This is a genomic window from Shewanella sp. BJSY2023SW007, assembly GCF_047314525.1.
GTDB classification, from domain to species: Bacteria; Pseudomonadota; Gammaproteobacteria; order Enterobacterales; family Shewanellaceae; genus Shewanella; species Shewanella chilikensis.
In genome coordinates this window covers 1-57,671 of record NZ_JBKORL010000030.1, presented here as the reverse complement: position 1 = coordinate 57,671, position 57,671 = coordinate 1, and the positions used below count along the sequence as shown (strand labels likewise).

Below are 57,671 nucleotides of genomic sequence, written 5' to 3'. Positions count from 1 at the left end.
CCCAAGGATCTGATCGCCCTCACTGTCGCGGGCGGTGAGGAAGATAAGTGGGCAGGGATAACAGGCCGCCAAACGAGGGTAGATGCAAAAGCCATCTTCACCGGGCAGCATTACATCACAAAGGATCAGGCTGAAACTGTCACTGTCCTGACGGGCGAGTGCGGCTTCGGCATTGTCCAGATGAACCAGCTCGAAATTTTCGTTGGTCAGATAGGTGCAGATCAGCTCTGCCAGTGGCAGATCATCCTCGATCAGGAGTATTTTTTCTTTCATAGCAGATCCCAACTCAGGCCCCGCCGTCTGCGGCTGGCGGGCTCATAGATAGCCACTCTGAGCAAGCGGCTGGCAACGGTACGGTTTTGCTGATCCCTGAGCTCGATAAGTGTATCCCGGGCCAGGCTTAGCTGCAGTTTATAACTGAAGTCTCGGCGTTGATGAAAACAGGTCAAAGGTGCTGCGCTGTGGGCCAGCCACAGGCACAGAGAGCGAGGCTGTTGGCTGTGAAACTCGAGTTGCAGTTGCAGTTTGCACTCGGATTCCTGATTGGTCATGGCGCAGGTATCCGGCGCCAGCCAAAGATCTTCCCCCAAGGCGCTTGCCCAGGGACTTATCAGCATGAGTAACCACAGTAACCATCGATTCATAGAAGCCTCAAAACCGATAACTCAAACCGATGAAACCTGAGAGATAGCCATCCTTGTCTATCATGGGACTGTCGGTGATCCCCGAGTCAAGCCAGGTGTATTCGGTTACCGCTACCAGGTTAATATCCTGCCACAGTGGCAGATTAACCAGCAGGCGGGCGTGATAATTGATACTGGCCGAGGGAGAATAGCTTAGTCTCAGCGGGCCGCTTTCTTCAGGTCTTAGCTGATAGTAGTAACGCACCAGGGATTCACTCTTGCGAATCGCGCCCAGCTCAAACCCCAGAGCCCCCCATGAGTAGAGCAGGCTCTTTCTTAATCTGAACTGCAATTCGTTGCCGTCATGTACCCCGGAAATGTCGTGAAACATGCCCAGATTGATATCTGTGTAGGGCGTGACCCAGGTGACGGAAACTCCGCCCAGATAGGAGATGTGACGCTTGATTTCGTTAAGGATAGGTTCGCTGTTACTGTTGGGGCGTATGACCTGCGCCTTGTAGGGAGAGAAGCCTATGATGTCGCTTAAAAACAACTTGTTAAGCCCATCAAACTCGAAAAAGAATCCATCCTCATTGAGCTTGGTTTGCAGGTCGAATAGCAAGTTGTCCGACTCATGAAGGCTGTAGCCCAGTGTAAAGTTTTCCAGATAGAAGCGTTTTGAGTAGTAGCTCCAGGATGGTAGCAGGAAAGTTTCTATCGGCTTGGCATGCACTCTGGGATTGTCCAGCCGACCATATCCCAGGGCGAGGGCGAGTCTGAACTCATCCACAGGGATAGTTTCCGTCGCATTTTCTTCAGCTGCTGCAGTCAGGTGCAACTGAAGGCCAAGCATCAATATCGCGTACCACCAAAGCTTCATAGCTTACTTCTACTTCCTGCGAACTTTCATTGAATCTAAATAAACACTTGTTAAAAGTCTGTAAAAATTTAACCAAGTTACAAAATGCTACAAAAGTATTATGTTTTTGGTTCTTTTGTGGTGATTGTATTTGATGTTTTTGTGAATATCTATGCAATTAAAATTGACGAGTGTCAAAAGTGTTTCTAGTCAGCTTAATGACAGTTGGTGTATTTTGGTTAGCATTTTGATTGGTGATTGTTTTTGTTGTGGTTTATTTTTAGCCTGGTTGGTTTGGGCTTATGGGCATAATCCTTGTTAATCATTTTTGAATAAATATTAATTGTTTGAATTATGTTGCGGGTTTGCGCCTGGCGGTGGTCTTAAGACAGCCAAGATACGTGGTTGATTCTGAACGGATACACTTGCCGGCGTGTTGGGAGGTCGCGATTCAGGGAAGATTTACCGCTATTTTGTTTTAATTACAGCTAGTTGAGAGGCTATGACTGATTCTCAGTTGCCTGTTCATTTGTTTGTCTTGCCGTACGCCTACAGACTAAGCCTATGAATATAAGATAAGTGTCACACTTATGTCATACAATGGAGCCAGATCAAACAAGTATAGAGCTAACACAGATGTGGCAGATTTTTGTTCGTTTCTTTTCATTGGGACTGGTGAGTTTTGGCGGCCCGGCGGCGCACATAGGTTACTTTCGCAAGACTTTTGTCGAAGAGTTAGGCTGGCTTGATGATAAAGATTATGCGTCATTGGTGGCTTTGAGTCAGTTTTTGCCCGGCCCGGGATCGAGTCAGGTCGGTTTTGCCATAGGTTACCGCCGCGGTGCCCTTCCCGGGGCGATACTGGCCTTTATCGGCTTTACCTTACCTTCGTTTCTATTGATGTTTCTGTTGGCTGTCAGCAGCTATCAATACCTCTCCAGTGATTTATTTCAGGGGGTTATTGCCGGGCTCAAGTTATTGGCTGTAGTGGTGGTCGCCGATGCCGCCTGGGGGATGTTCAAGCAATTTTGTCGCAACCGCACCACTCAGGTGTTGGCCTTGTTGAGTACAGTGATCCTGCTGTTATGGCCAGGGAATTTGACCCAGTTGCTGTTGTTGTTTGCCGGTGCCATTGTCGGATTTTTCTGGCTCAATCGTGATGCACCAGCGCCGGCCAAGCCGGGAAGCATGCAGCTTAACTGGAGTGCTTTACTGATATTTCTATTTTTATTGCTGCTTACAGGTCCCTTACTTGCTCATCCTCTGGCTGAACTATTCAAACAGTTTTATCAGACCGGCTCTATGGTATTTGGCGGCGGCCATGTGGTACTGCCTTTGCTTGAGAGTCAGCTGGCAAACAGTATAGATCATGATAGGTTCCTTACCGGCTATGCACTGGCACAGGCTGTTCCCGGCCCCATGTTCAGTTTGGCGGCTTATTTGGGGGCTGAATTGTGGCCGCAAAATGCTCTTGTTGGCGCTTTAGTGGCAACCTTAGCCATCTTTCTGCCCGGTTTCCTGTTGTTGCTGGCGGTGATCCGCGGCTGGCAGGGAATTGCCGAGCGCCCGAAAATGGCGGCCATGGTGATGGGGATTAATGCCACTGTCGTTGGTCTGCTGGTGAGCGCTCTCTATCAGCCGGTATTTACCAGTGCCGTGACCCGTTCGATTGATATCGCCATGGTGTTGACCGGCTTTATGTTGCTTAAGCTATGGCGTTTACCTTTGGTATTTTTGGTATTCGGCTTTGCGGCTATGGGTGCTGTTTTGACTCTCTCTATGTAAACAAATGGTTTTATTTTGATCTCGGGCATTTTTTTGTCTGAACTTAAGGTAAACAAAGTTACTATAATTTGTAGAGATTCCATTTCCTGGGGGAAAACCTAAGTGTCCAGTCTAAGTTTACGAAATAAGTTACTCTTACTTGCCCTGTTACCATTATTGACGGTTTCCATTGTGCTGATGCTGGCGTCCTGGACAGTAGAATCGGATGCGCTGGAAAGCGAAATTACCAACTTCAGAGAAAAGCTGCTTAACGAGCGGCGTCAGGAGTTGGTGCATGTGACCGAAGTCGCCAAAGAGATTGTCAGTTTTCAGCGCGGTCAGGGCGGAGACTATAAGGCGGCCTTACGGGATGTGCGTTTTGGCAGCGCCGGTTATTTCTTTGTTTACGACGGTAATGGCAAAAATTTGTTTCATGCCTTACTGCCTAATCTGGAAGGAACAGATCAGATCGGCATGACAGATCCCAAAGGCACCAAGATCATAGTGGGTTTGTTGAATGCAGCCCGCAATGGTGACGGTATCCTTACTTATTACTACCAAAAACCCGGCACCAATGAGTTGGTGGAAAAAATAGGTTATGCCGCGATGATCCCCGGAACTGACTGGATTATCGGTACCGGCGCTTATGTGGATGATATTGAGGCTTCTGTAGCAGAGTATCGGCAGACGGCATTGGCAGATATGGAAGAAAAGTTATGGTTGACGCTGATGATAGTCATAGTCATCACTCTGATCACAGCTATGCTTATTCTGTTTGCTGCTCAGCGAACAGTGACTCCTATTCGCAACATGCTGGATAACCTCAATGATATCGCTCAAGGGGAAGGGGACCTGACCAAGCGTTTGCAGGTGCGCGGTGAAGATGAAATTGCCCAGTTAGGGCAGGCATTTAATCGCTTTGTCGACAAGCTGCAACGTATCATTCGTGATGTCACTACGGCCACTCATGAAGTGCAGGATGCGGCTGGCTCGATTCACTCCCAGACTCAGGCGATAGCGGCGCAGTTGGCCAACCATAACAATGAAACCGATCAGGTGGTGACCGCCATTACCGAGATGTCTTCCACTGCCCAGGAAGTGGCGATGAATACTACTCAGGTCGCAGAAGCGACTCACACGGCTACTGATGAAGTGGCTAAGGCTCAGGAGTGTGTCGATACTTCGCTGACCGAAATCTCCACCTTGATGGCAGAGATCAACAGCGCCGCCGATCATATTCAGTCGCTTAATGAACAGTCGCAGAAAATTAATAGCGTGCTGTCTGTGATAGGCGGCATCGCTGAACAGACCAACCTGTTGGCACTCAATGCAGCCATTGAAGCGGCCCGTGCCGGTGAGCAAGGACGCGGCTTTGCCGTGGTGGCCGATGAAGTGAGAAGTCTTGCGAGCCGCACTCAGGCCAGTACGTTGGAGATCAACGAGATGCTCAGTGAGTTGCATCGTCTGGTGAGTCAGGCGGTGGCGGCCATGGAAGAGAGCCAGCAAAGCTGCCATCGCAGTGTCGAATCCTCCAGGCTGATTTCCGAAAGTCTGGGAGCGGTGACCAGCTCGGTGACTTCCATCAATGATATGAGTACTCAAATTGCCACCGCTGCCACAGAGCAGAGTTCGGTGACCGAGGAGATCAACCGCAACGTTTATGCGATTCAGGAGATAGTCGCCGAGCTGTTGCATTCCAGCGAAGAAGCGGCCAGAGTCAGCCAGACAGTGTCCCACAGTGGCGATAACCTGGGACAACTGGTCAATCAGTTCAGAGTCTAATCTTGCTTGAGAGCTCAGTTGCAGGAATGAGCAACTAAAGAAAAATAAAACGGCGCCAATCAGGCGCCGTTTTTTATGGAACTCAGTTTAAGTTTAGGAAGCCAAAGGCGCCTCGGCGCGCTCAGCCTTTACGGCGCATACCTTGAACTCGGGAATGTGAGCCACGGGATCCAGCGCATTGATGGTCAGCTTGTTGGCTGCCGCCTCAACGAAATGGAACGGCAGGAACAAGACGCCAGGTTGTGCCCGGCGGCTGACAAAGGCCTGAATCAAGATTTCACCGCGGCGGCTTTCCAGTTTGAGCCAGTCGCCCTTGCCGACGCCCAAACGCTCGGCATCCTCAACCGAGATCATCACTCTGGGGGAGCCGAGTTCGTCCAGTCCGGCGGTTTTACGGGTCATGGTGCCGGTGTGGAACTGCTCCAGCAGGCGTCCGGTCGACAGCATCAAGGGATAGTCATCATCCGGCAGCTCAGCCGGTAAACGATAATTGACCGGCTGCAGTCGCCCTTTGCCATGGGTAAAGCTGTTGCGGTGCAATACCCGGGTACCCGGGTGCAGCTCATCTGGACAGGGCCATTGCAACCCGGCTGGGTTATCCGTGGTTCTGTGCCAACTGATCCCGGCGTAGCTGGGAGTCAGGGCCGTGACTTCCTGCCAAATTGCCTGTTCATCGCCATAGTGCCAGTCGGCGTCCATGGCATTGGCCAGCAGTTGCAGTATCTGCCAGTCCGGGCGGGCACTACCTGGCGATTGCAAGGCGACTTCCAACCTTTGAACCCGGCGCTCGGTATTGGTGAAATGTCCGCGCTTTTCGGCAAAGGCTGCTGCCGGCAATACCACATCGGCCATTTCGGCAGTTTCGGTGAGAAATATATCCTGCACTACCAAAAATGGCAGCTTATTCAGCGCCTTGAGCACATGAGCCTGGTCGGGGTCGCTCAGTACCGGGTTTTCGCCCATCACAAACAGGCTCTGCAGCCGGCCATCCAAAATCGCCTGCATCATATGAGAGGCCGGAATGCCTGTCTCAGGGCTCAGCTTGTCAGTGCCCCAGGCCCGCGCCAGTTTCAGCCGCGCAGCATCGTCATCCAGACGTTGATAGCCACTGAAATAGTTGGGCAGGGCGCCCATATCACAGGCACCCTGGACATTGCTCTGGCCGCGCAAAGGGTTGATCCCGGCGCCGTCGAGCCCGAGGTTACCCAGCAATAGCTGCAAATTGGCAATGGCGGTGACATTGTCATGGCCAGTGGTGTGCTGGGTGATCCCCATGGCGTAGTAGAGGGCGGTCTTTTTGGCGGTGCCCAGCATTTCGGCCATGGCCGCTATTTCGCTGCTGCTGACGCCTGTCACCCTGGCGGCCTGCTCCAGGCTGTAATCCGGCCGCAACAGCTCTTCGCGCAAGGCCTCAAAGCCTGTGGTGCGGCTGCGGATATAGGCCTTGTCATGCCAGTCGTTGAGCAGTATCTGCTGCATGATGGCGTTGAGCAGCATCACATCTGTGCCGGGGCGATGACGCACAAATAGCTCGGCGCTGTCGGCTATGCTGACCCGCTTGGGATCGGCGACCAGGAGTCTGGCCTTGCCGCGATTGACGACCGACTTGATCCTCGAGGCAATGATGGGGTGGGCACAGTCGGTGTCCGAGCCCAGGATAAAGATGAGATCTGAATCCTCTATGCCGGGAATGTCATTGGTCATGGCGCCGCTGCCGAGGGCATCGTAGAGCCCGGTCACAGTGGAGGCATGGCACAGGCGGGCGCAGTGATCTATGTTGTTGCTGCCGATAATGGCTCTGAACAGCTTTTGCAGCAGGAAGTTTTCTTCATTGGTGGCCTTGGCGGATGCCAGTGCGCCGAATGAACTCGGGCCAAACTGTTCCAATTGTTCTTGCCAGTGGGCGGCAATATAGCTGATGGCCGTTTGCCAGCTACAGGGTTCCAACTTGCCGTTACGGCGTATCAGTGGCTGGGTTAGGCGCTCTTTACTGTTGATAAAGTCGAAGCCGAAGCGACCCTTGACGCAGAGCATGCCCTGGTTCACAGGTGAGCGCACATCACCTTCGGCCGCAAGGATGCGATTCTGGCTAGTGTCTACTTTGAAGCGGATGCGACAACCGACGCCGCAATAGGTGCAGATGGTGCTGGTCACCTTGATGTCGGGGGCTTGTCCTTGGGTCTTGTGGCGGGCATCGACCAAGGCGCCGGTCGGGCATACCTGCAGGCAGTTGCCGCACTGAACACAATCGCTGTCGGCCATGGAGACGCTGAAACCGGCTCTGGGGGCCCGGCGTTCGCTATTGCCTCCTGGCAGCGCCGAGAATTGGTCGGCCTCAAAGCTGATCGCCTTGTGGCCGCTGCGGCGGTGGCAGATGTCAACGCAGGCACCGCAGCTGATGCAGCGGTTGGCGTCGAAACGGATAAAGGGCGCACTCAAGTCTTGGGCAAAGTGTCTGGCCAGCAGTGCCGATTCGCCACTGCTATCTTGCTCTAGCAAGCCCTGGCTGCTGACCTTGTATTCACTGGCGTAGTCTCGCAGGCGACAGTCCATATTGGCCTGACAGCCACATTCGAGGCAGCGTTTGGCCTCGGCTTCGGCCATTTGCGGCGTCAGTCCCAGCTCTACTTCGGCAAAGTTACTCAGGCGCTCGGCTACAGGTAACTCCGGCATCTTGACTCTGGCACTTTTCACCTGTGAGGGGAAAAGATCTTTGGGTAAATCCTGTTGGGACTTGAGCCCTATCGCCTTGCTGGCATTGAACGCCACTGGCGTCAGTGGGCAACTGAGCCCCTTATTGAACAGGGCGTCTATGGCCTCGGCGGCGCGGCGACCATCAGCGACCGCTTCCACCGCAGTGGCGGGGCCGCGGCGCACATCACCGATAACAAACAGTTTTTCCAGCCCAGTGCTCATGCTGATGTCGCAGCCGTTGATCGTATTCCAGCGGCTGAGCGCCGGAGCACCTTGCAGCAGACGGTTTTCGGCCTGTTGCAGAAAGGCCAGATCCGGTGATTGGGACACGGCGGCGATCAGGGTATCAAACTCGCAGTCGAAGGTTTCGCCGCTGGGCTGAGGTCGGCGGCGGCCGGAGGCATCCGGTTCACCCAAAGACATTTTTTCCAGCGTGACTCGTGCAAGACGGCCGTCACTGGCGGCATGGTTGGCCACAGGATTGGTCAGTAGCAGGAAGTGGATACCTTCCTGCTCAGCTTCATGAATTTCAAAGGCTTCGGCCGGCATCTCCTCTTTGGTACGCCGGTAGATCAGTGTCACCTCGGCGCCGAGGCGTCTGGCGCTGCGGGCACAATCGATAGCAGTATTGCCGCCGCCGACAACGGCGACCTTCTTACCAGTGACCAACTGGTGATCCATTGCCAGATCTTTAAGGTAGTCGACCCCGAGATAGCAGCCGGGAAGGTCGCTGCCGGGATAGTTGAGTGGCACAGCCTTTTGCGCGCCCATCGCCAGACAGAGGGCATGATACTCCTCGACCAGTTTCGGCAGCCGTATCTGCTCGCCTATGGCTGTGTTGGTGTGAATGCGAATGCCGCTGCGCTCCAGCAGCGCTATCTCTTTATCGAGTATCGCCTTGGGCAGGCGATATTCTGGAATGCCGTATCTTAGCCAGCCACCGGCCTTGGGAGCGGCCTCAAAGATGTCCACTTCATGGCCCTGATTGGCGAGGAAGAAACCGGCACTGAGCCCGGCGGGACCTGCACCGATTATGGCCACCTTCTTACCGCTGGGGGCGGCCTTGGGCGGCTGATAGGGTTCGGTATCGGCCAAGTCCAGATCGGCGGCGTGGCGTTTTAGCTGACGTATCGCCAGTGGCTCATCGATCAGGGCGCGGCGACAGGCACTTTCACAAAATGCCGGGCAGACCCGACCGATAGACAGTGGCAAAGGCAGGGTCTGCTTGAGGATCCGCACCGCTTCTGTATGGTTGCCCTGACCTATGTGATACAGGTAAGACTGCACATCAACGCCTGCCGGGCAGGCTTGCTGGCAGGGGGCTTCGCAATCGGCGAAGTGATCTTTCAATATCCGTTTCAGCGTCTGCTGCCGATGGCTGTGCACTGCCTGGGTATGATTCTTGAGCTGCATCCCGGCAATCGCCGGAGTCGAGCAGGCCAGCAGCGGTCTGTCACCGTCGGCCATTATCTGGTCGAGCCGGGTCAGTTGGCACAGGTGTTCATCAGCGCCTTCTGTGGTAGCCGCGTGGGCGTCTGTATGGTGACACAGACAAGGAATGTCGATGCCGGCCCGCTGGGCCGCCTGCAACAGGGTCTCGCCCTCAAAGGCGCTGACGGCCTGGCCGTCGATATAGATCTCAAACATGGGCAGCCTTGTTATTTGCTCACCTTGATGGCGGTGAAGTAGGGACTAATTAAGCTGATAACTATGCAGTATATCGATCGAGTGTGTTGCTTCATTGAGCTGGAACAGGCTTTTGCCGGGGAATTCACAAAGCTTGGTGACTCTGTGCACTTGTCTGAAAAATGGATTTTGCTCAGTGTGATCTGGCTCGGAAGGAGATCTTTCTGACACACATCTGCACATTAAACTGAGGTGAAGTTGTCGCTGAGGGTTTCAATGCGGGCAGTCGGGGAAAGCACGCTGGAGTAAGTCGCTATTTTCCTGAAATATGAAGAATATCGGCAGCAGATTCGAGATGATTTGCTCTTGAGAAGGACACGTAAAATTGGTTCCGAGGCTATGTTTCTACTGCAAAATCATTGACTCCCTGACAGCGGTATTTTCAGCTAGATGGCTGCAGGTATAGTTTGTCATTGAAGGCTGCTGCTCGGTATTACCACTGGTTTATTTGCTGATTGAGTTGGCATATTTGATTTTTTGTCACAGTTTTTTCACCGTGGAATTAGCTAGAGTGTGCCAGATGCTTTACCGGAACAGACGCGGAATGCGGCGCCGGCGAAAAAAAATCAAGCTTCTGTCCGCAGTGGCATAGGTTTCAGCGGCTGCTTGGGTTAAAATCCCTCGTTTGCTACGTCCTTAACACCAAAGAAAGTTGAAATCGCATGTTTGAAGTCAATCCGGTAAAAAACAAAATCAAGGAGCTTGCCGACCGCACTATGCTCCTTAGGGGGTATCTTTGACTATGACGCCAAGAAAGAGCGTCTGGAAGAAGTAAGCCGCGAGCTGGAAAGCTCCGAAGTATGGAATGAGCCAGAGCGTGCTCAGGCCTTGGGTAAAGAGCGCTCGGCGCTGGAAGTTGTGGTTAAGACCATAGACGATATGGATGCGGGCCTCGAAGATGTCGAGGGGCTGCTGGAACTGGCCATTGAAGAGGAAGATGAAGAAACCTTCAATGATGCCAACAGTGAACTGGGCGATCTGGAAAAGCGTCTGGAAGAGCTGGAATTCCGCCGTATGTTCTCGGGCCCACAAGACGCTTCCGACTGCTATCTGGACATTCAGTCCGGCTCCGGCGGTACTGAAGCACAGGACTGGGCCAATATGGTGCTGCGCATGTATCTGCGCTGGGGTGAAGAGCATGACTTCAACCCTGAACTTATCGAAGTCTCAGACGGCGATGTGGCCGGTATCAAGAGTGCCACCATCAAGTTCAGTGGTGAATATGCCTATGGTTGGTTGAGAACCGAAACCGGCGTGCATCGTCTGGTACGTAAATCGCCCTTCGACTCGGGTGGTCGCCGCCATACCTCATTCTGTTCTGTGTTTGTTTACCCTGAGATTGACGATTCCATCGATATCGACATCAATCCGGCCGATCTGCGTATTGACGTGTACCGCGCCTCGGGTGCCGGTGGTCAGCACGTTAACAGAACCGAATCTGCGGTGCGTATTACCCACCTTCCGACCAATACCGTGGTGCAGTGCCAGAACGACCGTTCACAGCACAAGAACAAAGACACGGCTATGAAACAGCTAAAAGCCAAGCTGTTTGAGTTGGAGATGCAAAAGCAAAACGCCGAGAAGCAGGCGGCGGAAGATGCCAAGTCGGATATCGGCTGGGGCAGTCAGATCCGCTCCTACGTGCTGGATGATTCCCGCATCAAGGATCTGCGCACCGGGGTGGAAACCCGTAATACCCAGGCCGTGTTAGACGGTGATCTGGACAGATTTATTGAAGCCAGCCTGAAGTCCGGGCTGTAACAGAGAAGAAGCGGAAAATGACTGAACAAGTATTGGATGAGAACAAGCTGATCGCGGAACGTCGCGCCAAGCTGGAACATGTACGCCAGGGCTGCCCGGCCAATGGTCACCCTAACACTTTCCGTCGTAGCCACAAGGCTGCCGAGCTGCAGGCGCAGTTCGCCGATAAGAGCAAAGAAGAACTCGAGTCTCTGGGCTTCAAGACCGCCATTGCCGGTCGGATCATGGCCAAGCGCGGCCCCTTCCTGGTTCTGCAGGACGTATCCGGCCGCATTCAGGCCTATGCCGGCAAAGAAGTACAGGCTGATCTGAAAGAACGCTATCAGGGCCTGGATATCGGCGACATAGTTGGTGTTAAAGGCACTCTGCACCTGTCCGGTAAGGGCGACCTGTACGTTAATATGGAGGAGTATCAGCTGCTGACCAAGGCGCTGCGCCCGCTGCCTGAGAAATTCCATGGTCTGACCGATCAGGAAACCCGTTACCGTCAGCGTTATGTTGACCTGATCGTCAACCAGGATTCCCGTGACGCCTTCGTCATGCGCTCCAAAGTGGTTTCAGCCATACGTAACTTTATGGTGAAAAAAGAGTTTATGGAAGTGGAAACCCCTATGATGCATGTCATCCCAGGTGGTGCATCCGCGCGTCCATTTATCACTCACCACAATGCGCTGGATATCGACATGTATCTGCGTATTGCGCCTGAGCTGTACCTCAAGCGTCTGGTTGTCGGTGGTTTTGAACGAGTGTTCGAAATCAACCGTAACTTCCGTAACGAAGGTCTGTCGCCACGCCATAACCCAGAATTCACCATGATGGAATTCTATATGGCCTACGCAGATTACCGCGATCTGATGGATCTCACCGAAGAGATGCTGTCTTCCATCGCTCAGGATCTGCTGGGTGACACCAAGCTGCCTTACGGCGAGCACAGCATAGACTTTGGCGGCCCTTACGCCCGCATGAGCATGCTGGAAGCGATTCAGCACTACAACCCAGACAACGCCACGATTCAGGCCATGACCTATGAAGAGGTCAAGGATCTTGAGTTTATGCGTAAGCTGGCCAAAGACGTAGGGCTGGAAATCGAATCTTTCTGGACCTGTGGTCAACTGCTGGAAGAGATCTTTGGTGAAACTGCCGAGCCTAAACTGATGCAGCCTACCTTCATCACCGGCTACCCAGCGGACATCTCGCCACTGGCTCGTCGCAACGATGACAACGACTTCATCACCGACCGCTTCGAGTTCTTCATCGGTGGTCGTGAAGTGGCTAACGGCTTCAGCGAGCTTAACGACGCCGAAGATCAGGACAACCGCTTCAAGGCTCAGGTTGAAGCCAAAGATGCCGGTGACGATGAAGCCATGTTCTATGACGCAGACTATATCACGGCGCTGGAGCACGGCCTGCCACCGACAGCTGGTCAGGGCATAGGTATCGACCGTCTGGTGATGTTGTTTACCAACACTCACACCATTCGTGACGTGATCCTGTTCCCGGCCATGCGCCCACAGGCTTAAGTTCAGTCGCTCGAATTAGACGAGTCTATGCAATGAAGAAGCCGGCCAAGTGCCGGCTTTTTGTTTGCCCGTGTTTTTTAGGGGGATTCAGTGCACTCTGGCCCCTTGGCCAACACAATCCGATTGCGGCCCTGTGCTTTGGCTTGGTAAAGGGCGCCATCGGCCCTGGAAACCACGGCATCTATATCGGTATCACTGCACTGAAATTCGCTCAGGCCGCCGCTGATACTGGCGCATTCAGCGGCAATTCCCAAGGCTCTGAGGCGCCGGGCACATTCGTTTCGCAAACGTTCAGCAATCGGTTGTGCCTGCTCGGCAGCAGTGTGGGGCATAAGAATGACAAATTCATCGCCGCCGTAACGGGAGGCGCTATCTTGGGCTCTGAGACCGGCCAGGCAGACCTCTCCCAAAGTAACTATCGCCTTGTCGCCCATTAGGTGACCCGAGCTGTCGTTGAGTTTCTTGAGGTTATCGAGATCGAAGATCAATATGCTGGTCGGGGTTCGGTAACGTTGAAATCGGGCCAAATTTTCTGTCAGTAATTGGAGTAATTTACGGCGGTTGTAAAGTCGGGTAAGCGGATCGCGCTCGCATCTTTCCCTGAGTTCCAGCTCCAAATGATGGCGGCGGGTAATATTGCTGGCGACCCATACCACGGCATCTTCACCATCGACTTGGAAATCCAATGCTTGGATCCGGCCTTCAAACCAGATGGGCTCGGCGGGGCCATGATCTGTGAGTCCCTTGACGTCGTTGCTGCCAAGGCTGTATTCCACAACACAGAGACGGCGGCTCAACAAGGCTTGTGCTATTTGGCCCAGAAACCACTCGCACTTGGGGTGTTGGATGACTTGGGAGATGTATTGTCCTATCAAGGCTGTGCCGTCGTGATAGTAGCGACTGTCGGCACCTCCCAGTACCGCGGCATAACGGCCACTGCGGGTCAGAATAAATACCGGATCCGGTAAAGCGGCGAAGATAGATAAGGTTTGGGACAGAGAAAACATCTTGTCTCCTCCTGGGATTTTGATTTTATCTTAGTCCAATATATTGAATTTACGGGGCAAAATCGATTTTTTCTGCAGAAACTATACTGGAGATCTCGGTGTTGTTGTATCCGAGTTCAACCTGGAGGCTGGTTTGATGAAAACTTCAGCTCTAATGTTAACTTTGACTCTATCTTCCTTCGCCAGCGTCACCCATGCCGCACTCACTGAAGCACAGCAGGTGATGTTGGATGACGCCCTGAGTGCTGCGCCGCCCACCATACGCGCCAATGTTACCGTTGTCGACTGGGATAAAAACGTGCTGCAACAAGGGGATGGCAATTACACTTGCTTTCCTACGCCACCGCAGCTTAAGGGAACGGCTCCCATGTGTATGGACGGTCCCTGGATGGAATGGGCTAATGCATGGATGGAGAAAAAACCTTTTCAGGCAAAAGAGATCGGTATTTCCTACATGTTGGCCGGTGATGGTGGGGCCAGTAATATCGACCCCTACGCCGAAATGGAAACCGCGGATAATCAATGGATAGTCGAAGGCCCGCACCTAATGATTCTGGTGCCTGATCCCGCCATGCTCGACAGTTTGCCGACCGACCCGGCTCAAGGTGGTCCCTATGTGATGTGGAAGGGCACACCCTATGCCCACATAATGATCCCGATCGGCGCCAGAAAATGATGCCTATGGTGTTGAATGCCGTTCATTTTGATTGAACGGCATTTTTATGTTTATGGGATAACAAATTTGCTTTTCAGAGTTCCAGGCCCAGTTGCTTGTTGTGATTCCTTGCATCTTGAGGCAGCTGTAACACCGGCAGAGGTTGGCCGTGTTTGGCTTGCCAGCGGGCACTGAGCAGACGATATAAGCATATGGCCAGCTCAGGTGCCTGGGCATTGTCCGGGGTGTGTACAAACAGACAGGGTTGGCGCTCCTCTTCCAGCCATTGGCATAGTTTGTCCAGCCAAGGCTTGAAGAAGTCCTGATTGGCTTCAAGTTCCGGGTGACCGATAAAGCGCACTGTGGGATAGCGGCCGGTGGCTATGGCATGCACAGGTACTTTGGGTTTCTTTTCATGGGCGTCGATGACGGCGGCACTGTTTGGCAGCGCGGCAAATACCGGTCGGGTGTCCATTATGATGCGGTTGGCGGAGCGCTGCAGCAGCAAGCGGTTGAGCCGACGCTCGGCTTCCCCTTTGGCAAAGAAGGCCGGGTGGCGCACCTCGACCCCGAGAGGCAACTCAGTTGGCAGCTTGCCAAGAAAGGCATCCAGTGACCCAAGGGCTTCAGGGCCAAAATAGCCAGGCAACTGAATCTTCCACAGGCCTGTCTTGGCAAATAGTGGCGACATCACCTGCAGAAACTGCTTGAGTTCATCGTCACAGTGCCTCAGTTGCAACTTGTGAGTGATCTCCTGTGGCAGTTTAAAGGTAAAGCGAAAGTCCTCACCCACGGCATCGCGCCAGTTACTGACGCTGTTTGCCGATGGGGTGGCATAAAAGCTGGTGTTGCCCTCTACCGTATTGAAAACCTCAGCGTAGCGCGCCAGACGCTCTGCTTGAGGCGTCCCCTTTCCATAAAGGCTTTGCTGCCACTGGTTATGGGACCACATGGCCAGTCCCAATTTCAGCTCTGGTATCTGTTGCTGACCGCTCACCACGGGCTCCGTCAAATGGATCTCCGGCGCTATTGTGTCTGCGGTCCCTGACAGGGTCAAGAGTACAGCTGGCACTATGAGGGTCACAAAATGCACAGAACTTCAGCAGAGTTTGAGTTAATAATATATTGAGTTTGCAGCGCTTATTTATGCTTACGTATAATGAATTGACGCATTGTAACCTCAGTGCTCACTGACATAAGGACAGGATGTCATTAAATTGGTTCTATACCGACCCGCATGCTTAGCCTATTCCATTCAAATTAAGGATGATTTATGCCCGATACCCAGAGTGCCTCAGCACAGGATGAGCCGTCGTTCCTGACTGTGACCCTTGCTGACTTACCCGCCGATATTCAATTGAGATTGCCGACAGATAATGCGTTGAGCGCAATAGCCAAGTTGGCCTTGGGGGTATTACTGCTGAGTGCCTCCATTCTCTGGTGGCTGCTGGATGACGCCAGTGCGCTGCAAATAGGCAATCCCATGGTGCTCAACATATTGGTGCTGGTTGGAGTCTTGCTGGGTGGTGCCAGTTTTATCAGTGGCAGGAGCGCAATGCAGCTAAGACAGCAACGGCGTCAACAGGCCCTGGAGCAGCAGCTGGATCAGCGTGTCGTTATCAGTGAGCAAGAGATCCCCGAAGGGTTTGACCTGGTTTTTTCCCAGCTGTCAGCCAGTCGCTTTAGGGTGTCGCTGGAACCAATCAACTGAATGTTGAACCAAGAAAAAACGCAGACTGAGCGCTGCGTTTTACTTTAAGAATGGACGGCGGCCAGTTTGCCTACTCCGTACAATCCCTTGGTTAGCCGACCTTGGTTAGAATTCCGGCCATCTGCAGCAGTTGGCTGAGGATGATCACCACCCCGCACAGCGCCGCCAATACCAGAGCGGGTTTTCCCCCTGCGACCCGGTAGCTGCCCGCCGGCATAGGTTGGCATCGTTGTTTCCAGACCATGGCAACAGGCAGGAATACCGCCAGTATCACCAAGGCTATTGCCGCATACCCCAGGGCGGCCATAAAGCCCTGAGGGTAGAAGAGGGCAAATCCCAATGGTGGCAAAAAGGTGATGGCCGCGGTTTGTAGTCTGTGACGGGTACTGTCGTTGCGGCGCAGAATATCACCCATAAAATCAAATAGTCCCAGGCTGACTCCTAAAAAGGAGGTGGCCAGTGCCAAGTCGGCAAATATGGATACTGTCTGGCCTATCATGGGGTTATGCAGCAGTTGTCCCAGGCTGTTGATGAATTTGGGCAGTTCTTTGGAAGCCATCAATTCACTCTGGCTCAAGGCTCCCTGACTGGCCAGTTGCCAAAGCAGGTAGACCAACAAGGGCATAGCCGAGCCGACTAGCATGATCTTCTTCAGCGCCTTGAGATCCAGTCCCACATAGCGCACTACAGAGGGGATAGAGCCGTGAAAACCAAAAGAGGTAAAGATTACCGGCAGCGCCGAGATGACCAAACCTTGCTGCAACGGCAGCTCCAACAGGTATCCTCCTTGGGCATGAGGTAACAGCAGTGTCAGCATGATGACCAGGGCAATAATCTTCAAGGCAAATAACACCCTGTTAATCATATCGACCGAGTGGGTGCCTATGGCGACCACCAGGGCGATAAGTAGTGCAAAACCAATGGCGCCGACCTGTGGCGGCAGCGCCAGATCGGCATAGCGAACCAATTTATCGTGGAGCTGGGCACCACCACCGGCAATATAGGCGGCGCACAGGGCATATAGTAGAAACATCATTGCCAGGCTGGCCAGTAACTGCCCTTTACGGCCGAGCAGTTTGTGTGCCAAGGTGTGCAGAGTGGCATGAGCCGGGGCATGTTGATGCACTTCCAGCATTAACAGCGCCGTGTAACTCATCAATCCCCAGAGCAGTAGCATCAGTATCGAGGCGACCCCGAAACCCAGACCGGCAGAAGCCAGCGGTAGCGCCAGCATCCCGGCGCCTATCGTGGTGCCTGCAATGATCAGCATGCTACCGAAGGTTTTGTTATTCTTCATTTTATTACATTCTCAACAAGCATTTTCGTACTGGGTCCCCAGGGTTTTGGTTTGAGGGGGCCCCAAGAGAGCCGGATAACCGGTAACGAAACCTGACAACAAAGCCACAATGGCTCACAGGAGAGGGAAGTTCAGGTCATTATCCCCGCCCAAGCCACTGTGGCTTGGGATAGAGATAAAGCTTGTGTATTGGCCGCATTGCGAATCTCGGGTTGTGTCAATGAACCCAGGCCAAGCGGGCCCGGAAAAGTGTGATTCACCTTAGCGGCGTGAAAAGAGGGTGTCAATGAGTTTGTACTGCTGTAACGGTACGCTGTGACTCGGTTGGCGAAAATTAATTCGGCTGCAGCACTTGAAGCGTGGGGATCTCAGTTCAGCGCCAGCTGTTGTCTGACCAGCTCGACCATGGCCTGGGCGGCAAAAGAGAGTGGTTGCCCCCGGCGCCAGAACAGTGACAGCTCCCAGATCAGATCGGAGGCGGCCAGAGGAATACTTATCACCCCGGCCACCGCGTGGCGCTCGGCAATAAAGCTGGGTAGTATCATGGCACCTGTGCCTGCTGCCACCAGGGCGATACCAAAGTCGGGATGACTGACCCGAGTCACATCTTTGGGACTGAAGCCCGCTCTCTGGCAGGCATCTATCACTAGTTCATGCAGGGCATATTCGGGTTCGAACAGTATCTGTGGAATATCTGCCAATGCCTTGAGGGTCAGCTCTTGGCTATTGGCCAAAGAATGTTGTCTTGGCAATACTACCACCATGGGATCGCGGCGGATCCTGATGCCATCAAACTCATCCTCAAAGGAGATGATCCCGGTCGCCAGTTCGATTTCCCCCTTCTTGAGGGCAGCGGTTTGCTCGACGCCGCCGCGAACCAAGAGATGCATCTGCACCTTGGGATAGCGGCTGCGAAAGCGGGCGATGACAGGAGCAAAGAGTTCGGCACTGCCGAGGGGGGCCAGTCCCAGATGCAGTTCACCCGAGTTGAGACTGCGCTGTGCCGCCAGCTCTCTGAGCATGTTGCGACGTACATTCAATAGTTCCTGGCCGTGACGGTAGACGACCTCTCCGGCTGCAGTGGGACGTAACTGGCTGCCGCGTTTGCCCCTTTCCAAGAGCACAAGATCCAGATCCTGTTCCAACTGGCGAATAGACTTGGACAGCGCGGGTTGGGTCAGGTGGATCTTTTCTGCCGCTTTGGCAAATCCGCCGGCATCCACTATCTCAATAAAGTAGCGAACAACTTTCAGATCCAATTGAATAACCTTATGGAATGCAAACTATGCTTAATATTCATTTTTTTTATTTATATTGCAAGACTAGAATAAACTCCAGTTAAGTTATTCGGTAAAGATATGCACTCTTTCAGCAAACGCCCGGCTTCTCCTCACAGAGTGGCGAAAGTCATTTGGCTCCAAGGCAAACACATAAGCGTGACCTTGCTGCAAATTGCGGCTATCTGTTTGCTGGCATGGGCCACTCATGCCTTGGCCGCCGCTTTGCATTCTCCCATTCCCGGCAGTGTGCTTGGGATGCTGGTAGTGTTGTTGGCGCTCGGGCTCAAGCTTATACCGGAAAAGGCGTTGCAACTGGGAGCTGCCTGGTTGATTGGCGATCTCTTGCTGTTTTTTATTCCACCGGTGATTTCAGTACTCAAGTATGAAACCCTGCTGGAGGAGTATGGTTTCAATATTATGTTGACCCTGGTGCTCGGCAGCGCTTCGGTATTGCTTGGAACCGGTTTTGTGGTGGATAGGGTGTTTCGCTTTGAGCGGCGCCTCAATTTGAAACGCCAACTGGCCAAGCATGGAGTGCAAGGGTAACCCTATGTCTCATACCTTGCTTGCTCTTTTGAGTCTGCTGATCACTCTTATCTGTTATTACGGCGCCAAGGCTTTATATCGCAGGCATCGTAGCTGGTGGTTGGCACCGATATTTTTGGCGCCTTTGGCCGTGCTGGCCGTGGTGCTGCTGTTGGCTATTCCGCTGCCGACCTATTTTGAGTACACCCATTGGCTGATGGCATTGCTGGCCCCGGCGACAATAGCTTTCGCAGTACCTATTTACCGCGAGCGCAAGTTGATCCGCCGTTATCCGATCACCATTAGCCTTGGGGTTATGGCCGGACTCATGTTGGGCTTGGTGTCATCCTGGTTGTTGGTCAAATTGGTGCCTTTGCCGAGCGAGCTGAGCCACAGCGTACTGGTGCGCTCAGTGTCGACGCCCTTTGCCATGGAGGCCACTGGTGCCTTCGGTGGCGTGCCGGAATTGACCGCCATGCTGGTGTTGCTCACCGGCGTGATAGGTATGTTGGTGTGTGAGCCGCTGTTTAAATTGGCGCGGATCAAGACCTCTCTTGGGAAAGGAGTGGCTCTCGGCGCTTCTGCCCATGGTGCCGGCGCCGCCAAAGCCAGCGAGTTTGGCCAGCAGGAAGGCGTGATTGCCAGCCTGACGATGATCTTTACCGGTATCGCCATGGTGCTTGGCGCGCCTTTGTTTGCGTTGATTTTTGTTTAATTTAACCGATTTGGATTCAAGTAGATGACCTGACCACAAGGGTTACTGCCGTTTTTGAGTCTATCCATCACCCGATGGCCTTTTCTTGTGGTGACCGCCTGCATCGTCAGGCGTTTTTCCTGAGCCTCTCAGGTAATATGTTGCTTGATTTGCCGGTGCGCCCCACCGGCTTTTTTTTGTCCTTTTTGTCTGTGAGACTATCTTATCCAATCGCGCTCTGCGGGTTTTCTCCTGCTTGCTTTGGTGCTTCTGTAACCACTTTCTCTATGGTTTATTTCAATGATTTTTTCAGTGGCGGCTTTTGTCGCTTGGGGGTTGAGTAAGCCGGAAAAGTCACTTTGATGACGAAATTAACAAGCAGGATCTGCAGTAAAAGGGCTAGTCATCTAATAAGCTCACTGCCTTGGTTGTAGTTTCTGGTGATTAATTCTGATATTTCATTGTTTTCAGGTTTATTCACTGCAAAGTATTTTGTATATGCTGCCAACTTGTTGATGCATTGTGCGATTGTAAACTCGGTATTCCATGGTGAATTTTTTTGGTAAAAATTAAAATCCTTATAAAACATTGTGTTGGGTTGAGTTTGTGAATTTTAAAGCATGTTGCAAAGGCACTTTTTAAGCATTTTTCCATTGAATTTTTGAGTAGCATGTTTCACTATCCCTTCCAAGAGCGAACAGGGAAGATAGTTGTGCATCAGGAACGATGCCAAATTGGAACGTACAATGGCGATACTCAAATCTCTTTCCGGACGGATCTTTATGGGTCTGTTCAGCGGCCTGTTGTTGGGCTCTTTGGTGCAATATGGGCTGGGACATATCGGCTTCTTTTCCGGCACTCTGGTCGAGGTAGCCACTGCGGCAGGCACCATGTTTGTTAATATGATCATGATGCTGGTGATGCCGCTGGTGTTTGTCAGCATAGTCTGCGGTGTCTGCGAATTGCAGGACCTCAAGAGCTTTGGCCGCTTGGGCGGCAAGACCTTCAGCTTCTATATCATCAATACTCTGGTCGCCATCCTGGGGGCGGTATGTGTGTCGTTATTGCTGCAGCCCGGTGTCGGAGTGGATATGAGTGGTGGCCAGGATGTGGCCATTACCGCGACCGAATTGCCCAATTTGATCAGCCTGATTGTCGGCATAGTGCCCAGTAACCCTGTCGATGCCTTTATGTCGGGCAACATGTTGCAGGTGATCTTTATGGCGCTGCTGCTTGGCGGAGTTATCAAGTCGCTGGATGAAGCCGGCAGCGCAGCGGTTAGAGGCTTTCAAGTCGCCAATGGGATCATGATGAAGCTCATCATGACTGTGATGCAGCTGGCGCCATTTGGGGTGTTTGCGCTGATGTTCAAACTGGGGGCCACTCTGGAAGCCAAAGTCTTTCTCAGTGTGCTGGGTTATATGGCTATCATTTTGACTATGTTGCTGCTGTGGATTTTCATTGTTTATCCTCTGGCTGTGGCTGTGTTTACCCCGGTCAGCGCCAAGAGTTTTCGTGCCAAGACCCAAGAGCAGATCCTGTTTTCTCTGTCGACTGCCAGCTCCAATGCGACTATCCCGGTGACTATGCGAACCTTGACCGAAAAGCTCGGGGTCAATAAGGCGGTAGCCGGGTTCGGTGTGCCTCTGGGGGCCACTATGAATATGGGCGGCGTGTCGATTTATATCACTATCGCCATCTTCTTTGTTGCCAACGCCTTTGGTCAGCCAATCTCCAGCGAACAGCTGCCAACTCTGATATTCAGTATCTTTTTGCTGTCGGTGGGCGCCGGCGGTGTTCCCGGCGGCGGTATGGTGATGATAGGTGTGCTAATCCATCAACTGGGCTTACCCGTGGAAGCTTTTGCTATAGTGGCGGCGCTGGACAGAATCATAGATATGGTGCTGACCTCCTGCAATGTGGTGGGCGATGCTGCAGTACTGACCATAGTGGATCAAACTGAGAAAGGACATCAGACAGAGGCGGTTAACGCCTTATAGAAAATCCGGCTATTTATCTAATGTCGGTCAGTTAAGCGAACAACAATGGAATTAAGGGCTTCAGAGAGATTTTTAAGAAATCCTCCAGAAGCCCTCGTTGTAACTATAGTTTGCGGGATAAACCGTAATTTTGTTTTTTTAGGGAAATCTTGAATAAAATACGGCTGATTATTTGAAAAAGTGGCTAATTAATCGGGGCGGCTAGTTGCCGGACTTTTTATATGGCTGACAGCAGGATTTGAGCTGTGCCAGTCGGGTTTGAAAATCACTCATCTGGATAACCGATGAGAAAGAGCCTCCTGAGCGAAACGAGATCACCTCAAGTGATACAGGATCACTATGGAGAGAGGTCAGTTCGGCCCAGAGATCTTTATCTGGGCAGACTTGGGTGGTGAGTGTCGTTAATGAGCTCATGCTGTCCAGTTGCAGGGTTTCGCCATCGGCGGTTCTTAACACCAGCACACTGGGATCTTGGCTGTAGGCAAAAGGTTGAGGCACCTTCACTATCAATCTAGGTTGTGGTTGCTGCACCGAACACTGTACTTGCAGTTGAGTTGCATCTTGGTGGAAGGATATCTCGTGGAAATGTTTTTCATTCCCCAAACAATGAAATGCCATCAAAGCCAACGCGCTTAGCAGAGGTACAGACGGCAGTAACTTATTCATAGTGTCTCCTGGAAAGGTTAACTAACAGCGTCAAATTAACTAACTTTGTCAAAAGCTTGGCGATTTTATGGCAGAGGTTGTTTTTTGGGTAATTATGATTGTTTTTTTGCCTGTGACTTCTCATTTGCGTGACTTTAGGTTTGCATGCTTTACCATATGTGGTATTTGCCCCTTTACCCTGTTTGAAACCCATTGTCTGAAGTCTGGAAGTTTGGTTTTGAGAAACAGTTTCCAGTGAGGGTCATAAAGTGGGCCAAAGCTGGATTGGAATAGGGGTGAAGACTAGGGAGCTGCGAGCCTTGATATGCGGGGGACTCTTCCTGGTAACCAACTTAAACCTATGCACTTAAACTCATGCACTTGAAGTTGTGAAATGCCAATAAAAAAGCCAGCGGTTGGCTGGCTTTTATGCTTATCCTCGGGTTACAGGGCAACTTAGCCTTTGTAACGCTCGGCGCTTGACAGGATTTCGGCGCGGGCGGCTTCGGCATCTTCCCAGCCATCAACTTTAACCCACTTGCCGGATTCCAGATCCTTGTAGTGTTCGAAGAACTGTTTGATCTGGGCTTTCAGCAGCTCAGGCAGATCGTTCACATCCTGGATATGACCGTATTCCTTGGAGATCTTCTCGTGTGGTACGGCAACAATCTTGGCATCTTCACCTGACTCGTCGGTCATTTTCAGTACGCCAACTGGACGACAACGGATAACGCTGCCTGGCTGCAGTGGGTACTGGGTAGGAACCAGCACGTCTACCGGATCACCATCCAAGCTCAGAGTTTGGTTCACATAGCCGTAGTTGCAAGGATAGAACATAGGCGCAGTCATCATGCGATCCACAAACAAGGCACCTGTGTCCTTGTCCACTTCATACTTGATAGGGTCGTGGTTTTGTGGGATTTCGATGATCACGTAGATGTCATCTGGCAGGGATTTGCCCGCAGGCACTGCATTTAAGCTCATGGAAGTATCCTTAGACTGTGTATAAATCTATTTCAGGTCCAGCCTGAAGTTCAGTGTGGCGCGTATTATAGCGCGATTTGACGGCTTGCCAATGAAAGGCCGCGGTCTTAAGACTAATTGCCAACAGTTCATCTAAGGCTATCTGTCTCAGGCCTTGGATTGTACCGTCAATTCAAGGCTGCCGACCACGGCAGCCCCAAGCAGCGTTTAGAGTTCAGGCTCGCCGCTGTAATCCTGCTGATGGTACTCGAGGCAGGCATCGACTTCATTGGCCGAGCCCAGAATGACAGCTACCCGCTGGTGAATTTGCTCTGGCTGAATGTCGAGAATGCGCTGATAACCTGTGCTGGCCTTGCCGCCGGCCTGTTCAACCAGCAATGCCATAGGGTTGGCTTCGTACATCAGTCTCAGCTTGTAGGGCTTATCCGGGTTCTTGTTGTCAGTTGGGTAGGTAAAGATGCCGCCGCGGCTCAATACTCTGTGCACATCGCCCACCATGGCGGCAATCCAGCGCATGTTGAACGACTTCTCTCTCGGGCCTATTTTGCCGAGCAGCAGATCGGCAATATAGGTCTGCATCGGCGCTTCCCAGAATCTCTGGTTGGACATATTGATGGCAAATTCGGCGGTGTCTTTGGGAATACTCACCGCTTCATTGGTCAACAGATACTCGCCGGTTTCCGGATTCAGGGTAAAGAGTTGTACCCCTTGGCCTGTGGTCAGGGCCAACATGGTCGATGGGCCATAGAGCACATAGGCCGCCGCCAGTTGCTCGCTGCCTTTTTGCAGGAAACTCTGCTCGCTGATCTCCCCTTCGGGTGCCGGCAGTACAGAAAAAATGGTGCCCACCAGTGAGTTGATGTCTATGTTGGAAGAGCCGTCCAGTGGGTCGAAACATACCAGAAACTCACCGCTGTCACCGACTTCAACAATATGATCTTCCTCTTCCGATGCCAGGGCGCGCACTGTGTTTTCGGCCTTGAGGGCATCTTTGAGCATCTCGTTGGTGATCACATCCAGTTTCTTTTGGGTTTCACCCTGAACGTTTTCCTGGGTGGTGGCGCCCAGCACACCGGCCAGTGCGCCGTGTCTTACCGCTTGGCTGATGGCGACTGAGCTTTGGGCCAGAGTGAGAAGTAATTGGGATAGGGCTGGGTTGACAGCCTGTTGTTTGAGGGTTTGGGCCAGAGTCTGCATCTTGTTTCCTTAAAAGAGGTCTGAGCTTTTTCTGGGACAGGATCATAACCGAGAACCGGCGATATTTCAGCGGCCAATTGCACGGGTTTGCCGATCCCTTGTCAATTGGGGCAGAATGAGGGCTGTTTTTTGGGCTGTGGCCGGATGCCGTGGCTCTTGTCTCTTATAATTCCGGAAATAATAATGAAAAAAACTTGGATGGCTTCGGCGCTTATGGCGATACCTCTGACACTGGCCAGCGGCCACTCCTTCGCTCTGGAAGGTGGCAAAACCCCTTTAACGGTTGAGCGCCTCTATTCTTCACCGGCACTGGCCGGTGCCAGCCCCCGAGGGCTGAAACTCTCTCCCGACGGCAAGCGGGTCACTTATCTTGCCGGCCGTAAAGACAATCAATATTTCTACGATCTTTGGCAAATGGATGTCGCCACCGGCCAGGTCAGTCTGCTGCTGGATGCCTCCAGGCTTGAAGCCGGTGAACTTTCCGATGAAGAGAAGGCCCGCCGCGAGCGGCAGCGAGTGTATGGCCAGGGGATCATGGAATACTTCTGGGCCGACGACAGCCAGGCACTGCTGATCCCGGCGGCCGGCAAGCTCTACTACTTCAGCCTGGCCGATGCCAAGGTGACTCTGCTGCCCACTGGGGACGCCTTTGCCACAGATGCCAAGCTGTCGCCCAAGGGCAATTTTGTCTCCTTTGTGGCCGAACAAAACCTCTATGTACTCCAGCTGAAAGACCATAAGCTCACGGCGCTGACCCAGGATGGCGGCGGGGCCATCAAGAACGCCATGGCCGAGTTTGTGGCTCAGGAAGAGATGGACCGTATGACAGGTTACTGGTGGGCGCCGGATGAATCGGCTATCGCCTATACCCGCATCGATGAGTCGGGTGTGGAGCTGGTGACCCGCAATGAGATCTATGCCGATGGCATTAAGCTGACCGAGCAACGTTATCCCTATGCCGGTAAGCCCAATGTTGAGATTGCCCTGGGGGTGGTGTCACTAGCGTCCGGGAAGACCCAATGGATGGATCTCGGCAGTGAGAAAGATATCTATCTGCCGCGGGTGAAATGGCTGCCGGACAGCAAGCACTTGTCGTTCCAGTGGCAGAATCGCAGTCAGCAGCAGTTGGATCTGCGCCAGGTAGACAGCCGCGAGGGCAAAGGCGCCGTGACTCTGGTTTCCGAGCGCAGCGATGCCTGGGTTAACCTCAACCACGACCTCTATTTTCTCAAGCAGCAGCCCGGCTTTATCTGGGCATCCGAGCGTGATGGTTTCAACCATATCTATCTGTTTGATGACAAGGGCAAGGTCAAGCGGCAACTGACTCAGGGGAAATGGGTGGTCGACGAGATAGAACACCTAGATGAAAAGCAGGGCTGGGTTTATTTCAGTGGTCGTAAAGACAGTGTGGTCGAGCGCCATTTGTATCGGGTCAGCCTCAATGGCGGTGAGATAGAGCGCATCAGCCGGCGTGGCGGCATGCATAACGCCGTGTTTGCCGACAAGGAATCTGTTTACCTCGACTACTTCAACAGTCTGTCGCAGCCTCCCCAGGTGAGTCTGCACAACCAAAGCGGTGAGCATCTGGCTTGGGTGGAAGAGAACGCCGTCAAGGCCGGACACCCTCTGTATGACTATGCCGGGCTGTGGCAGTTGCCCGAGTTTGGCACCCTCAAGGCCAAAGATGGCAAGGCGCTGCAATACCGCCTGTTCAAGCCGGTGAATTTTGACAGCAAGGCCAAATACCCCGTGGTGGTGCGGGTTTACGGTGGGCCTCATGCCCAGTTGGTGGTCAATAGCTGGAGTGAGCAGGATTACTACACCCAATATCTGTTGCAGCAGGGCTTTGCCGTGTTCCAGCTGGATAACCGGGGCTCGGCGCATAGAGGCACGGCTTTCGAGCAGGTGATCTACCGCCATCTTGGTGAGGCCGAAGTGGAAGATCAGAAGACAGGTGTCGATTTCCTGCGGACTCTGCCCTGGGTCAAGGCCGACAGCATCGCCATCTATGGTCACAGCTATGGCGGCTATATGGCGCTGATGAGCCTGTTCAAGGCGCCTGACTACTTCAAGGCGGCCATCAGTGGCGCCCCTGTAACCGACTGGGCCCTGTACGACACCCACTACACCGAACGCTACCTCGGCCATCCTGACGACAACGCCCGGGGCTACGAGGCCAGCAGTGTCTTCCCCTATGTGAGCGAGTATGGTTCAGGCTTGCTGATGTATCACGGCATGGCCGATGACAATGTATTGTTTGAGAATAGCACCCGGGTTTACAAGGCGCTGCAGGATGAAGGCAAGTTGTTCCGCATGATAGATTACCCCGGCTCCAAGCACTCGATGCGGGGCGATAAGGTGCGCACCCATTTGTACCGCTCGCTGACCGACTTCCTCGAGACAGAGTTGAAAGGTAACTGAGCCGGTAAGCTGAAGTTATCTGGTAGCTGAAAATGCCGCGCCTCATATGGCGCGGCTTTTTATGCTTCGCCCTCCTTGGGCAACAGGCGTCTGAGCAGCAAGGGGCCGAGCAGGGTGGTGATGGCTATTACCAACACCAATTCGGTAAATACCTTGGCCGGAATGATATCCAACTGTCGCCCCACTTCTGCAAAGACCAAACCGACTTCACCTCTGGGCACCATGGCACTGCCGACTATCAGCTTTTGCCGCCAAGTGCCGTTGACCACTAAACCGGCGGCCAGCTTGCCGATAAATGCCAGCAGTATCATCGCCAGCAAGAGTAACAGGCTGTAGGGGCTGAGGTTCAACTGGCTTAAGTCGAGGCTGATCCCCACATAGACAAAGAACACAGGCGCGAATACATCGGTCAGTGGCTGCATCGATTTTTCCAGCTTGTGGGTAAAGGGAAAGGGGTTTTGCAGATACTTCTGCCAGGGCCAGATAAACTGCCTTGATAGCGCCAAACCGGCGACAAAACCGCCGAGCAGCGCCGGGGCGCCAAAAAGGTGTGCCAGCCAGGCAAACAGGCAGATCAGTGTCAGCATGACCACGGCCTCGTAGCCTGGGGTTTGGGATTGATAGCTGAGCACTCGTAACGGGTAAATTAACATCCTGCCAAGGGGGGGCGCCAGCAGCAGAAACAGCAGCAGTAAGCCGCAGAGTTTAATGATTGCAGCGGTGCCAGTTGGCCTTCGCTGGCAAAGTTGAATAGCAAACTGAGCAGTATCACCCCGGCAATATCGTCAAATACCGCCGCTCCCAGGATCAGATGACCGGCACTGGATTGTTGCTGGCCACTGTCGCTTAGTACCCTGAGAGAGATGCCTATGCTGGTGGCCGTCAGGGTACAGCCGTAGAAGAGGGCGGCAAACAGCGATAGCTCCAACCAATAGAAGGCAGCCAGGCCGGTGAGCAGCAGTGGAGCGATTATGCCGATAATGGCTACCGCCGCCACCTGACGTCCGGCGCTGTAGAGTCGCTGTATCGAGGTTTCGGCGCCGATGGAAAATAGCAGCAGTATCACCCCGAGCTCGGCGATATTGGCCAGTACTTGGGTTGGTTCCAGCCAGCCGAGCACTGAAGGACCAAGCAACAAGCCTGCCCCTATTTCCCCCACTACCGCAGGCCAGCCGATACGGTTGCAGCACTCTCCCAGCACCCGGGAGAACAGCAAGATCAGGAACAAGGCGATCAACAGACTATCCATCGACATAGAGTATCCCCCATAGGTGCAATTGTTGATCGGGATCAGTATGGTTTATTCTGCACCAGATTGGAGTCTAAAAAGTAGACAATTGCCAGAAAGTTTGGAGAAAACAAATGGGTAAGCTTTTTATCATTGAACAACATGAAGAGGCTAACACTGATGCGATTGCCAAGGGACTGGAAGTAGCGGAATTACTGGGGATGCAACCTCAAGTATTTGCTTATTGCTACGAATATTTCTCTGGTGACGAGTATTACAGCCCACGGCTTGCCGGGGCCGCCCAACAGCGGCTGATGAAGGAGAAGCAAGCTGAGGTGTCGGCCCATCTTAAAACGTTGGATGCAGAGGATGTGCCGCTGCATATCATCTGGAGTAAATATCTCTACGAACATGTCAGCAGCCATGCCGGTCGCTATGGCTTTGATATGGTGGTTAAAACAGTGCACCGGAGCGAGCATTTTCTGCCGACCGACTGGCATCTTATTCGCAGTACCAAGGTGCCTTTGATGCTGCTCAGCGATAACCCGATCAAGAAGGCATCCAGTATTTTGATGGCTGTGGATCTCGATGCCAAGAGTCAGCAAAAACAGCGCCTCAATCAATTGGTGTTGCAACATGGTCGCCAATTGGCCGAGGCCAGTGGTGCCAAGTTACATCTGGCACATATTATTCGGGTACCTAAAGTGATCCGCGATCTCGAAGTGCTCAACCTGCATGAAATGGTCAAGTCGGCCTGGCGCAGACATCAAACCCTGTTGGAGCTGACGGGGCTTCCCAAAGAGCAGATCCATATCATTGCCGGCGATCCGGACCTCTGTCTGTATCAGTTGTCCTGCAGGCTCAAGAGCGACTATTTGGTGATTGGTGCCCGTCAGCGCCAGGGGTTGATGGGGCGGGTGATAGGCAATACCGCCGAGCAGATCTTGCGGCGCGTACGCAGCAATGTGCTGGTTATCCCAACCGATGAGGAACAGGCAAGCTAACAGCCTGCTTGCTCACAACCCCTTTTTACTGAGGGCAACCAAGGCCTCGGCGGCCGGGGTCAAGGGTAGGTTGTTGCGCCAAATCAGCCCCAGCTGCCAGGTGATTTCACTCGCCATAGGTCGATAACTGAGTGTTTGCTCGCCGAGCTTGTCGCAGATGGGCTCCGGCAGCAGCGCCAGCCCCATTCCGGCCTGCACCATGGCGCCGAGGAAGTCCCATTGACCACTGCGAAAAGCGATATTCAACGTGACTCCGGCCTCGCGGCTCAGGCGGGTCAATAACTTTGCCAGTGAAAAGTCCTCGTTGTAGAGGATGAAAGGATATTCGGCCAGATCCCGCCATTCTATCGCCTGCTTGCTGGTCAGTGGGTGACCTACCGGCAGGCAGACTTTTAGCGGATAACCTTGCAGCGGCGATGAAGACAACTGCTCTCCATGGGTGGTAGGCAGGGCTGTGAAGGCGATGTCCAGGGTGTCGGCCAAAAGCGCTTGCTCACAACCAAAGCCGCCGTATTCATGCATCTGTAACTCAACTGCCGGATAGGTGCGGCGAAACTCGGTCAACAGATCTATGGTTAGACTGCTCATCATGGGGCAGACCCCGAGGCGCAGGTGGCCGGATTTGAGGCCACTTAAGTTACTCAAGTCCTGCTCCATTCTGTGCCATTGACCTATTATCTGGCAGGCACTGGCATGGAATATCTCTCCGGCTTGCGTTAGCTCTACCTTTTGATTGCTGCGGATCAAGAGTTGTTGATCCAGGGATTCTTCAAGGCGCTGGATCATCTTGCTCAAGGTTGGCTGAGTCAGGTACAACTGCTCGGCGGCACGGGTAAAGTTACCGGTTTCCACCAGGGTCAGAAAGCAGTGTAAGGTCTTGATAGGTACGTTCATGCTCATTTGGAATTCTTGCTATGGAATTAATTCATTTTACTAATAGCTGTGGCGGCGTTAATTTGATCAGCGTCCCAAGTAAAGAGGAAATATCGATGAAAGCATATCAAGGTTTGTGGGTTAGCTCTCTGTGGCAAACTGCCACTGAAACTCAGGAACACAAGGCCAAGCCAGTCAAAGCCAAGTCCCAGAGTTTTTGGAAGCTGATGTTCCACAAAAAAGCCAAAGCAGTTTAAAGTGACCCGGCCCGTGCCGGGTTTCTTTTTGTTATTTTAACTATTTTGGCATAGTTATATCCTGCATGATGCAAGGTTATTGCAATAGTGGGTGCTCCTTGGGCAATTTGCCGCTGATCCACATTACCAGCCTATGTTTCATATTGGGGCCATCTTCCTTGTCTGATGGCAAAGGTCCTATCAGTTTATCCTGCACCAAGAGGCGATAGACGCACTCGACTTTCTCTTTCTCCGGCACTTTATCCCCAAGAGGGGCAAAGCCACGCTTGAGCGAGTATCCCAAACCTATCTCCAACGCCAGTTTCAACAGAGCCGCTTCATTCTTGTGTTTCTTCATCTGTATCGCTCCCAGCTTATCGCCCCCTGCTTGGGCTCGTTTCTAAACTAGCGCAAAGTGACTGAGATTACACTTAAAAATCCTTCGGCAGCCTCAGGTGCCCTTGTACCTTATTTGAGCATAACTTAAGCTGGTTGACGGAACGACAACTCAACTTAGGGAGAGTAGTGATGTCCAAAGTCAAATATCAAGCCAAGGCGCAAAGCACCTTGACAGTCAAAAACACCTCATTCCAATACTACAGCCTCAATGAAGGGCCCTTGGCGGAAATTGCCGAGGTTGCCGCATTACCCAAGAGTTGCAAGGTGCTGCTGGAAAACATTCTGCGGCATCTGGATACCGACCATTGTGATATCGATGACTTGCAGGCGCTGGCCAAGGGGCGCGGCCGCGGCAGTCAGCAGGAGATCGCCTATCATCCGGCGCGGGTATTAATGCAGGATTTTACCGGCGTCCCGGCGATAGTCGACCTGGCCGCTATGCGGGCGGCGCTGGTGGCCAAAGGGCGCGATCCGCAAAAGATCAATCCTCTGTCCAAGGTGGATCTGGTGATTGACCATTCGGTCAGCATCGACAAGTTCGCCAATCCGGATGCCTATCGGGACAATGTGGCGATTGAGATGCAGCGCAACTTCGAGCGTTATCAATTTCTCAAGTGGGGCCAGGGCGCCTTCGATAACTTCTCCGTGGTGCCTCCGGGCACCGGCATTTGCCATCAGGTAAACCTCGAGTATCTGGCCAAAGGTGTCTGGCAGGGGCTTGGCGAAGAAGGAGCCACTTGGGTCTATCCAGATACACTGGTGGGCACTGACAGCCACACCACTATGATCAACGCCTTGGGGGTACTTGGCTGGGGTGTCGGGGGGATCGAAGCCGAAGCGGCCATGTTGGGGCAACCCATCTCAATGCAGATCCCGGATGTGGTGGGGTTCGAGCTCAAGGGGCAACTCAGTGAAGGCATTACAGCCACCGACCTGGTGCTCAGAGTTGTGGAGATGCTGCGCCGCCAGGGGGTAGTGGGTAAATTTGTCGAATTCTATGGTGATGGCCTGGATCAGTTGCCGCTGGCCGACCGAGCCACCATTGCCAATATGGCACCGGAATATGGTGCAACCTGTGGCTTCTTCCCGGTGGATGCGCAGACACTGGAGTATCTGCGCCTTAGTGGCCGAGATGAACAGACGGTTGCTTTGGTGGAGGCTTACACCAAGGCCCAAGGGCTCTGGCGAGAGACTGGCGATAGCGCCCCCGAGTTTGCCGATACCTTGAGTCTGGATCTTGCCAGTGTTGAACCCAGCCTGGCCGGGCCCAAGCGGCCCCAGGACAGAGTTGCCGTCAGTCAGCTCAAACAGGCGGCCGAAGATGCCATTCGTCTCTCGGGGCGCAGCGAGCTTGAGCAGGCGTTTGTACTCGAAGGCAGCGAGCTTGCCATGCACCATGGCGATTTGGTGATTGCCGCCATTACCAGTTGTACCAATACTTCCAACCCGGCGGTGATGCTGGCGGCCGGGTTGCTGGCACAAAAGGCGGTGGAACTGGGGTTGGAGCGCAAACCCTGGGTCAAGACTTCGTTGGCCCCAGGTTCCAAGGTGGTGACCCAGTATCTGCAACAGGCCGGATTGCAAACGGCGCTCGATAGCCTGGGCTTTAACCTGGTGGGGTATGGTTGCACTACCTGTATAGGTAACTCGGGTCCCTTGCCGGAGGCGGTCACCAAAGCGGTCAGCGAACAGAAGATCCATGTGGGTTCAGTGCTTTCCGGTAACCGTAACTTCGAAGGGCGGATCCACCCCTTGGTGGAGTCCAACTGGCTTTGCTCGCCTCCTCTGGTGGTAGCCTATGCGTTGGCGGGAACCAGCCGTATCGATCTCAGTCGCGATCCCATAGGCCAAGGCCGCGATGGTAAAGCGGTTTTCCTTAAAGACATTTGGCCCAGCAATGCCGAGATAGCCGCCGTAATGGGCAAGGTGAGTCGCAGCCTGTTCCAGCAGCAGTATGCCGATGTGTTTCATGGCGATGATGCCTGGCGCGCCATCGACTCGGGCTCGGGCAAAACCTATGCCTTCGATCCCGCCTCCACCTATATTCAGTTACCGCCCTTCTTCAAAGCCGAATACGGCGGTAATGCCGACGACATTAAGGGGGCCGCGATTCTGGCGCTACTGGGAGACTCTGTCACCACAGATCATATCTCCCCGGCCGGGGTGATCCCCAAAAACAGTCCGGCAGCCGATTATCTGCGCAGTCATGGTGTAGCCGACAAGGACTTCAACTCCTACGGTTCACGCCGCGGGAATCACGAGGTGATGATGCGCGGTACCTTCGGTAATATCCGTATCCGCAATGAGATGGTGCCCGGGCATGAAGGTGGTGTTACCCGGATGCAGGGCGAATCTGAGGTGCGCTTTATCTATGACGCTGCCATGGCCTATCGCGCCAGAAAGCAGGCGAGTGTGGTTATTGCCGGTAAAGAATATGGTACAGGTTCCAGCCGTGACTGGGCCGCCAAGGGTACGCTGCTGCTCGGGGTCAAGGCGGTCATAGTGGAGAGCTTTGAGCGTATTCACCGTTCCAACTTGGTGGGTATGGGCGTGCTGCCATTGCAGTTTCTGCCTGGAGAGACCCGTCAGACTCTGGGCCTGACTGGTGATGAGACAGTGGATATTCTCGGCCTGGATGGCGAGCTTATGCCAAACCAGAAGCTGCGGGCGCAGATCCATTATCCCAATGGAGAGTCTAAAACCATAGCGCTGCTCAGCCGCCTGGATACCGGCATGGAGGTTGCCTACTACCGTGCCGGCGGTGTGCTGACCTATGTGCTGGAGCGTTTGGCCGCCGAATAGCCAAGCTGCTTCAAGCCAAAACCGCCTTTGGGGGCGGTTTTGGCTATTCCATAACAGCTGAGCACACATGGGATTTATTCGCCTTCTCTAGGAGCCGGGGACGGGGTTTGTTAGAGTAGGCGCAGTTTTTGGCGGCGGCTGTTGCGGGAAAGTGTGAAAGTTCCAGTCCGATAGCCAATCGCCGAGCTAAAGTACTGAGCCAAGCCCGAGTTAAAGCCTTTAGGCCAAGGCTGTAAAACCAAAGCTGTTAAACCAAAGCCGTTAAAGTGAACCGAGTCATCGATGAATCCATGCCCCTTGTGTGCCAACACCCAACCTAAACAGACAGTTCCCGCCAGGGTTGCCAGACGTTATTTTCTTTGTCCAGAGTGTCGGCTCATCTTTCTCGACCCTGTGCATTTGCTGCCCTTGAATGAGGAGCAGCAGTTTTACGATACCCACGAGAACAGCATTGACGATCCCGGGTATGTGGGCTTTTTGCAACGCTTGTTGACGCCGGCGATGACCTTTCTGCGCCCCGGTATGCAGGGACTGGACTTTGGCTGTGGCCCTGGGCCGACACTATCAAAACTCCTTGCCCGGGAAAGGATAGCGTGTGACGATTACGACCCGCTGTTTTTCCCCAATCCGTTGCAGACGCAGTATGACTTTATTCTCTCCAGCGAGTGTTTCGAGCACTTGCACAGGCCTGCCGCCGAGATAAGCGCGCTGCTGGCACGTCTGGTTCCCGGGGGCTATTTGGGCATAATGACAGACCGCTGGCAGAGTGAAGCCCAGTTTTATGACTGGCACTATACCCGGGATCCTACCCATTGCAGTTTCTTCCATCGTGCAACATTGGACTGGCTCTGTGAGACGTTTGCTTTGAACTTATGTTTTGTCGATGAGCAGCGGATTGCCATTTTTCAGAAAAATTGAGGCATCAAAGTGAAGGGCTGGGAAGGGCAGGCAAGCCCCAATCCCTTTGGGGCTGTACCTTGAAACCGGGGCGCCTCCAGGAAGCCGCGACCCGGTTTTTCTCGCTATCAGTTGGCAGCGCCAGTGCTGAAGTTATTGTCCACCAGCGGCTGCTTGTTATCGGCCTGAGGCACATGGCACTGGGTACAGAAATAGTTCTGTCCATTGAGGGTGCCCTTGTCGTCGATAACATGGGACTTGGCCACAGGCGTTGCCTTCATACGCTTGGCCTTGCTCCAGTCATGGCAGTTCATGCAGCTGTTTTTCTTCAGGCTGATGGGGTAGTCGGCCTTGTGAGGAATGAGCGGCGGCTGCTCGGCGTAGTTACGCTCTATGGCGTTGCCACGCATTGGATAGGAAGGCATGGCATCGGCCGGGCGTACAGAGCTAATCTCTGCATCGCCACCGCCAAGAGAACTGACGTTAACCGGCTGAGCCGTTTCTGCCTGCTGTCCTGAGCAGGCGCTGAGTGCCAGCAGCATCGCGGCTGCGCTGAGTGTTTTTTTCATTGCTTGTTCTCCGCCTTGGTGGCAATTCGGTTGCAATCTATTTTGTTGGATTTGTCTTTGGCTTCACCCTTGGGTGAGAGCCGGGTTAATGGCGTATCAAACTCAAAGACCTTCTTGGCACAGACATCGATACAACGGCCGCAGAGGGTGCAATCGGTACTGGTTATCGTTGGGTTGCTTCCCTTGAGGGCGGGTTTGAGCACCTGCCGTTCGGGACACACGGTAAAACAGTCCATGCAGTTGTTGCAGTCGTTGGCTCTTACCGCCTCGATATTGACCAGTCGCAGCTTGCCCAGCAGACTGTAGAGGGCACCACTGGGGCACAGGTGGCTGCACCAGGCGCGCTCGCTGACGAACAGATCCAGCAGCAGTATCGCCAGCAGCAGCCACAGGCCACTGAAACCACCGAACAACAAGGCTCGGTAGGCCACGGGAACCGGGTTGAGCCACTCCCAGGCCAACAGGCCGGTCAGTGGGGGCAAGAGCAACACCAATACCAGCAGATAGTAGCGCAGCGACCTTGGCAGCTCGGGCAATCTGGGCAGGCCCAACTTGCGTCTGAGCCAGGCAGCCGTATCTGTCACCATGTTGACCGGGCAGACCCAGCTGCAGAACACCCGTCCACCCAGCAGGCCATAACCCAGGGCGACAATGGCGGCGCCGAGCAGCAGGCTCAGCTCCGGCAGATGGCCACTGGCCAGGGTCTGCAGCGTCACCAGCGGATCGGCCAGCGGCACTGTGTCCAGTAGCAGGCTGGCCGACAGGTTGCCTTTCAGTAGCCAGAGGCCAAACAGTGGCCCTATGGCAAACAGCAGCAAAACGCTCAGTTGTGACAAGCGTCTGAGTAGCAGGAACCTGTGTGCCTTCCACCAACCCAGGGTGGCGATGGCATCGGCGGCAAAGGCGTCTGAGCTTTTTTTTCGACTCATATTGCCCCTCCGTTACCCAGTCCGGGCAGCCCTTGATTGAGCATCTCCAGGGTGGTCTTTTCCGTGTCTATGTAAGTGTCGTGCTCGGCTGTCTTGCCGCTGGCGAGCTTCTGCGGCAGCACCTTGATCGCCGCCTCTTCCAAAACGCAGGCATGTTCACACTTGCCGCAGCCGGTACAGATATCGGCATGCACGGTAGGAATAAACATGGCGTGGTGGCCACTGCGCTCATTGCGGGCACGCTCAAGGGTGATGGCCTCATCGATGAGCGGGCAGACGCGGTAGCAGACATCACATCTCAGGCCTTTGAAGTTAAGGCAGTTTTTCTCATCGATCAGTACGGCTGTGCCCATTCTGGCATCCTCGATTTTCTCGAGGCCGGTATCCAGTGCCCCACTGGGACAGGCGCGGGTACAGGGAATGTCCTCGCACATCTCGCAGGGGATACTGCGGGCGTTGAAGAAAGGCGTGCCTGTGGCAGCCCCTTCAAACCAACGCGCCAGTTTCAGGGTGTCATAGGGACAGGCCTCGACACAGAGGCCACAGCGAACACAGGCCGAGAGAAAGGCGTCCTCGACGAGGGCGCCAGGGGGACGTATCGCCTGGGGCGCCAGCGACTGGGACTTGGCCAGCGCTGATATCCCCAGCCCGGCCAACCCCATCACACAGCCTGCTTTGGCCGTGGTCGCCAGAAACTGGCGACGATTGATGTTATTGACACTATTGCGTTTGTCACCCATTACTGCCGCCTCACGCCTTCATCACTTTGACCGGACACTTCTTGTAGTCTGTCTCTTTGGACAGCGGGTCGGTGGCGTCCAGTACCAGCTTGTTGACCAATTGACGGGCATCGAAGAAGGGCATGAACACCACACCTTTGGGCGGCTTGTTACGGCCCTTGGTTTCAACCCGGGTCTTCACTTCGCCGCGAGGCGAGGCGACGATGACTTCATCACCACGCTTGAGGCCACGGCTCTTGGCATCATCAGGATGCATGAAGATCTGCGCATCCGGATAGGCGCGGTACAACTCGGGCACCCTGGCGGTCATAGAGCCTGTGTGCCAGTGCTCCAGCACCCGGCCTGTGCTCATCCACAGATCGTATTCGCTGTTGGGCTCCTCGGCGGCCGGTTCATAGGGCAGGGCGAAGATCACCGCCTTGCCATCCGGCTTGCCGTAGAACTGATAGCCTGAACCCGGTTTAACGTAAGGGTCAGAACCTTCAACGAAGCGGCGCAGGGTTTCCTTGCCATCCACTACCGGCCAACGCAGACCACGGGTTTCGTGGTAGCGGTCGAACTGAGCCAGATCGTGACCATGGCCGCGACCGAAGGCGGCGTATTCTTCGAAGATCCCCTTCTGCACATAGAAGCCGAAGTGTTCAGATTCATCGTTGAGTTCGGCCTGACAGTCGCTGGCGGGGAACTTGTTGATCACTCCGTTGGCGAACAGCACTTCATAGAGGTTCTTGCCGGCGTATTCAGGTTTCTTGGCAATCAGCTCGGCGGGCCAGACTTCCTCTACCTTGAAGCGCTTGGCGAACTCCATCAGCTGCCACAGATCCGACTTGGCGCCTTCGGGGGCTTTCACCTGCTGGTGCCACATATGGGTGCGGCGCTCGGCGTTACCATAGGCACCTTCTTTCTCGACCCACATGGCGGTAGGCAGGATCAGGTCGGCCGCCATGGCGGTGACTGTTGGGTATGGATCTGACACCACGATAAAGTTTTCCGGGTTACGGAAACCGGGATAGATTTCATCGTTGATGTTGGGGCCGGCCTGCATATTGTTGGTACACATGGTCCAGTAACAGTTGAGCTTGCCGTCTTTCAGCATCCGGCTCTGCAACACGGCATGGAAACCCGGCTTGGGCGGAATAGTGCCTTCAGGCAGCTGCCAGGCCTTTTCTGTGATGGCGCGGTGTTTGTCGTTGTTGACCACCATATCGGCGGGCAGACGGTGGGCAAAGGTGCCGACTTCACGGGCGGTACCACAGGCAGAGGGCTGGCCTGTGAGAGAGAAGGGGCTGTTACCCGGAGTGGCAATTTTGCCGGTCAACAGGTGCAGGTTATAGAGCATGTTGTTGGCCCAAACCCCACGCACGTGTTGGTTGATACCCATGGTCCACAGGCTCATCACCTTAACCTTGGGGTCGGCATAGGCCTTGGCCAGCTCCAGCAGGCGCTCTTTCTCCACGCCGCTCATCTCGCTGGCGTATTCCAGAGTGTAGCGGCTGACAAACTTGGCGTACTCATCGAAGCTGATATCGCTGAACTTGCCGTTACCCGGATTCTTGGCTTTTTTCTCCAGCGGATGATCCGGACGCAGGCCATAACCTATGTCATCCACACCCAGAGCAAACTTGGTGTGCTTGTTGACGAAGTCCTTGTTGACCGCGCCGTTTTGGATGATGTAGTTGGCGATATAGTTGAGGATCACCAGGTCGGACTGAGGCTTGAACACTATCGGGTTGTCGGCCAAATCGAACGAGCGGTTCTCGAAGGTAGACAGTACATGTACCTTGCCGTCGGGGTGGCTCAGACGGCGATCCGACAGGCGGGCCCAGAGGATGGGGTGCATCTCGGCCATGTTGGCGCCCCAGAGCACAAAGTGATCGGCGGCTTCCAGGTCGTCATAACAACCCATGGGTTCATCGATACCAAAGGTACGCATAAAGCCGACCACGGCCGAGGCCATACAGTGGCGGGCATTGGGGTCGATATTGTTGGTGCGGAAACCTGCCTTGTGCAGCTTGGAGGCAGCGTAGCCTTCCCAAATGGTCCACTGGCCTGAGCCGAACATGCCCACAGAAGTCGGGCCCTTGGTGTTGAGCGAGTGCTTCCACTTTTCTGCCATCACATCGAAGGCCTTGTCCCAGGTCACCGGGGTGAACTCACCATCTTTGGCATACTGGCCGTCTTTCATCCGCAGCAGTGGAGTGGTCAGACGGTCTTTTCCGTACATGATTTTCGACAGGAAGTAGCCCTTGATGCAGTTCAGGCCCTTGTTGACCGGACTCTCTGGATCGCCTTTGGTGGCGACGACCTTGCCCTCTTTTGTGCCTACCAGCACAGAGCAGCCGACACCGCAGAATCGGCAGGGGGCCTTGTCCCATTTGATATTGTCTTTCTGCTCAGCGGCTTCGACGACTTTCACTGGCAGAGTGACTCCAACGGCCGTGGCGGCGGCAACGGCGGCGTTGGCTTTAAGAAACTCGCGGCGGCTTATGCTCATGGTGTTTCCTCACTCTTTATTTCTTTTGTTTGACTGACAGGCTCAGAATCGACCTGATGATAGATAAGACTGCTGGACAGTATCCCGGGCAGACGGTTGATTGCTTCGACGTTATCCAGGATCTCGCCCTGGCTTTCGCCTTCGAGGGTGACTACCAATTTGCCTTCTGGGCTGCTGGCGTGGACTTCGGCGCCTTCAAGGGCCTGGATGGCAGTGGTCACCGCCTCCAGGGTTCCCGGAGCGGCATGCACCACCAGACTGGTGACATGGTATTCCATCTCTGTTTGTTGCTTCATTGAGGCTCACCTCGACAGGTAAGGGCGACTGGCACGGCATGGGCCGAGTCACCGGAACTGAATCAAAGTCTAGACCTCATTAAAAATGTGGGTATACCTCTTGAGAGGTAATGAAAGCGATTGGCGATCCGGATCAACATTTTCAATGTGATCTGAATCCAAGTTTGAAATTTAAACAGATTAGCGGCTTGACTCCTGCAATATTAATGCAACGCTATTTTGAGAATAGTTCTTGTTTACTACCTAAAGTGGGTTATTCAATAGCCGGTCAGCTCCATATAACCCACGCCGGTTTGTGTGCCCTTGATGGTGATGGGCCCTTCCCAGTAGGGGATAGACAGGTTCATGGCGGCATTGGGATTGAGGGCTTCCAGAGTCAGTGACAGAGACTCTCCCGGCAGCTCCAGTTGCCAGGCTACAGGGTAGCGACCGCTGGCCGTTTGTTGCCAGTCCTTGACGCTGAGGCTGATATCATCGAGCGCCAGCAGGTGGCCACTGCCGTCGGGATACATGCGCTTGCCGCTGAAAAAGGCTTTGTTTTCCTGCTCTCTGAGCTGAAACAGCATCAGGGCCGAACCGTCATCGAGCCGCAAGGCGAACCAGTCCCAGCCCTGTTGGCCGCGACTGAGAAATTCTGAGCTCCACTCCCTATCGAGCCAGGCATTGCCGGATACCTGCAGCCATTGCTCCTTGTGGCGCACTCTGCCTTCGACCCGAATAAAGGGCTGGCTGTAGTAGTAAGAGGCTACAGTGCCGGCGGCATTTTTACGGCTGAACCCCTTATCTCCCTGAATCTGCAGCTCGGCCTGGCTATCGAGTTGCAACTCGAAGGCAAAGTCCTCTTCGCTGACCTGTAAACTGGCGGGAAACAGCCCGCTATTGGGGCCGCTTACCGCCTGGCTTTGCCAGCGCCAGTTATCGAGCCAGACCCTGAGCGGCAAGCCCATGGCTCCGGCTTGAGTTTTGTCCTGGGCTCCCTGGGGATGGGCAGCTTTGCCTTGGGGCGCGGCAAGCGCGCCCCTGGCCCAGCGCTCGGCGCTTTGGTGACTGTTTTGAAAACTGAGTGCACTGTGAGTCATATAAAGCTGATTCGTCGCCCAGGGAGAACTGGATTCAGGTTCATCCGGGGAGAGGGCGATACGAAACTGAGTCCATTGCAGTCCGAGGGGCTCACCGCTTTGCGTGGTCAGATTGGCGGTCAGATACCACCACTCCTGACGAAACCTGGGGTGGGGCAGGTGATCTTTTGGAAACTGCAGCGCCGCACCGGGCTCGACTTTCGCATAACCTTCGCTCGCTGTCCCCATCACCCGGCTCATGGCCCGTGAGTCTTGCTGCTGAGCCTGATCTTGATGAGCCTTATCGCAGCCACTCAGCACAGCGCCGCCCAGTAGTAGACCTGCTAACAAGGGCGCTGCGGCACGCCACCGCATTGTAATCAATCGCATTAGAGCACCTCCTGTTGCAGGCTGGAGACCAGAGAGCGGCGGCTCTGCCAATAGAGGGGAACTATCACCGCCAGGATGCAGCACAGCAGCGACAAAAGCACCACCCGGCCATAGGCCAGCCAGTCCCACTGCATGGCTATGGTCCAGCCGAAGGCCTGCAGCGTCACCTTATGGATAAGCAGGTAACCGAGAATCGCCCCCATGGGCAGGGCCAACAGACAGGTGAGCACCACTACCAGCAGCATCTGCAATAGCAACATAGACAAAAGTCGGCCACGGGTAAGCCCGAGCGAGCGTAACATGGCGAGGCTCGCCTGGCGGGACTGGGTCAGCATCAGCACGGCACTGAAAAGCCCCACGGCGGCCACCAGTAAGGTCAGGGTGTTGAGCACCAGGGTAATGCTGAAGGTCTTGTTGAAGACCCGAATCGCCTCATCGCGAATTTTTTGCTGGCTGTAGACCTGTACCGGACTGAGTCCAAGCTCTTGAATGAGGGCGCGCTCTAGGGCGGCAATGCTTGTGAGTCCTGCCCCCTTGGCCCTTTCTGCACTTGTTGCTATGCCGCTCACAGCCAGGCTGACGGCTTCAGTTGGCAGCTTAAGCCCTTGCCAGAGGGATTGCGCCAGCATGACCTCCCCCTTGGGATTGCCATAGTCGTAATAGATGGCGCTGATGTGCAGGGTCAGTGGTGTCTTACAGTCCTTATCCGGGCAGAGGCTGAGCTTGTCGCCCGGCGCCAGCCCCAGCGTCAGGGCCAAGGGCTCGCTGATAGCCAGAGCCTGGCCTTGGATCACCGTCTGCAGCGCTTGCTGTTGCTGGTTTTGGGCTCCTTGCACTTGTTCCTTGGAAGCAACTTGTTCCTGGAAAGTAACTTGGGCTGGGGTTTTCAGCGCCGTGGTGCGCGCGATAGAGTCGGCGTCCCGGCTGATAAGGTTTATCTCCAGCGTATTGCCGCTCCCCTTGGCATAGAAGGGCGCCTGCCATTGGTAGAAATGAGCCAATCCGGGGGCTTGCTGCTCAAGAAAATGCTCCAGACTCGCCATATTGCCGGCGCCCGGGCGGATATAAAGCTCGGCATGCAGGCGGGTGTCGAGCCAGCTTCTAAGGGTCTTGTCAAAGCTGCCTACCAGGGTATTCATAGCGATATTGGCACACAGGGCCAGTAGCAGCGCCATCATGGCCAGCGCCAGCGGTGCCACCAGCTCTCGGGTATCGGCGATGGCGTACTTGCTGAGTCCGGACGGAAACAGCCGCGCCAATAGCCCGAGCAAAGACTGCAACAGTTGCGGCAACAGCAGCGGGATAGCCAGGGTCAAGAGCCCCATCAAGCCCAGGCTGTGTTGGTGGGTTTGGCTCAAGGGGTAAAGCAGCGCCGTCAGGGCAAGCAGCGCAACCCCGATGAGAAACAGGCGTTTGTGCATGCTTCTGTGTCTGTGGGCATGCCATTGGCTCTGGGTATTTTGTGCCAGGCTCTGATGACACAGCTCAAGATACAGGGGCACGCAGGCCAGCAGTGCGGCGATAAGTGTCAGACCGGCGCCTTCGGCCAACCATTGCCAGCGCCAGTTCCCCGGCAGCAGAGTCGCACCATAGAGTTGCTCCAAGGTCAACGCCACCATGGGCTGCAGCCACTGGCTGAGCTGCAGCGCCAGAATAAAGCCGCTGGCCGAGCCGATGAACACCAGCAGCAACAACTCCAGCAGCAGCGCCAGCATCAGGGCGCGCCGTCCCAGGCCCTGCTTGAGCAACAAGAGCAACAAACGGCGGCGTTTCATCAGGCTGTAGCGTACGCCGTTGTAGGCGATAAACAGCCCCACCACGAAGGCCAACATCCCCATGGCGTTGAGGTTCAAATGAAAACTGCGGGTGAGCGCGGTCAGGGCGGCGCCCTTGTCCTGCTCGCTGATATTCAGCTTATCCAGCGGCAGTCCGCTTTGCTTGAGCCGCTCTTTGAGCCTTTGCGGCTCGCCAAAGAGGGCGATATAGCTGAGGGTACCCTCGCGCTTTAATAGCTGCTGGGCCAGCGAGATATCCAGATAGAGGCGGTTGCCGAGCTGCTGTGAGTCGGCGAGCGCCAGCACTTCGAGCGTGCGTCCACCGAGGGACAGGGTTGGCGGCGCCTTGAGTCCCTGATGCAGGCTGTCACTCATGACAATGATGGGCTCACCGACGAGCAGTCTATTCAAGGGCAGATTGTTGCGGCCATTGCCCCTTTGCTCGAAGGTGCCGAGGGCGGCAATGATATCGCTGCCTTCCACTTGCCACTGGCGACCCTGAGCGTCGTCAAGGACGCCGCTGATCACCGGCAGCGCCTGGATGCCGCTTTGGCGCAGCTGAAAATAGAGCGCTTCATCGAGGCTGACCCCGCGGGCCTTGGGGGTGATAAACAGGCTGGCCTGTTGTCCCAGGGCTTCGCCCGCCTCACGGTAGCTGTTGATGGCGTTGTCGTTGGTGGCCTTGACGCCAATCAGCAGAGTCACCGCCAACACCACTCCCAGCAGTATGGCGCCGGCTTGCAGTGGTGCCTTGCGATAGTGGGCCAGGGTGACTTTCAGGGCCTGCCAAGCCAACTTGATTGTGGTCAGCGCCCCTGTGTCATTCATGAATGCGCCCTTGCTGCAGGTGCCAGCGGCGCTGCATATAGGCGGCGGCCGTTTCGCTGTGGGTGACCATCAGAATGGCACTGCCGGCATCGGCGGCGAGAGCGCACAAAAGCTGCATCACCTCATCACCGGCGGCGGCATCCAGGTTGCCTGTCGGTTCATCGGCCAGCAGCAATTCAGGCCTATGGGCCAGGGCGCGGGCAATGGCTACTCTCTGCTGTTGACCACCGCTGAGGCTTTCGACTTCCCGGTTCAACAGTGGCGTTAGCCCCAGTGCCTGTACAAGGTGATCGCACCAGGCTTGCCAGCCTTCACCGAGCAGCGACAGGGGAAAGAGAATATTGTCGCGAACATTGAGCGGCGTCAGTAGGTTGAATTGCTGGAACACCACCCCCAGATGGCGGCGGCGAAAGGCGCTCCACTGTTTGTCCTGCCAGCGGCTGCTGTCTTGACCTGCCAGCAGGATGCGCCCCTGATCCGGGTGCTCAAAACCGGCTATCAGATTCAGCAGTGTGCTCTTGCCGCTGCCACTGGGGCCGGTCAATGCCACCGTCTCGCCGGGTTTGATCTCCAGGCTGAGATTTTCCAGCACCCTGTGGGGGCGATCGCCGTCCAAAAATCCTTTGCTTACCCCTTCCAGCAACACCTGGCTCTGCATTTGAACTCCTGTGAACCGCAGTAATCTGCTACAGCATAACAAGTTTTTTCAATCGGTGAACTCGACTTTCGGCTGTTGTTGCCGCTTAAACCGAACTAAGTTCTGTTGCTTGGGATTAGCCCAAGATCAACATTTTTGCAGTAAACAGGGCGAGAGTCGGTTTTGGCCCTTGAGCCGGAGGCCATTTAGGCGCAAACTGTGTCACCTGCCACGAATAACGTGGCAATCCGTTCGGATGAAGGTAGCAGGAGAGTGGGGAATCGCCCCCACACCGACGAGGCAATTTCCACCGGTTAACCCGGTTGGAGGTACTCTTTCAGGTGCCGGTCAGCATTGACGGCGTGGACTGTTACTGGACGAGCCTCTGGAGAGACCGGGCATGCCCCGGCGCCGAAGGCGAAAGTGCCGGCTTAGGCCAGCGCGAAACGCTCAGGCAAAAGGACAGAGGAGAGGATGATTGCACCGCCTTGCCTCTGGTGAACTTTCGCTTTTGGCCTCTGCTGCCGCGGTTTCGCAGCCATTTCTTTTCCTCCTCCGTTTATTAATTTTGATGTTTAATAACTGAGGAATCTATGGATTTTCATGCACTTCTTACCCAGATAAACAGCATTGTCTGGGGACCTGCCACCTTACTCTTGCTGGTGGGAACCGGTATTTATCTGAGCTTCAGGTTGGGATTCATTCAACTGTTGCGTCTGCCGCTGGCGCTGCAGTTGTTGTTCAAACCCGCCAATGGCAAGGGGGAGCTCTCCTCTTTTGCCGCGCTCTGTACTGCGTTGTCGGCCACCATAGGCACGGGCAATATTGTCGGGGTGGCTACTGCCATCAAACTCGGTGGCCCCGGCGCCCTGTTCTGGATGTGGGTTGCTGCCCTTTTTGGTATGGCCACCAAGTACGCCGAATGCCTATTGGCGCTTAAGTTTCGTACCACAGATCGCCACGGTAACATCGCCGGTGGCCCCATGTACTACATAGAAAAAGGCCTGGGGCTCGGTTGGTTGGCCAAGCTGTTTGCGGTTTTCGGTGTTGGGGTGGCGTTTTTCGGTATAGGAACTTTTGCCCAGGTCAATGCGATTTCTGAAGCTATGACCATCGCCTTTGATGTGCCAGCCTGGATTACTGCTGTGGTATTGACCTCGCTGGTGGCTGCTGTGACCTTAGGGGGTGTTAAACGGATTGCGGCTGTGGCGCAAAAGTTGGTGCCCACTATGGCTATAGGCTATGTGGTTGCCTGTCTTTGGGTGCTGCTGAGCGCCAGTGAGGCGATCCCGGATGCGATAGCACTGGTGCTGCATTCCGCCTTCAATCCAGTGGCGGCGACCGGTGGCTTTTTGGGGGCCGGTATCGCCCTGGCGATTCAAACCGGGATTGCTCGTGGGGTATTCTCCAACGAGTCGGGTTTGGGTAGTGCTCCGATAGCGGCGGCAGCCGCCAAGACCAAGGAGCCGGTTGAGCAGGGGTTGGTGAGCATGACGGGCACCTTCTTCGACACCATTATCATCTGCACCATGACGGGTTTGGTGCTTATTCTTACCGGTGTCTGGAATGGCGATAGCGCCGGGGCTGGCATGACCAGCGCCGCTTTCTCCAGTGCTACCACGCCGCTGATTGGCCAGTATTTGGTAACCGTAGCGCTGGTGTGTTTCGCCTTTACCACCATTCTTGGCTGGAACTATTATGGCGATCGCTGCTGGAGCTATCTCACCAAGGGCCGCTGGATCCCGCTCTATCGCTGGATGTTTCTCGGACTTATCGCCTCGGGCGCCTTTATCACGCTGGATCTCATCTGGCTGCTCGCCGACATAGTCAACGGCTTGATGGCGATACCCAATCTGATTGCCATTATAGGTCTGCGCCATCTGGTGCTGGCAGAAACCCGCAGTTATTTTCAGCGTCTGCGTGGCTGCAGTGATGAGGCCATGGCTCAGGCTGATAGCTGATAGCTGTCAAGGGATGCAAACAGTCTTCACACCGCCTTATCCTGGTTAACCTGGCAGGCGGTTTAAGGTTGTCACTATTTGCCGGCTCCTATTCGGTAGCCGCTGCTGATATATTACTGGGCTATCTGGCGGAAAGGGGCTGATAGCTCAGCGTTATACACTATGTTTAACAAGAGTCTATTTTACGTTTAACAAGAGTTTATTTTACGCCGTGAGTTTAGCTTGTTGTTAGCCAGCAGTGTTTTATCCGGCGCTCGCTGATGGATGAATTTTATGTAAATTCGCGCCGAGTTACTTGTGTAACATTATGGCTAATGCTTAAATAACAAGATTAATTTTTGACCTGTAATCAGTTGGTTGTCTTCAGTCGCCTGATGTACTTCGGCATTGATTGCCCAAGAGGGTGTGCCTGACAGAGGCTCTGCTGTTGCAGAGATACAAGGATATAGTCAGAGAGGCAGATTTATGCCGGATAGCAAGACACTCAGGACTTTTCGCAGCCGCATTCTGTTTCAAATAGCTGTTCCCTTGATCATTATCATGACTGTGATCTCAGGGATCACCGGCTGGTATAACTATCAGGATGAAGAAAAGGCCTTCTTTACCGATCTGGCCGAAAAAGCCGACTTTGCTGCCAAGCGGCTCGAATTTGAATTGTCTTTGGCGCAGCGCAATACCCAAACTCTGGCCTACAGCCTGGGGCATCTTGAGTCATTCGAGCGCCTGCAGCAAGCTGACGATCTTTATCAACTGCTTAAAGACAGATTGCAGCGCAACCCCAATTTTTATGGCAGCGCCATTGCCTTTCAGCCCGGATTTCTGCCCGGGCAAAAACGCTTCGCGCCCTATGCTTTTCGCCAGGATCTTTCTATTGCGATTATGGACATAGGTCAGGAAGCCTATGATTACACCAGCGGCGAATGGGGATGGTGGACCGAGGCGCTTAAGCATCCTGACGGTTATTGGGCTCCTCCTTATTTCGACGAGGGGGCCGGCAATGCCTTGATGATCACCTTCTCACAGCCTTTTGGCAGTGAAGCAGCACCTTTGGGAGTCATAACCACAGATCTGGCGCTTTCCAGCTTGCCGATTCGCTTGGGAATCGATCCCAAAAAGCTGTTGGTGTTGGATAACCAGGGGCGGCTCATCTATCACCCGGACAATAACCTTAGCCGCAATGCCAAATTGGAAGATTGGCTCGTCAATACCGCCGCTGGAAAGGAAGCGGCACAACATATCTACGCCGCCGACACTCCTGAAGTAGCACTGAGTGACCTCAATGGTGTGCAGTACCTTGCCAGTGTTGCCAGAGTGGCGCCACTGGAATGGCGGGTGTTGGTGATTACCCCACAAAAACAGTTGTTACGCGCTTTCCTTCAGGATTTCAGCTCGTTAACAATCAACCTGTTGTTGTTGGCCATATTGTTGCTGGTGACCAGTTACTGGAGTGCCAAGCGTCTCACCCAGCCCCTGGAGCAGTTGGAAGCCGGGATAGTGGATTTCAGCAAGGGATTGATAAAACGTTTACAAAAGCCTGAAGGCGTAGTGCGGGAAATTGCGACTCTCAGCAATAAATTCAATGAGATGGCTGAAATCCTCGAGGAGAGAGAACAGGCACTGCTCGACTCCCGAGGCAACAGATTTGCCAAGCTTATCGACGGCATGAGTGACAAGTCCTTCTATTGCTCTATGGATCCTTACGGTGCGATAGTGCAGGCCAGCGATGGGGTGGAGAAGGTGTTGGGCATCTCCCCAGAGGTGCTCAGGCGCAAGTATCAACGGCTCTTTTCCAGCAACAGCATCAACGAAGCAAATTGGCAGTATATGGAACAGGCGCTGGCCGGCGAGTCTGTGCCGCCGCATCAGGTGGAGTTGGCCGATGCCGAAGGTGGGCTGAGACGTTTGGATCTGTTTATGCAGCCCTTACTCGATGAGGAAGGCAAGTTGATTTCGGTGGAGATGCTGTTCAACGATGTTACCGAGCAGTTTTCCGCCGCGGCCTGGTCCAACGCAGTGCTGGAAGCGGCGCCAGAGGCGATGCTGATTGTCGATGAAAATGGCATGCTGGTGTTCTCCAACAGCCGTTGTCAGGAGCTGTTCGGCTATAACGCCGAGGAGATGCTCAAGCTCAACATAGATCAATTGTTGCCGGAAGTGGATCGTTTGCAGCATGCGGCCAAGCGTCATACCTTTGTGACTGACGGTAAGGATCGCATGATGGCCAAGGGCAAGGCGCTGCAGGCACTCAAGTGTAATGGCTCCCAGTTTCCGGTGCAGATAGGTTTGAGCCTGTTACCGGCCGATCATAAGGGCAAACGCCAGGTAGCAGCATCGATTCGGGATCTGACCGAGCAACTGGCGGTAGAGCGTAAAATTCGCGAGAGCGAGAGCCGTTTTCGCGGTCTGGTATCCAATATCCCCGGCGCCGTTTATCGTACCAGGGTCGATGAACAGTGGACCATGGAGTATGTCAGCGACAATATCACAGAGATAAGCGGTTATCCGGCCTGGCATTTCATCGACAGCAAGAAGCGCAGTTATGGCTCCCTGGTCATAGATGAAGACAAGCAGCTGTGTACTGACACCATAAACTCGGCTCTGGCCGAGCAGCAAGCCTTTGATGTTGAGTATCGCATTCGCCACCGGGATGGCAGCGTGCGTTGGATCCATGAAAAGGGTAAGGCCAGTTACGACGAAGATGGGAATCCTCTCTGGTTCGATGGTAGCCTCAACGACATTACCGACAGCAAGCTGGCTCAGGAAAAGATGGAGCAGTCGCGGGAGCAACTGGAAACCATCACTGAGTCTGTGCCCAGTACTGTGTATCAACTGTTTTGGCAAGGCCCGCAGCAACGCAGATTCACCTTCCTTTCCAGTGCAGCCATTGCCACTTTGGGCCACCACAAGAATGAGGTAATGGCCGATTTTGAACTGGTGGCCGAGCGGATCGTTACTGAAGATAGAGACAGTATTATTCGGCTGCTTTCCGGTGAAGGGGGGCTGCAGTGGATCAAAGAGTTTCGCTACCGTCATCCTTCCGGCGAGGTACGTTGGCTTGAGGCCGGTGCCAAAGGCAGTAAACAGCAGGATGGCATGCTTTGGAACGGTTATCTGACCGATATCAGCGGCCGTAAAAAGATGGAAACCGAGCTGGCTCAGAGTGAGGCCCATTTCCGCGCCCTGTTTGATAACGCAGGCATAGGCATAGTCAATCTGGATGATCGCGGCACCATAATGGATTGTAACGGCCAATTCTGCAGTGATATGGGAATGAGCGCCGAACAGCTTAAACGTCGCTCGTTTGCCGAACTGATGCTGCCGGAAGACAGAAGCAAAGTCAGCGAGTTGTACGAGTGCCTGCAGCAGAGTGACGATCACAGTGTCAGCGGCGAGTGGCGCCTGCTCAGTGCCTCGGGCGAGCCTATGTGGATGGCTGTCAACGCTTCTGAAATTGAGGAAGAAGGTGATCGTGAACGCTCAGTGGTCATGAGCATTGCCAATATTACCCGCTTGAAACTCTTGTCCAATGAGCTGATGACGGCCAAAGATGAAGCCGATGCCGCCAACAAGGCCAAGAGCGACTTTCTTGCCAATATGTCCCACGAGATACGCACCCCGATGAATGCCATTATCGGTATGTCACAACTGTGCCTGCAGACCAAACTGGATAACAAACAGCGTAACTATGTGGAAAAAATTGAACGGGCGTCGCAATCCCTGCTGGGGATCATCAATGACATTCTCGACTTCTCCAAGATTGAGGCCGGCAAGCTGGATATCGAAGTGGTGCCGTTCCAGCTCGACAGTATTTTGGAAGATCTCGGGGATATGTTCTCGGAACGTGCCGCTGATAAACAATTGGAGCTGTTGTTTGCCGTGGCCCCTGGTGTGCCCAGTTATCTGGAAGGGGACCCGCTGCGCCTCAGTCAGGTGTTGATTAACCTGATGAACAACGCCATTAAATTTACCGAGCGTGGCGAAGTGATGCTGTCGATAACTGAGCTTAGCCGCGAGCAGGATGAAGTGATCCTGAGATTCGCAGTGCGCGACAGTGGTATAGGTCTGACGGCCGAGCAGCAGGCCAGGTTGTTTAAGTCTTTCAGCCAGGCAGACACCTCAACCACCCGTAAATACGGTGGTACCGGGCTTGGGCTGGCGATTTCCAAACAGCTGGTGGAACTGATGGAGGGTGAAATCGGTGTCGAGAGCCAGTTTGGCAACGGCAGTTGCTTCTTCTTTACCGTGCGGCTCAAAGTGGCGGAAAACGACAAGCTGAATGTCGAGCAGGAACTGGAAGGTATGCCCATTCTGGTGGTCGATGACAACGGCACCGCCAGAGATATCTTGCGCACTACGCTCGAGAGCATGGGCTTTGCCGTCGACTGTGCCCGCAGCGGCATGGAGGCGCTGGATAAGGTGAAGCGCAAGCCCTACAAGATGGCCCTGATCGATTGGAAAATGCCTGAGATGGACGGTATGGAAACTGCCCGGCAAATATTGCAGCTAAAGGAGCCGCCGCTGATCCTCATGGTATCGGCCCACGCCAACAGTGACTTTATCGAACAGTTGGAGCAACTCGGGATCAACGGCTATATCACCAAGCCGGTCAGTGCCTCCAGATTACTCGACGGCATTATGTTGGCGCTTGGACGTCAGGGGCATATTCCCGTCAGGCGCAAGGTACTGGATCTCGAATCGCTGCAACTGGCGGCTCTTGTTGGCAAACGCGTGCTGCTGGTGGAAGACAATGAGATGAATCAGGAGGTGGCGACCGAGTTTCTCGAGCAGGTAGGCATAGACTTGTCTATCGCAGAAAACGGCCAGATAGCGCTGGAGAAGCTGGCGCAGCAGCAGTTTGATCTTGTGCTGATGGACTGCCAGATGCCAGTAATGGACGGCTATCAGGCCACAGAGGCGCTGCGCAAGATGCCAGGGCTTGAGCAGTTACCTGTGGTCGCCATGACGGCCAATGCCATGGCCGGCGATAAGGAGATGTGCCTGAGGGCCGGCATGAATGATCACATTGCCAAGCCGATAGAAGTCAGCCTCTTGTATCAGGTGTTGTTGCAGTATCTGGGAGGGGGACAAGCCCCAGTTGCAGGGAATAATAACACAGGTATGGCCGATGGAGATGATTCTGAGGATCTGGTGAGCTGGCCGGAACAAGAGAGCCTGGATATCGACCGGGGACTACAACTGGTGCAGCATTCCGAGCGCCTCTATCGACGTATCCTCGAGCGTTTCCTAGGTAGTCAGGGCAACGTCGGCAAACGTATTCGCAAGGCGCTCAAGGAGCAACAGCAGGAAGAAGCGGTCAGGGTGGCGCATACCCTAAAGGGGCTGGCCGGTAATCTCTGCTCTGAGCCTTTGGTGGAAGAGGCGCGGCAATTGGAAGCCAAGTTGGCAGCCGGCGAAGAGTGTGAGCAAGAGTTGCAGGCAGTGGAAAAGCGGGTCGCCGTTATTGTCGACGCCATTGCGGACTGGATGGGGGATAAGCCGCAAAGCGCTTCTCAGACGGAAGCTGATGCCGCCGAGGAGATGGATACCGAGACGCTTAAAACCGCTTTGGAGCAACTGCAAAGCAGTCTGGAAGATGCTGATGCCGAAGCCGTCGTCCAACTGGAAGCATTGAGTCGCCGGGTGAGTAAACCGCTGTGGCAGCGCTTGAAACCTGTCAGCAGCATGGTTGGCAGCTATCAGTTTGATGATGCTGCCGATCTTGTCCGCGAGCTGCAGCAAGAGCTGAACGAGACTGAGTGACCCTGGCTATACTCAATAGGTAATGTGGGTCACAGGATATACCAGTGACGTCCAAGAGCGATGCGGAACCTGGAGTAAGAGGGAGATTGAGATGGAAAAAGCCACTGTACTGGTGGTGGATGATACACCGGAGAATATTGATATTCTGCTCGGGATCCTCGGCGATGACTATAAGCTCAAGGTGGCGATAGATGGCCCAAGAGCCTTGGCGTTGGCGCAGAAGAATCCTCCGGATCTAATCCTCCTGGATGTGATGATGCCGGGTATGAATGGCTATGAGGTCTGTAAGCGTCTCAAGCAAGAGCCTATGACTTGCCATATTCCGGTGATCTTTGTCACCGCTCTCTCTGAAGTGGCCGATGAGACCCAGGGGTTTGATTTGGGAGCCGTCGACTACATCACCAAACCTGTCAGTGCCCCGATAGTTAAGGCGCGGGTACGTAACCATCTGGCCCTCTATGATCAGCAGCGCTTGCTGGAACAACAGGTGCGTGAACGCACCCACGAGCTGGAACAGACCCGTTTCGAGATCATTCGTCGCCTGGGCCGCGCTGCCGAATACAAGGATAACGAAACCGGCTTACACGTTATTCGCATGAGCCACTACGCCAAGCTACTGGCGCAGCAGGCCCAGTTGCCGGAACACTTTTGTGAACTACTCTATAACGCGGCGCCCATGCATGATATCGGCAAGATAGGTACGCCGGACGCAGTGCTGAAAAAGCCGGCCAAGCTGGATGCCGAAGAGTGGAGAATCATGCAACAACACGCCGAAATCGGCGCCGAGATTATTGGTGAACATCCGGATCCTCTGCTGCAGATGTCCCGGAGGATAGCACTGACCCACCACGAAAAGTGGGATGGCTCAGGTTATCCCAGTGGGTTGAAAGGCGAAGATATTCCCATTGAGGGGCGAATCGTCGCCATTGCCGATGTCTTCGATGCCCTGACTTCGATTCGACCTTACAAGAAGGCTTGGAGCATAGAAGATACCATGGCGCTACTGGAGTCAGAGTCGGGGAAACACTTTGATCCTGAACTGGTGGAGTTCTTCAAACAGATATTGCCCCAGGTGATTGAGGTGCGTGATACCCATATGGAAACCGAGTCCGGCACCGAATAGCAACAAACTGCGGATAAAAATAAAGGCGCCGACGGCGCCTTTATTGGGTCATTCATTGTTACTCCTGCTCTTCCAGAGAGTAGGGCAGAGGCAGTACTGTCAGTTCGCTGTTTTCATCATCGGCGATGCGGAATTTGGCGCCGACTTCTGTGTCATTGGCCAGCACTGCAGTCAGCAGCAACTCGCCATTTCGTTGGACGGCTTCAATAATGCTGCCGCCCCTACGAAAACCGCCATCCAGAGCCTTCTCCAGCGTGGTTTCAGGAGTGATATCGACAGTGGCTTTACCTTTGAGAATATAAAGTGCCCGCTTGTTGCCGCCGCGATACTTCATTCGGGCGACGGTTTCCTGGCCCATGTAGCAACCCTTGGTGAAACTGATGCCATTAATGGCCTGCAAGTTGCACATTTGCGGTACAAATTGACCCATGAGTGCTGCCGGCAGGTTAGGGTAGGCGGCGAGGATTTCCAGCTCTTGCCAGGCACTGGCATCGACTAGTAGCTGTTGCTGACACAAGGCCTCGGCCTCGGCCTTGGGCAGTACCAGAATAAAGCTCTCGCCATCTTGCAGCACTACGCCGCCTTCGATGACGCTGACTTGTTGTTCGGCGTTGAAGCCCGGGAGCTGCTCTGCCAGCCAAGTGGCAGCCTTGGTCCCGGCAACACCCAAGAGGCTGTAATCGTCACTGACATCGACCAGTTCGGCCTTACTGAATACCGCATACTTCTTCAATTGCGGCAAGTCAGCTGCCAGGGTATCTCTTGGCATCATCAATATCAGGGCATCACCCAGAGTAAAGGTTCTGAAGCTTGAAAGCATCTTGCCTTTGGGGTCGCAGTGAGCGCCCCAACGCCACTGCTCTGTCGTGAGAGAGCTGATATCTGTGGTGACCTGACCGTGGATAAAGCTGCGGCCCTGTTCACCGGTAACGGCAAGTAGACCCAAGTGAGAGAGGCGGGAAATAAGCAGATCCGGAATGCCGGCATCCAGAGGCCAATCGGGCTGTGAAACGCAAATGCTCATAACAAGATCCTGAGATTGAAGGCATTAAGAGATCTGCGATTGTAGCGGATTTGACAGAAATAAACAGGGCGCCAAGGGTAATAAGGCGCCCTGTGAAAATCAGAACAGCAATCGGGTGCGGATAGTGCCTTCGATAGACTTGAGTTCTGTTAGTGCTTCTTCCGCCTGAGTGGTATCCACTTCCATCACCACATAACCTATGGTCGGTGTGGTTTGCAGGTACTGGGCTGAAATGTTGATGCCTTTCTCCGAGAACGCCTGGTTAATCTTGATCAGAATACCGGGGCGGTTATGGTGAATATGCAGCAGTCGGGAGGCATCTTTATGCTGCGGAAGCGATACTTCCGGGAAGTTAACTGCCGACAGGGTAGAGCCGTTGTCTGAGTATTTGGCCAGTTTGCCGGCAACTTCAATACCTATGTTTTCCTGGGCTTCTTCTGTGCTGCCACCTATGTGTGGGGTTAACAGCACATTGTCCAGACCGCGCAGCGGGCTTTGGAATTCGTCAGTATTGGACTTGGGCTCAACCGGGAAAACGTCAATAGCGGCGCCGGCCAACTGTTGCTCTTTGAGGGCGACAGCCAGAGCGTCGATATCTACCACTGTGCCGCGGGAAGCATTGATCAGTATGCTGCCCTTGCGCATCATCGCCAGTTCGGCCTGGGCAATCATCTCTTTGGTCTGAGGTGTTTCGGGCACATGCAGGCTGACCACATCGGCCTGAGACAGTAGTTGCTCCATGGAGTGAACCTGCTGGGCGTTACCCAGCGGCAGCTTATCTTCGATATCGAAGAAGATCACTTTCATCCCTAAGGTTTCGGCAAGGATCCCAAGCTGGGTGCCGATATGACCATAACCTATGACCCCAAGGGTCTTGCCACGGGCTTCGAAGCTGCCATTGGCGCTCTTGAGCCAGCCACCACGATGGGCCAGGGCGTTGCGCTGCGGAATACCGCGCAGCAACATGATGATTTCACCGAGTACCAGTTCGGCCACGCTGCGGGTATTGGAGAAGGGCGCGTTGAATACTGGAATACCCAGTTGCTCGGCCGCCTTGAGATCGACCTGGTTGGTACCGATACAGAAACATCCTATGGCAACCAGCTTTTCAGCTCGTTGCAAGACTTCTTGGGTCAGTTGGGTACGGGAGCGGATTCCGACGAAATGGGCATCTTTGATCGACTGCTGCAGTTCAGCGCCGGAAAGTGATGCCTTATGATACTCGATATTGGTGTAGCCAGCCCTTTCCAGCACATCAACGGCTGATTGGTGGACGCCTTCCAACAACAGGATTTTAATTTTATCCTTGTCCAGCGAGTGTTTCGCCATGATATAGGTACCCTCTTGATTATTAACTAATGTACGTATGCTATGATATTTTCGCTCATGCCCAACCAAAGTAGCACTTTTTTCAGATGAAGTGGAGGGCTAGATGGCTAAAGTATTTTTCCCTAATTGAGAACAATCACTGGCATAAGGAAAGTGGCTTGAAAAACACAATTATCTGGCTGGTCATTTATTTTGCGGTACTTATTTGGTCGGCCATTGCCCCCAAAGATGATTTCACTTGGTGGCTGGAAGCGCTGCCGGGTATGTTGGCACTGCCGATATTGTTTTTTACCCGCAAACGTTTTCCGTTGACCCCGCTGCTTTATGGCCTGATCTTGGTGCATTGCCTGATACTGTTTGTCGGCGCCCACTACACTTATGCCGAGGTGCCGCTGTTCGATACTTTGGCACAGTGGATGGGCTCTGAGCGCAATAACTACGATAAGTTGGGTCATTTGGCGCAAGGGTTTATCCCGGCAATGATTGCCAGGGAGATACTGCTGCGTAATCAAGCGGTGAAACCTGGTGCCTGGTGTGCTTTTCTGGTCAGTTGTTTTGCCTTGGCCTTATCGGCCTTCTATGAACTGATTGAATGGTGGGTCGCCGTTGCCACCGGAACCGGCGCCGAGGCTTTTCTCGGCACCCAAGGTTACGTCTGGGATACCCAGTCGGATATGCTAATGGCCCTTGTCGGTGCTATCGCTGCCTTGTTCTTCTTATCCTCATTTCATGACCGTCAACTGCGGCATTTAGGCATAGATTGACAGTTGGAACAAAGAGTTTTGGATACACTCTTTACAATCTTTTGTCAGAAAAGTCGTTAAAGATTGTTAGAATAATACTTTATGGTGATGAAAACCGGACACTATCTGGTCAGAATCGTCTGATGCTTTTTGTGTAGTAGCGCTTAAAGTGATTAAGGAAGCTATCCCTTTAGGGATATAAGCAAGACTTTTCAGGGAGAAGAGTAAAAATGAGTAGTATCAATGAGTTGGTTTTTATAAATCAAATAGCCGCCCCTTGTCATTTGGCCATACTGGCCGAGTCCATCGGTCTTAAGACCCGTATAGTACGCCATCCGGAGCAGCTGGAACCGCAGAAGAGTGATAGTACTTTTTATCTAATCTCTCAGAAGGGGGCTGCGCTGGATAATAAGGGGATCCCTTTATTGGCCAGTCGTCTGGTTTCTCACGTTCCAGTCGCTCTTTATCAAGTCAACAGAGGGTCACTGGATCAGGAATCGGCTATGTTGCTGGGGATCCGCGGAGTGCTCTACTCAGATCAGCGTATCGATCTTATGCTTACTGGTCTGCGCAAGATGGTGGCCGATGAGCTCTGGTACGACAGAACCCTTATCAGCAAGATGTTCCGTAAGTTGGTCAAAACTCTGGATACAGGCAATGAGATGTCGGCCGATACAGTTTCCATGCTGCAGATGTTGACCCGGCGTGAGCGAACCATTATTCAACTGGTTTCCAGCGGCGCCAGGAATAAAGAGATAGCCCAGCGTCTGTGTATTAGCGAACATACGGTTAAGGCGCATATCTCATCGATCTTCCGCAAGACCCAGTCTCGTAATCGAGTCGAGTTGTTACGTTGGGCCCAGACTTACCAAAGTCACTTCGATCTCATCAGTTGATTTGTCGCTGGATTTAGCTTGAACTTGGCCCCGAATGGGGCTTGTTTATGCTTTGATGGCTTTTATGTAAGCCAAGTTAGTGGAAAATTCCTCTCAGAGTGCGGCAGTCACCGCTGCTTGGTGCTGTTTTGTGTCTCGGTAATGGCTTTCAGCCAAAGCTATGATAGCTGCTGTGCCCGCGGCGAAAGTCGTGGAGCTTAAGCATTCCAATCTGTCAATAGCTTGCGCTCATGAGCACACTCGTCACCGGCGAGTGTTCGCCTTCAGCTACGTTATTTGCGCCAAAGGCTCTCGGCGACACCGAGGAGGGATTGGAGCAACTTTGTGAGAGCTAACTTGTTTGAAGCTACCTATATGCCTGCAGACATACACCTCATTTTCAGGCACAGGCGGAACTGTGACCGTCGAAAACAAGGATGTTTTCGTCGAGGCTACAGGGACGTATTAACGCCGTGTCACAGGATCGCCTGTGCAAGAGCCCACCGCAGGTGATGGGTTACGTCTGTGGTCAAAAGCCCGGCAAGTATTGGTGAGGGATTTAAGGCTTAAAGCAATGCTAGCCGCCGTGCCAGCGG

The 57,671-nt window shown here is 53.9% G+C and carries 44 protein-coding genes and 1 riboswitch (1 of these 45 running past the window's edge); of the genes, 19 read left to right on the top strand and 25 right to left on the bottom strand.

Annotated features, from left to right (window positions below; all coding sequences use genetic code 11):
• The 3 genes in view from ACMHXE_RS06340 to ACMHXE_RS06330 are tightly spaced (at most 7 nt apart) and all read right to left on the bottom strand, a layout consistent with a single transcriptional unit that may run on beyond the window.
• A protein-coding gene (locus tag ACMHXE_RS06340) for a response regulator transcription factor (RefSeq protein WP_101052836.1) crosses the window boundary here: on the bottom strand, window positions 1-273 show its 5' end (the start). 438 nt of this gene lie to the left of the window's left edge; the window shows 273 of its 711 coding nt (coding positions 1-273); it begins with the start codon at window positions 271-273; the stop codon falls past the left edge of the window.
• A complete protein-coding gene (locus tag ACMHXE_RS06335) occupies window positions 270-644 on the bottom strand; it encodes a DUF3019 domain-containing protein (RefSeq protein WP_101052838.1) in 375 nt (124 codons plus the stop codon). The genes ACMHXE_RS06340 and ACMHXE_RS06335 overlap by 4 nt, the downstream gene beginning before the upstream one ends.
• Window positions 645-651: 7 nt before the next feature.
• The gene (locus ACMHXE_RS06330) at window positions 652-1,503 is read right to left on the bottom strand and encodes a MipA/OmpV family protein (protein WP_101052840.1); all 852 of its coding nucleotides are present in this window, start codon (window positions 1,501-1,503) and stop codon (window positions 652-654) included.
• A 615-nt stretch (window positions 1,504-2,118) separates the two neighbouring features.
• Between ACMHXE_RS06330 and chrA the strand changes: the two genes are divergently transcribed.
• Window positions 2,119-3,267, top strand: coding sequence for a chromate efflux transporter (chrA, locus tag ACMHXE_RS06325; protein WP_413731707.1), 1,149 nt, complete (start codon window positions 2,119-2,121; stop codon window positions 3,265-3,267).
• A gap of 102 nt (window positions 3,268-3,369) precedes the next feature.
• A complete protein-coding gene (locus tag ACMHXE_RS06320) occupies window positions 3,370-5,028 on the top strand; it encodes a methyl-accepting chemotaxis protein (protein ID WP_101052844.1) in 1,659 nt (552 codons plus the stop codon).
• 93 nt (window positions 5,029-5,121) lie between these two features.
• Here the strand turns inward: ACMHXE_RS06320 and fdhF are convergent, their stop codons facing one another.
• Window positions 5,122-9,369, bottom strand: a complete 4,248-nt coding sequence (fdhF, locus tag ACMHXE_RS06315) for a formate dehydrogenase subunit alpha (protein ID WP_413731705.1) — start codon at window positions 9,367-9,369, stop codon at window positions 5,122-5,124.
• Between the two features lie 701 nt (window positions 9,370-10,070).
• Here fdhF and prfB point away from each other — a divergent pair.
• Together prfB and lysS are read left to right on the top strand one after the other, a co-directional pair.
• Window positions 10,071-11,169 (top strand): peptide chain release factor 2 gene (gene prfB / locus ACMHXE_RS06310; RefSeq protein ID WP_162206727.1). Its coding sequence is split into 2 segments (ribosomal slippage): window positions 10,071-10,145 and window positions 10,147-11,169, totalling 1,098 coding nucleotides; the frame shifts between segments, so codons are not numbered across the junction.
• A gap of 17 nt (window positions 11,170-11,186) precedes the next feature.
• Complete coding sequence (gene lysS, locus ACMHXE_RS06305; RefSeq protein ID WP_028779438.1) at window positions 11,187-12,689, top strand: lysine--tRNA ligase; 1,503 nt, start codon at window positions 11,187-11,189, stop codon at window positions 12,687-12,689.
• 77 nt (window positions 12,690-12,766) lie between these two features.
• Here lysS and ACMHXE_RS06300 read toward each other — a convergent pair whose 3' ends face one another.
• Window positions 12,767-13,696 carry a GGDEF domain-containing protein gene (locus tag ACMHXE_RS06300; RefSeq protein ID WP_101052850.1) on the bottom strand — a complete coding sequence of 310 codons (930 nt, stop codon included), beginning with the start codon at window positions 13,694-13,696 and terminating at the stop codon, window positions 12,767-12,769.
• A gap of 136 nt (window positions 13,697-13,832) precedes the next feature.
• On the opposite strand from ACMHXE_RS06300, the gene ACMHXE_RS06295 reads away from it, so the two are divergent.
• Complete coding sequence (locus tag ACMHXE_RS06295; protein WP_101052852.1) at window positions 13,833-14,372, top strand: hypothetical protein; 540 nt, start codon at window positions 13,833-13,835, stop codon at window positions 14,370-14,372.
• A gap of 73 nt (window positions 14,373-14,445) precedes the next feature.
• Here ACMHXE_RS06295 and ACMHXE_RS06290 read toward each other — a convergent pair whose 3' ends face one another.
• Window positions 14,446-15,303 carry a DUF72 domain-containing protein gene (locus ACMHXE_RS06290; protein WP_335917738.1) on the bottom strand — a complete coding sequence of 286 codons (858 nt, stop codon included), beginning with the start codon at window positions 15,301-15,303 and terminating at the stop codon, window positions 14,446-14,448.
• 321 nt (window positions 15,304-15,624) lie between these two features.
• On the opposite strand from ACMHXE_RS06290, the gene ACMHXE_RS06285 reads away from it, so the two are divergent.
• Entirely contained in the window at window positions 15,625-16,062 is a 438-nt protein-coding gene (locus ACMHXE_RS06285) for a hypothetical protein (RefSeq protein WP_101052854.1), read from the top strand.
• A gap of 91 nt (window positions 16,063-16,153) precedes the next feature.
• Here ACMHXE_RS06285 and ACMHXE_RS06280 read toward each other — a convergent pair whose 3' ends face one another.
• Together ACMHXE_RS06280 and ACMHXE_RS06275 are read right to left on the bottom strand one after the other, a co-directional pair.
• The gene (locus ACMHXE_RS06280; protein WP_226565619.1) at window positions 16,154-17,359 is read right to left on the bottom strand and encodes an aromatic amino acid transport family protein; all 1,206 of its coding nucleotides are present in this window, start codon (window positions 17,357-17,359) and stop codon (window positions 16,154-16,156) included.
• Between the two features lie 368 nt (window positions 17,360-17,727).
• Window positions 17,728-18,618, bottom strand: a complete 891-nt coding sequence (locus tag ACMHXE_RS06275) for a LysR family transcriptional regulator (protein ID WP_101052858.1) — start codon at window positions 18,616-18,618, stop codon at window positions 17,728-17,730.
• Between the two features lie 99 nt (window positions 18,619-18,717).
• Between ACMHXE_RS06275 and ACMHXE_RS06270 the strand changes: the two genes are divergently transcribed.
• The 3 genes from ACMHXE_RS06270 (at window position 18,718) to ACMHXE_RS06260 (ending at window position 21,858) form a co-directional block, all read left to right on the top strand.
• Window positions 18,718-19,185, top strand: a complete 468-nt coding sequence (locus ACMHXE_RS06270; protein WP_101052860.1) for a CidA/LrgA family protein — start codon at window positions 18,718-18,720, stop codon at window positions 19,183-19,185.
• A gap of 4 nt (window positions 19,186-19,189) precedes the next feature.
• Window positions 19,190-19,879: an LrgB family protein gene (locus ACMHXE_RS06265; RefSeq protein WP_025008959.1), complete on the top strand. Its 690-nt coding sequence runs from the start codon at window positions 19,190-19,192 to the stop codon at window positions 19,877-19,879.
• 731 nt (window positions 19,880-20,610) lie between these two features.
• Window positions 20,611-21,858 (top strand): dicarboxylate/amino acid:cation symporter, encoded by a 1,248-nt coding sequence (locus ACMHXE_RS06260; protein ID WP_412495645.1) that lies wholly within the window; start codon window positions 20,611-20,613, stop codon window positions 21,856-21,858.
• 201 nt (window positions 21,859-22,059) lie between these two features.
• On the opposite strand, the gene ACMHXE_RS06255 is transcribed toward ACMHXE_RS06260, so the two are convergent.
• The 3 genes from ACMHXE_RS06255 to ACMHXE_RS06245 form a co-directional block, all read right to left on the bottom strand.
• Complete coding sequence (locus tag ACMHXE_RS06255) at window positions 22,060-22,524, bottom strand: hypothetical protein (protein ID WP_226565617.1); 465 nt, start codon at window positions 22,522-22,524, stop codon at window positions 22,060-22,062.
• A gap of 435 nt (window positions 22,525-22,959) precedes the next feature.
• On the bottom strand, window positions 22,960-23,487 hold the full coding sequence (gene ppa, locus ACMHXE_RS06250; RefSeq protein ID WP_025008962.1) for an inorganic diphosphatase: 528 nt from the start codon (window positions 23,485-23,487) through the stop codon (window positions 22,960-22,962).
• A 207-nt stretch (window positions 23,488-23,694) separates the two neighbouring features.
• Complete coding sequence (locus ACMHXE_RS06245; protein ID WP_101052864.1) at window positions 23,695-24,684, bottom strand: class 1 fructose-bisphosphatase; 990 nt, start codon at window positions 24,682-24,684, stop codon at window positions 23,695-23,697.
• 183 nt (window positions 24,685-24,867) lie between these two features.
• On the opposite strand from ACMHXE_RS06245, the gene ACMHXE_RS06240 reads away from it, so the two are divergent.
• A complete protein-coding gene (locus ACMHXE_RS06240) occupies window positions 24,868-27,105 on the top strand; it encodes a S9 family peptidase (RefSeq protein ID WP_101052866.1) in 2,238 nt (745 codons plus the stop codon).
• Between the two features lie 59 nt (window positions 27,106-27,164).
• Here the strand turns inward: ACMHXE_RS06240 and ACMHXE_RS06235 are convergent, their stop codons facing one another.
• Together ACMHXE_RS06235 and ACMHXE_RS06230 are read right to left on the bottom strand one after the other, a co-directional pair.
• The gene (locus ACMHXE_RS06235) at window positions 27,165-27,794 is read right to left on the bottom strand and encodes a cation:proton antiporter (RefSeq protein WP_413731715.1); all 630 of its coding nucleotides are present in this window, start codon (window positions 27,792-27,794) and stop codon (window positions 27,165-27,167) included.
• The gene (locus tag ACMHXE_RS06230) at window positions 27,752-28,360 is read right to left on the bottom strand and encodes a cation:proton antiporter (protein ID WP_413731700.1); all 609 of its coding nucleotides are present in this window, start codon (window positions 28,358-28,360) and stop codon (window positions 27,752-27,754) included. Before ACMHXE_RS06230 ends, ACMHXE_RS06235 begins: the two co-directional genes overlap by 43 nt.
• 107 nt (window positions 28,361-28,467) lie before the next feature.
• Here ACMHXE_RS06230 and ACMHXE_RS06225 point away from each other — a divergent pair, with 107 nt between their 5' ends.
• Window positions 28,468-29,337: a universal stress protein gene (locus tag ACMHXE_RS06225; protein ID WP_335921559.1), complete on the top strand. Its 870-nt coding sequence runs from the start codon at window positions 28,468-28,470 to the stop codon at window positions 29,335-29,337.
• 12 nt (window positions 29,338-29,349) lie between these two features.
• Here the strand turns inward: ACMHXE_RS06225 and ACMHXE_RS06220 are convergent, their stop codons facing one another.
• On the bottom strand, window positions 29,350-30,231 hold the full coding sequence (locus tag ACMHXE_RS06220) for a LysR family transcriptional regulator (protein WP_101052909.1): 882 nt from the start codon (window positions 30,229-30,231) through the stop codon (window positions 29,350-29,352).
• Window positions 30,232-30,251: 20 nt separating this feature from the next.
• Between ACMHXE_RS06220 and ACMHXE_RS06215 the strand changes: the two genes are divergently transcribed.
• Window positions 30,252-30,467, top strand: a complete 216-nt coding sequence (locus tag ACMHXE_RS06215; protein WP_146225973.1) for a hypothetical protein — start codon at window positions 30,252-30,254, stop codon at window positions 30,465-30,467.
• A gap of 76 nt (window positions 30,468-30,543) precedes the next feature.
• On the opposite strand, the gene ACMHXE_RS06210 is transcribed toward ACMHXE_RS06215, so the two are convergent.
• Window positions 30,544-30,804, bottom strand: coding sequence for a DUF5062 family protein (locus ACMHXE_RS06210; RefSeq protein ID WP_025008966.1), 261 nt, complete (start codon window positions 30,802-30,804; stop codon window positions 30,544-30,546).
• A gap of 170 nt (window positions 30,805-30,974) precedes the next feature.
• Between ACMHXE_RS06210 and acnA the strand changes: the two genes are divergently transcribed.
• Together acnA and ACMHXE_RS06200 are read left to right on the top strand one after the other, a co-directional pair.
• Complete coding sequence (acnA, locus tag ACMHXE_RS06205; protein WP_413731698.1) at window positions 30,975-33,647, top strand: aconitate hydratase AcnA; 2,673 nt, start codon at window positions 30,975-30,977, stop codon at window positions 33,645-33,647.
• A 282-nt stretch (window positions 33,648-33,929) separates the two neighbouring features.
• Window positions 33,930-34,565 carry a class I SAM-dependent methyltransferase gene (locus ACMHXE_RS06200; protein ID WP_413731696.1) on the top strand — a complete coding sequence of 212 codons (636 nt, stop codon included), beginning with the start codon at window positions 33,930-33,932 and terminating at the stop codon, window positions 34,563-34,565.
• A 107-nt stretch (window positions 34,566-34,672) separates the two neighbouring features.
• Here the strand turns inward: ACMHXE_RS06200 and ACMHXE_RS06195 are convergent, their stop codons facing one another.
• From ACMHXE_RS06195 to ACMHXE_RS06160, 8 genes are all read right to left on the bottom strand, one after another.
• A complete protein-coding gene (locus ACMHXE_RS06195) occupies window positions 34,673-35,113 on the bottom strand; it encodes a nitrate reductase cytochrome c-type subunit (RefSeq protein WP_093982332.1) in 441 nt (146 codons plus the stop codon).
• Window positions 35,110-36,042 carry a quinol dehydrogenase ferredoxin subunit NapH gene (gene napH, locus ACMHXE_RS06190; RefSeq protein WP_165565594.1) on the bottom strand — a complete coding sequence of 311 codons (933 nt, stop codon included), beginning with the start codon at window positions 36,040-36,042 and terminating at the stop codon, window positions 35,110-35,112. Before napH ends, ACMHXE_RS06195 begins: the two co-directional genes overlap by 4 nt.
• Complete coding sequence (napG, locus tag ACMHXE_RS06185; protein ID WP_165565593.1) at window positions 36,039-36,782, bottom strand: ferredoxin-type protein NapG; 744 nt, start codon at window positions 36,780-36,782, stop codon at window positions 36,039-36,041. The genes napH and napG overlap by 4 nt, the downstream gene beginning before the upstream one ends.
• A gap of 10 nt (window positions 36,783-36,792) precedes the next feature.
• The gene (gene napA / locus ACMHXE_RS06180; RefSeq protein WP_413731693.1) at window positions 36,793-39,276 is read right to left on the bottom strand and encodes a nitrate reductase catalytic subunit NapA; all 2,484 of its coding nucleotides are present in this window, start codon (window positions 39,274-39,276) and stop codon (window positions 36,793-36,795) included.
• Window positions 39,273-39,572, bottom strand: a complete 300-nt coding sequence (locus tag ACMHXE_RS06175; RefSeq protein WP_025889977.1) for a chaperone NapD — start codon at window positions 39,570-39,572, stop codon at window positions 39,273-39,275. The genes napA and ACMHXE_RS06175 overlap by 4 nt, the downstream gene beginning before the upstream one ends.
• 257 nt (window positions 39,573-39,829) lie before the next feature.
• The gene (locus ACMHXE_RS06170) at window positions 39,830-41,020 is read right to left on the bottom strand and encodes a lipocalin-like domain-containing protein (RefSeq protein ID WP_412495605.1); all 1,191 of its coding nucleotides are present in this window, start codon (window positions 41,018-41,020) and stop codon (window positions 39,830-39,832) included.
• Window positions 41,020-43,623: an FtsX-like permease family protein gene (locus tag ACMHXE_RS06165; RefSeq protein WP_413731690.1), complete on the bottom strand. Its 2,604-nt coding sequence runs from the start codon at window positions 43,621-43,623 to the stop codon at window positions 41,020-41,022. Before ACMHXE_RS06165 ends, ACMHXE_RS06170 begins: the two co-directional genes overlap by 1 nt.
• Window positions 43,616-44,281, bottom strand: a complete 666-nt coding sequence (locus ACMHXE_RS06160) for an ABC transporter ATP-binding protein (RefSeq protein ID WP_028779415.1) — start codon at window positions 44,279-44,281, stop codon at window positions 43,616-43,618. The genes ACMHXE_RS06165 and ACMHXE_RS06160 overlap by 8 nt, the downstream gene beginning before the upstream one ends.
• 354 nt (window positions 44,282-44,635) lie before the next feature.
• Window positions 44,636-44,736, top strand: a riboswitch (glycine riboswitch).
• A gap of 117 nt (window positions 44,737-44,853) precedes the next feature.
• On the opposite strand from ACMHXE_RS06160, the gene ACMHXE_RS06155 reads away from it, so the two are divergent.
• The 3 genes from ACMHXE_RS06155 to ACMHXE_RS06145 all read left to right on the top strand — a co-directional run bounded on the left by ACMHXE_RS06155 (window position 44,854) and on the right by ACMHXE_RS06145 (window position 53,104).
• Window positions 44,854-46,221: an alanine/glycine:cation symporter family protein gene (locus ACMHXE_RS06155; protein WP_413731688.1), complete on the top strand. Its 1,368-nt coding sequence runs from the start codon at window positions 44,854-44,856 to the stop codon at window positions 46,219-46,221.
• A 465-nt stretch (window positions 46,222-46,686) separates the two neighbouring features.
• Window positions 46,687-51,981: a PAS domain S-box protein gene (locus ACMHXE_RS06150; protein ID WP_413731686.1), complete on the top strand. Its 5,295-nt coding sequence runs from the start codon at window positions 46,687-46,689 to the stop codon at window positions 51,979-51,981.
• A 91-nt stretch (window positions 51,982-52,072) separates the two neighbouring features.
• The gene (locus ACMHXE_RS06145) at window positions 52,073-53,104 is read left to right on the top strand and encodes an HD domain-containing phosphohydrolase (protein WP_413731684.1); all 1,032 of its coding nucleotides are present in this window, start codon (window positions 52,073-52,075) and stop codon (window positions 53,102-53,104) included.
• A 58-nt stretch (window positions 53,105-53,162) separates the two neighbouring features.
• Here the strand turns inward: ACMHXE_RS06145 and ygfZ are convergent, their stop codons facing one another.
• Both ygfZ and serA read right to left on the bottom strand, forming a co-directional pair.
• Complete coding sequence (gene ygfZ / locus ACMHXE_RS06140) at window positions 53,163-54,128, bottom strand: tRNA-modifying protein YgfZ (protein ID WP_413731682.1); 966 nt, start codon at window positions 54,126-54,128, stop codon at window positions 53,163-53,165.
• A gap of 99 nt (window positions 54,129-54,227) precedes the next feature.
• Entirely contained in the window at window positions 54,228-55,457 is a 1,230-nt protein-coding gene (serA, locus tag ACMHXE_RS06135; protein ID WP_101057465.1) for a phosphoglycerate dehydrogenase, read from the bottom strand.
• Window positions 55,458-55,615: 158 nt separating this feature from the next.
• Here serA and ACMHXE_RS06130 point away from each other — a divergent pair, with 158 nt between their 5' ends.
• Both ACMHXE_RS06130 and ACMHXE_RS06125 read left to right on the top strand, forming a co-directional pair.
• Window positions 55,616-56,221 (top strand): DUF2238 domain-containing protein, encoded by a 606-nt coding sequence (locus ACMHXE_RS06130; protein ID WP_224866114.1) that lies wholly within the window; start codon window positions 55,616-55,618, stop codon window positions 56,219-56,221.
• 209 nt (window positions 56,222-56,430) lie between these two features.
• Window positions 56,431-57,096: a helix-turn-helix transcriptional regulator gene (locus ACMHXE_RS06125; protein ID WP_101057461.1), complete on the top strand. Its 666-nt coding sequence runs from the start codon at window positions 56,431-56,433 to the stop codon at window positions 57,094-57,096.
• Window positions 57,097-57,671: the final 575 nt, after the last annotated feature.

Bases quoted from the DNA above. Each gene is read 5' to 3' on its own strand.
- napA (WP_413731693.1), bottom strand. From the start codon at position 39,276: ATGAGCATAAGCCGCCGCGAGTTTCTTAAAGCCAACGCCGCCGTTGCC.
- ACMHXE_RS06210 (WP_025008966.1), bottom strand. From the start codon at position 30,804: ATGAAGAAACACAAGAATGAAGCGGCTCTGTTGAAACTGGCGTTGGAG.
- ACMHXE_RS06175 (WP_025889977.1), bottom strand. From the start codon at position 39,572: ATGAAGCAACAAACAGAGATGGAATACCATGTCACCAGTCTGGTGGTG.
- lysS (WP_028779438.1), top strand. From the start codon at position 11,187: ATGACTGAACAAGTATTGGATGAGAACAAGCTGATCGCGGAACGTCGC.
- ACMHXE_RS06220 (WP_101052909.1), bottom strand. From the start codon at position 30,231: ATGAACGTACCTATCAAGACCTTACACTGCTTTCTGACCCTGGTGGAA.
- ACMHXE_RS06145 (WP_413731684.1), top strand. From the start codon at position 52,073: ATGGAAAAAGCCACTGTACTGGTGGTGGATGATACACCGGAGAATATT.
- ACMHXE_RS06195 (WP_093982332.1), bottom strand. From the start codon at position 35,113: ATGAAAAAAACACTCAGCGCAGCCGCGATGCTGCTGGCACTCAGCGCC.
- ACMHXE_RS06330 (WP_101052840.1), bottom strand. From the start codon at position 1,503: ATGAAGCTTTGGTGGTACGCGATATTGATGCTTGGCCTTCAGTTGCAC.
- ACMHXE_RS06125 (WP_101057461.1), top strand. From the start codon at position 56,431: ATGAGTAGTATCAATGAGTTGGTTTTTATAAATCAAATAGCCGCCCCT.
- ACMHXE_RS06225 (WP_335921559.1), top strand. From the start codon at position 28,468: ATGGGTAAGCTTTTTATCATTGAACAACATGAAGAGGCTAACACTGAT.
- acnA (WP_413731698.1), top strand. From the start codon at position 30,975: ATGTCCAAAGTCAAATATCAAGCCAAGGCGCAAAGCACCTTGACAGTC.
- napG (WP_165565593.1), bottom strand. From the start codon at position 36,782: ATGGGTGACAAACGCAATAGTGTCAATAACATCAATCGTCGCCAGTTT.
- ACMHXE_RS06155 (WP_413731688.1), top strand. From the start codon at position 44,854: ATGGATTTTCATGCACTTCTTACCCAGATAAACAGCATTGTCTGGGGA.
- ACMHXE_RS06300 (WP_101052850.1), bottom strand. From the start codon at position 13,696: ATGTTTTCTCTGTCCCAAACCTTATCTATCTTCGCCGCTTTACCGGAT.
- ACMHXE_RS06230 (WP_413731700.1), bottom strand. From the start codon at position 28,360: ATGTCGATGGATAGTCTGTTGATCGCCTTGTTCCTGATCTTGCTGTTC.
- serA (WP_101057465.1), bottom strand. From the start codon at position 55,457: ATGGCGAAACACTCGCTGGACAAGGATAAAATTAAAATCCTGTTGTTG.
- fdhF (WP_413731705.1), bottom strand. From the start codon at position 9,369: ATGTTTGAGATCTATATCGACGGCCAGGCCGTCAGCGCCTTTGAGGGC.
- ACMHXE_RS06150 (WP_413731686.1), top strand. From the start codon at position 46,687: ATGCCGGATAGCAAGACACTCAGGACTTTTCGCAGCCGCATTCTGTTT.
- ACMHXE_RS06280 (WP_226565619.1), bottom strand. From the start codon at position 17,359: ATGAAGAATAACAAAACCTTCGGTAGCATGCTGATCATTGCAGGCACC.
- ACMHXE_RS06265 (WP_025008959.1), top strand. From the start codon at position 19,190: ATGTCTCATACCTTGCTTGCTCTTTTGAGTCTGCTGATCACTCTTATC.
- napH (WP_165565594.1), bottom strand. From the start codon at position 36,042: ATGAGTCGAAAAAAAAGCTCAGACGCCTTTGCCGCCGATGCCATCGCC.
- ACMHXE_RS06245 (WP_101052864.1), bottom strand. From the start codon at position 24,684: ATGCAGACTCTGGCCCAAACCCTCAAACAACAGGCTGTCAACCCAGCC.
- ACMHXE_RS06215 (WP_146225973.1), top strand. From the start codon at position 30,252: ATGGAATTAATTCATTTTACTAATAGCTGTGGCGGCGTTAATTTGATC.
- ACMHXE_RS06170 (WP_412495605.1), bottom strand. From the start codon at position 41,020: ATGCGATTGATTACAATGCGGTGGCGTGCCGCAGCGCCCTTGTTAGCA.
- chrA (WP_413731707.1), top strand. From the start codon at position 2,119: ATGTGGCAGATTTTTGTTCGTTTCTTTTCATTGGGACTGGTGAGTTTT.
- ACMHXE_RS06165 (WP_413731690.1), bottom strand. From the start codon at position 43,623: ATGAATGACACAGGGGCGCTGACCACAATCAAGTTGGCTTGGCAGGCC.
- ACMHXE_RS06255 (WP_226565617.1), bottom strand. From the start codon at position 22,524: ATGAATAAGTTACTGCCGTCTGTACCTCTGCTAAGCGCGTTGGCTTTG.
- ACMHXE_RS06290 (WP_335917738.1), bottom strand. From the start codon at position 15,303: ATGTGGTCCCATAACCAGTGGCAGCAAAGCCTTTATGGAAAGGGGACG.
- ygfZ (WP_413731682.1), bottom strand. From the start codon at position 54,128: ATGAGCATTTGCGTTTCACAGCCCGATTGGCCTCTGGATGCCGGCATT.
- ACMHXE_RS06285 (WP_101052854.1), top strand. From the start codon at position 15,625: ATGCCCGATACCCAGAGTGCCTCAGCACAGGATGAGCCGTCGTTCCTG.
- ACMHXE_RS06240 (WP_101052866.1), top strand. From the start codon at position 24,868: ATGAAAAAAACTTGGATGGCTTCGGCGCTTATGGCGATACCTCTGACA.
- ACMHXE_RS06200 (WP_413731696.1), top strand. From the start codon at position 33,930: ATGAATCCATGCCCCTTGTGTGCCAACACCCAACCTAAACAGACAGTT.
- ACMHXE_RS06160 (WP_028779415.1), bottom strand. From the start codon at position 44,281: ATGCAGAGCCAGGTGTTGCTGGAAGGGGTAAGCAAAGGATTTTTGGAC.
- ACMHXE_RS06295 (WP_101052852.1), top strand. From the start codon at position 13,833: ATGAAAACTTCAGCTCTAATGTTAACTTTGACTCTATCTTCCTTCGCC.
- ACMHXE_RS06335 (WP_101052838.1), bottom strand. From the start codon at position 644: ATGAATCGATGGTTACTGTGGTTACTCATGCTGATAAGTCCCTGGGCA.
- ppa (WP_025008962.1), bottom strand. From the start codon at position 23,487: ATGAGCTTAAATGCAGTGCCTGCGGGCAAATCCCTGCCAGATGACATC.
- ACMHXE_RS06270 (WP_101052860.1), top strand. From the start codon at position 18,718: ATGCACTCTTTCAGCAAACGCCCGGCTTCTCCTCACAGAGTGGCGAAA.